Origin of the sequence: Pseudoalteromonas sp. Of7M-16, from assembly GCF_022347805.1 — a bacterium.
Taxonomy (GTDB): Bacteria; Pseudomonadota; Gammaproteobacteria; order Enterobacterales; family Alteromonadaceae; genus Pseudoalteromonas; species Pseudoalteromonas luteoviolacea_F.
In genome coordinates this window covers 57,672-115,342 of record NZ_JAKRFY010000021.1, presented here as the reverse complement: position 1 = coordinate 115,342, position 57,671 = coordinate 57,672, and the positions used below count along the sequence as shown (strand labels likewise).

Sequence of the window (57,671 nt, the reverse complement as noted above, 5' to 3'; positions counted from 1 at the left end):
TCTTTTGTGCACTTATTGAGTATATGCAGCTTTAAAACTTTTGCTCGGAACTTTCTATTAAATTTTTCAGCCAAATACCTACTTTACAGTCAATAACTAAATTGATTCTCGCTACAGCTCCCAGGTTAGAAACACTGTGCTCTAAATCTGCATTGAGGTACCACACTTCACTACATTTCATAGGCACTACCCGGTTGCTTACGACAAACTCAACCTGATCCGAACCCGAAATTGGTACGTGTATACGCGCCTCTCCATATTCCATCGACAGACGGTGATCTCTGTGTGGCAGAATATGGCTGTCTGCCTCTAGACGCATTAACCTTACCGACTTAAGCGGGCATTTAAATTGAGCAAGAAAGCTTTTTAATGTGGGCAGCCTATCCATGATTGGTAAGGGGCCATATTGGGCGTTTTGTTCTTCAATTGAAAAGCACTGGAGGATCGGGTGTGCATTGGCGTGAGCTTGATTGGCGTAGAGTGGCAATACGTTCCAATGACCTGAAAATCCAGATGCGTTAACATGTGAGTACCAAGTGAGCTCATTTAATGTTAATACTTCGTCTTTCAACGCAGTAAAATCACAGTTTAAAGCGAGTTTGGCAAAAGCAATAGGGTTATCAATATACTTACCTATATTGGTGCTCATTAAAATTAGCCTATAGATCGACCTGCAATATCGAACTTATAGACTGTGTCTGCAAATTTTCCACCAACCACTTCGATAAAATCATAACCGTCAATAGAGAGTAATTTAGGCTGCTTGGTCAAGCTTGTTGGCGCGTAACTCATCAAATATACGCCCTGGCTGTCAAACTTCTTAATATCGTTGGAATAGGTGTTGAGAATATGGACATGGCCAGCTTTGTCACAAGTTATCGATTTAATGCCACTAAGCTGATGTTTAAGTTCAACGCCAAACTCCCCAAAACTTCCGAGTATTTCTCCATTAAAGTCGAGCGTATATACGGTAAAAGCGGTTTCACCTATGACAAATACTCGCTGTCGCTTTTCATCAATCGTAAAATCCTTAACGTGTACCATTAATGGGATCTCACTGATTTTTCTTCCGTGTTCATCGTATATATCAATGCTGTTCGATGATTCAAATAAAATATAGATTTTGTTTGAGTAACGCCTTGCTATCTGTGGCTTAAGCCTCACTTTGACGATTTCTTGTTGCGGGTTTTCAACTAAACTGGAGGGGTAATCTAGCTTACTTAGTGTTAATTCCTGCTCGCTCAATCGTTCAGTATATTTATACTCAGAAGCCTTCGAATGAGCCACAAATGACTCTGAAGCCATCAACATACTAGTAGTGCCCAGCAACACAGATGATTTGATAAATTCCCGGCGTTCCATTTTCTGTCCTTTATTTCAACGGTCGATGAGATTATTACAGGATAATGAATAATAATAAATTACACGAAATTACATTATTGTAAATATTCGAGTTGACAAGCTCATACTTATGTCTAGAAACAGGCTACCCCTTCCAATTAGAGTCATGATTAATTACCACCACAAACTAGATAGCTAGAGCATTAACAAATCTTTTATTGCGAATTTTTATACTTCCTCCAGCCACACAATCCCCTTTAACACAACAATGAAAATAAAAATATACAGCTGATGCGATTGGGAGGTGGGAAAAAAGAACTTTAATCCCAAAAAACTGAATAAAAAATCAAGGCAAGCTTTTCTTACTAGGTAAAAAATCGTATGTATTATGGATGTGAAATTAATTATAACTTGTAATCGTAAACGACTAAAAAACGATGTAATATCTACAATTCAATTGCTGTACCAAACGTTTCTTGGCAAAAATAATTAACTCGAAGAATAAGCATAATGTCATTAACACATTTTTCTGATCCATATATAGAGAATAACTTTGAATCCTCCCACTATGAGCTACTTCATAAGATTGGTGAAGGTGGTTTTGGTAAAGTATATAAGGCCAGAAACAAAAACACTGAGCAAACTGTTGCCATTAAATTTCTTGCCCTTGAGCCCCATTTAGAAGAGTCAAAAAAGAAACGCTACGTTGAACGATTCAAGCGAGAAACAGCGCTGAGTGGCCAGCTAGAACATCCACATATCGTGCGACTTCTAGACAAAGGGCAAGTCAATGAACACCTTCTTTATGGTGTTTTTGAGTATATCGAAGGCCTGTCTTTACGTGAACACCTAATGCAAGAAGGTGCGCTAGATGCTGTTGATGCCACAGACATTATGCTGCAAGTGCTCGACGCGCTTATTCATGCACACAAAAAAGGGATTATTCACCGAGATATCAAACCCGCTAATATCATGCTTACACAAGCAGGTGCGAAAACCCATGCCAAAATTCTAGATTTTGGTATCGGTACCTTGACGCAAGAAAACAGGCATCAAGATTTCTCGACAATTACTTTAACTCAAGAGACGATAGGCACCCCTTCTTATAGCGCGCCAGAGCAGTTAAGGGGAGAACCTGCTTCAGAAAAAACAGACTTATATGTTTGGGGTCTGGTCTTACTAGAATGCCTAACTGGCATGCCAGCGGTGACAGGTTCTAGTGTGGCCTCAATCTATCACAAACAGCTCAGTGATGTGCATATTCCCATCCCAAGTGCCTTGCTCGGCCACCCTTTGTCAGGGTTACTACGCAGAGTTTTACAGAAAAACGCCACTGAACGTGTAATTTCCGGAAAAGAGATATTTTCTGAACTTCACACCATGAACGTCTCAAACTTGGTTGGTATCTTGGCCGATGTTCAAGCGCAACATGGATACGATGACCACACAGTTGTGCTGCGTAATGACGATCCTAATAGCCCAGTATCGCAAGACTATACAACACTCACGGAACGTAAGCAGATCACAGTACTGGCATTGCGTTTGAGCGCCAAAAAGCTGAACGAAAGCGCTAAAGATTTTGACGTCATTGATACCTTATTTAAGTCTCAACGCAACCACTGTATCGATATTGCAACACGATTTGGGGCATATCATGTCGGTAATCTCGCCGATACGATGTTGTTTTATTTTGGTTACCCAGTAGCAAGTGACAATGATACTCGACTAAGCGCTAGAACAGCGTTAGATGTGATCAGTGAACTAGGCAAACGTAATGCACTGATGCAAGAAGCGCACGGAGTGCAACTCAATGCTCATATAGGTATACATTCGGGTATTTTCGTAACCTATGCCAACTCGGTACCTGAAGGCAACATAGCCAACACAGCTATGGACCTAGCTAGGCTGGCAGGGGAAAGACAAATTCTCTGTTCCACAGAGTCTCGGGCTATTTTAGAGCCCTATAGTGACTTCGACTATTTTGACAATATCCAACTTGGTTTGTCTTTTGAGCAATTGTCCATATACAACTTAAAAGGCGAAAAGCGTATCGAAGCGTTTGGCTTTATGCGCGGTACCAAGAGTCATCATAAGTTAATTGGTCGACAACTGGAATTAGACAAAACACTGTCAGTGATCAATGGCGAAAACAATACCCGTATCGCCCATATTTATGGTGAAGCTGGTATTGGGAAGTCTCGACTACTGCAAGAAGTTAGAGACAATGCGAGCAAATATCAACATTTGGTAGCTCAGTGTTTGCCTGAGCACCAAAACAGTGCTCTGTACCCAATTCTCAATTTAGTTAAATATCTATTCAATACGGACAATCAGACGACAGACAAAATCACGCAGTTTTTCACTGATGTCTTGGCTGACTGTGGCCTGTCAGATTCAGAGATTAATGCCACTATACCCATCTTAATGGTATGGCTCGCTATTGAATTGCCTGAAGATATGCAACCTTCTTCTCAATCACCTGACGAGCAAAAGCAGCTGCTTTTTGCAGGCTTAAGTGCGCTGTTATTATCTCGTCAATCCAGTATCAGTGAATTTAAGCTCTATATCATAGAAGACATTCATTGGTCAGACTCTATTACCTTGGAGTTTTTGCGTTATTTTGCCGCACAACTTCTAGACGGCAGCGTTATGATCAGCACTTCGAGGCAAGCCTGCCCAAGCAGCTTGCAAGACCTGACACTGTTAGAGATCGAGCTTAATAAACTGACTGCACAAGCAACAACAGACTTTATTGAACAGCTATTCGACAGCAAAAATGTATCCGACAATGTACGTTCTGTGCTGGTAAAACGCACTGATGGCATACCACTGTTTATCGAAGAGCTGGTCGATATGCTCAAAGAAAAACAGCTCGTTCACGAATCTGGTGGTGCCATCACATTTATCAGCCCAGATAGGCTAGAGCAAGTACCGAGCAGCTTACGTGAGTCATTGCAACAAAAGCTTGATAACCTAGTGCATGCCAAAGAAACCGCTCAGCTTGCCGCAACCATAGGTCGAGAGTTTGAATACGAACTGTTAGTTGCAACGTCTTCATTGAGCGAAGATCAAATTCAAAATGACTTAAACGAGCTACTTGAGCGAGAATTAATCGTTCAACAAAGGCGAGTAAACAGTGACAGCTATGTATTTAAGCACGCCCTAGTCAGAGATGCAGCCTATGATAGTGCATCGGCGTCAACTAGAAAGAGCATGCATTTGAATATTGCCAGTAGAATGCGCATACTGCCTGACAATGCCTTAGAAGATATCGCCTTTCACTATGAAAAAGCACAAGACTATCAACAAGCCTATAAATTAAATACACAGGCTGGTAAACAAAAAAACAAAGTCGGACTGAACTTACTGTCGATCCCTTTATTTAAGCGTGCTATTGAGCAAATTCAACATCTCACCTCAAGTGAGCAAACCTCTTTAGACGAAATTGACTTACAATTTACGCTTTCAATGTCACTCGCTGCAACTGTTGGCTATGCACATACCTCCGTCAGACCACACATTGAAAGAGCACTAGCCCTTTGTAATAACCTCAATGATCCACAACCTACACTCGACGTATTGTGGGGCATAGGTATTACCCAAGTTGTATGTGCCGATCATCGAGAGGGCATAAAGACGGCTGATACGTTGTACCAAGGAGCCCTTAAAACAAACAACGTCAAATATATGGTTTCATCTTTGTTTATCAAAGGCACCATCCTTTGGGCTATGGGTCGTTTCAACCAGTCCCTTGCCGTTTACCGTCAATCTTTAGCGCTATATGATTACGAGCAGCATCATCAGCTATTTACTGACTACCCTTTTGAAGTTGGTATTTCCTCACATATGCTTCAGGCTTCAAATTGCTTACTGCTCGATGATTACGAATCGAGTGAACAACTGGTTGAAAAAGCGAATACATTGGCAATAAAACATGACGTACCATCATGTACCGTTCATGTATTAGCAAGGTCAGCTTATCACTACACGATTGTTAATGACCTGAGCAAAATTAAGCATTATGCACAACAGTGCCTAGATATTTCGAAAGATTGCAACTTTACGTTGTGGCAAGCCTATGCCGAACTGCTATTAAGCTGGGTTGATATGAAATCTGAGCTACCCTTTTCGCTCGAGAATATGGCTCAAAACCTCCAAACATATGTGGAAACAGGCTCAGTCGGTCACTTATCTTGGCTAAAATCTCTGTACGCTGAAGCACTCCTTCACAATTCAGATATTGATTTAGCACTCGACAACATCAATGAAGCCATTGCCTTGGCCTTTAAACAGAAAGATTACTTTTACCTGCCTGAAAGCTTTTTAATCAAAGACAAAATTCTCGCCGCACTTGGTAAACCGTCAAATTATGCCAACAAAGCGAAAAAATTGAGACAGCTACAACAGGTATTTGGCCGTCAAAGCCAATAAGCAAACATCAAGGGGCTTAATACAGATGAAAACAATTCAATTAATGACCGTCACACTGCTGGGTTTGTGTGCGACAAACCTGCTTGCGTTTGATACAGCAAACAGCACAGCAGTGGCATCATCGGATATGCTGCCAACTACCGAGTGTGATTCTAGATCACTCAGTGAATATGCATTAAAACCATGCTATCCAGCCACAATTGAAAATACACCCACAGATACATCGGCATCCCGTTTTGCATACAAGCAATTTTATGCCGTGAACTGGCCTTCCCAAAAAGGCAAAGTTGGCTTGCCTGATTTAGATGCAGACTATACCACTAGTTCAGACCACCTGCCGGTATGGCAAACTTGGCCACGCTTGCAAGATTTACAATTGAGCCAAAAGCAAAACGAGCAGCTCAGCTGGAACAGCCTAAACTACTTTATTCCAAAACAGTGCCAGAGTTTGGTTGAAAAAGACAAAAATGGTGACTCTGCACTTTCAAAATTCGTCAAAAATAACCCAAATATTCCGGTCAATTCTAAAGTAGAGGTACTATTTGATATCACCGACGCACACGGTGACGTATTATACGATATCAATAACAAACCCGTGTTCTATCAAATTTACTTAAACGAGCAATCTTGGCAATTCCTATCTCAACCAAACCCTGCCAAGCCTTATGATTTCGCGATAGGAAATTACGATAATACGCAAAGAGGGGCAATGTTCCTTAAAGCATCTTGGATGCTACTTGATAAAACACAAGTTGCAGATTTTCATAGCAGTGTCGCATTAGTTGTCGATCCGACGTCTAAGGCGTGCTCTATAGAAGTGGTAGGTTTAGCTGGCTTGCACATTGTCAATAAATCGATCCCAAGCCAATATACTGAGATCGATGGAAACCGTGTAAATAACTGGTCATGGTCTACCTATGAACATACAAATAACGCCCCTAAAACCAGTGATTTGAAGCTTTCTGAGACTAAGCAATCTTGGAACTTATTCAATATCGATTTAACCAACAAAGAAACATTTAACGCGCTTGAGAAAACATGTAAAAACAACAGCGAGTGGGATTTTTCTCAAACCAACTGTGAAATAAACAGCCCATCACCGGACAGCACAACTTCTCAAATCGTAAACACACTAGAGTTGCCAAGAGAAATAGCCAGCCAAAAGCAAGTTTACAATGATCAAGCGCATAAGCGATTGAAAAAGTATAACTCTAATTTTATCAATTACGAGCTGGTCGCAAGCCAATGGCTAAAAGATAAAGTTATGTCACCAACTAACTTATCTAACACCACTATGGAATCTTTCTTCCAAGAAGAGAATTGCTCTGCTTGTCACAGTGATGCTGCTGAACAAGACTTTATGTTTTTAAATGATAGTAAACTGAAATCGTTGCCCGACTGGATCCAATTGTCTGGTGACGCCAAACTATTTAATTAGGATACAAAAATGACTCAAGAAGCTTTAACTGAAGAAAAAATGTCTGCACTACTGGCTGTTAAAGACCGTTTTAGTTGTCTAGAAATGCAAAAGAACATGATCGTAAGAACCGATCTACGTATTGCGACTTCAAACTTATACCCACAGTTAAGCGCGAAGCCAGCTCTAAAACTATTGCTAGCGAATATTTACTATATTCCGAGTAGTAATGTGGCTTTAACTGATGAGAACACAGTGACCAACTTCTTCGAATCAAACGGTGTTCCGATCGACAGCGAAACAAGCGTTGTAATGAGTGAAGACTTTGCAAACTATATTGTTGAAGGCAGTGCACAACAAGATTCGAACGATGTAATTTCACTGGTACTTGCAAACGTTGGCTACCGTTGTGCATTTTCGGACCTTACAGATTTAGAGGCGAACGAAAACTTTGATTCTTTAGATGCTGACGCGCCGGTTCTTGCTGATGTTGAAGAACAAGCACGTATTGGTATTTTGGTATGGCAAATTGCTATGAACAGTGCACTGCGCACTGAAGTAATCAACCTGATTGCTGAAGGAAACGAAGCGGCACTTACAGACAAGCTAGTATCAATTAAACTTGAAAATGACTATGGTTTTGTTGCTCAAAGCACAGCTGAAACAATTTCAAACGGATTGGTCGTTAAAAAAGATATTAAGTTTGTTGCAAGCTACATTGGTAAAAACATGTATAAAGCAACTTGGTAATCCCCCCTTTTTTCTGAGTGCAAACTACAGCTTTTGCGCTCTGAGAACAAGGTGACTTGATTGCTCAGCGATCCAGCCATGCATCACAGATGGTTTAGGCTAATTCTAGTGAATGTTGGATCGCTTTAACTCAGGAAAAAAAATTGTCTTTTGCAAGGCTACTCATTACCCAGCTCCCCACTAAAACACCTATAAGCACACCTTTATTTCAATGCTTTGCAACCAATTTCAAACCACTCAACACGGAATCTACCAAAGCGTGCCAAAGGACTAGAAGCACAATGTAAACTAATTTCGCCTAGCAATAAAACTTGTGTACTTAATTTCAGTTTTCTCTCCTTTTATTCAAAGATATATGCCAAAATATGCCCCAATACGCATAAAAGGATTATGTATGAAAAATATATTCTGCCTCATTACCTCTATCGGTTTATTAAGTTCAGCTCAATTCGCACAAGCTGCGGATACAGGCTTTGGAGTATCTATCTTCGGAGGGCACTCTATCAATCACGACTTAACAACCAGTAAAGACCTCACAATCGACCTTGAAGACAACAGTCACTTTGGTATATCTGTCGATAGACTCGTCAACCGAACACGTTATGGCATGTATTACAGTTTCAATGAAACTGAATTTGCTGATAACGCCATCGCAAAAGTTGACATGGAGTACTTATTGTTCCAAAGCGCTATCGAACTTCCTATCAATGACAGTTTATCAAGCTATGTCGGTGCACAGATTGGTGTAAACCGTATCACGCCAAACTTTGCCGAAGCGGATGAGTTTTTTGCATCAGGTTTATTCACTGGCATTGATTATCATATTGGTGCTGGTTTCCACGCCTTTACCGAGCTTAGATGGATGGCAACCATTGTAAAAAATACTTCTCAAGCTGTCTGCGACGATGACCCAAATACACAAGACAATTGTATTTGGCACTTTGATGGTGACGTACTAAGTCAGTTCCAATTTAGTGCTGGTCTAAATTACCGTTTTTAGTCGCGTTAAACTTTGCTTTAGTTCATCAATAAAAAGCCTAGTTTTATATGGGGTGAAGCGGGTGTTTGGGTAATAAGCCCACAGCTGCTTCACCTCTGATTTCAAATCTGGCAGGACCGGAATTAAAACCCCTTGCTTTAGCTCTCGGGCGACATATTGCGGGGAGATAAAAATTAACCCCATCCCCTGAATGGCTGCCTTCATCAATGCATCAAGATGGTCAGATACAAAATTGTAGTGACTAAAATCAAATAAGCTGCCGTCTTCTAAAATTATCCCGCCTTTCTTCTGGTAGTAATTACTCAATAACATCTTATGGGCTGCCAAATCTTCAATGGCCGTTATTTTTTCACATTGTGATAAATAGCTAGGTGCTCCGAATACCGTCATTTGATAGTCAGCCAATCGAATTCCTTTGTGAGCCGCAGAATCAAACTCTTCATAATAACTGGTGATCACCAGATCATGCTCAAGATCTGGCGGAGAACCCGGCGTCAATATATTCAAATGAATTGTGAGGTTTTCATACTTATCTAAAAACTGCTTAATGACAGGCATTAATAAACTACTGCCTATGGCTTGGGTCGCTGCTATTTTTAGGGTACCTTGCGGCTCAAGCTCACTCCCTTGTGCCTGCTCGAGCATATCGTCAAACTGCCCGACCCAGTTTCTTGCATAGGACAAAAAACGAATGCCATTTTCGTTTAAGCTTACCTGCCTAGTCGTACGCACAAAAAGTGTTTGACCCAACTGTTTCTCAAGCCAGTCAATTCGCTTGCTCATTGCCGACGCCGATACACCTATGACATCTGCGGCCTTGGTAAAACTGCCCATATCCGATAATACAACAAAGCTGCGCACAGCACTTAGCCAATCCATATTATTTCCTATCAAGAAAAAGTCTTTTAATTATTACCTTATTTTTAGGACATTAAAAGCAGGTTATAGTAGCGCCTATTGTGCCCCACCATGAGTAACTGCCTTGAATAGATATATTGCTTTGGCCGCTTTTTTACTGTCATGCTCTCAATTGGCCAGTCAAATATTTATGCCCGTATTGCCAGATATCACGCAAAACCTTGCACTTACTGAGGGAGCAAGTCAGGCAATTATAATTAGCTTCTTTGTTTCATTGGGAGCCGCACAATTAATTGCCGGCCCGTTATGTGATAAATATGGCAGTCGACCAATTTTTATCTGCGGACAAATCATTTTAATACTGGGTACATTGCTGTGTGCTCTGGCGTCTAATGCCGACACTTTTTTAGCCGGTAGAGTGTTACAGGGCATCGGCAGCGCAGCCCCCGTACTAGTCAGCAGAGCCATTTTATACGCTACGTTTAAAGGCAATAAGCTAAACAGCTCTATGGGCAATTTAGCCATTTCCGCCAGCCTAGTTGCATTGATCACACCTCTGATTTCAGGCACGCTCGCAGACATGTTTTCATGGCAGGGAATGTCCTTTGCTCTTATTGCCTATTATGGCTTTGTGATGGCATTTGGTCTGGTTGTCTTTCCGGCGCAGCAATCCACAAATATATCATTGCGCCCCGCTGCACTTGTAAAACAGTATCTCGATATCTCCCTCAGTCGTTTTTTTGTATCTATGGCTGTATTAAAATGGGCGCCGACATTTTTATATTTGACTATTCAGCTTTATTTCCCCTTTCTTTTAAGGAATCAATTTAACTTTACTACCGAGCAAATTGGTCAAGCGATGACGGTATGTATGGGTGGTCTACTTATCGGTTCTTCCCTTGCCAAAGTCATGCAAAAACGGGTCTCCCATTTAAAAGTTGTTGTTTATTTATGGCCTGCTTTGCCAATAAGTGCGCTGACTTTCCTATTTTTTCACGGTTCTGTATACGCCGTGATCTTCGCTTATTGCGCCATATTGTTTATTTTTGGTGGGTACTTCCCCAGCTATATGTATTATGTCGGACACTTCCATACATCACGTTCCAGTACCGCCAATGCACTTGTGGGCGCCACCGAATTGCTGATATTTTCAGTAATTGCTTGGCTTGCTAATCAATATTTAATTAGCGGTCCTGACTCGATAGCGATTATTGTCGCAACAATTTCTATCATCGTACTATTGGCTGCAAAACATCTCTCTTTTGCAGCAAAACCAAATCATTGTATTCAAGGAGAAGCACCATGCAATTCGAAACCGAACGACTCATTATAAGACCTCTACAGTCCTCCGATTTGCACGCTGTTTATGACTCTCGACGGAACCTAGAAACATCAAAATATATCGGCAAACCGGAAACCCTCGATGATGTTAAAAAACGCATTGAAGAAGCAAGACAACCTTTTGAAAATCTGGAAGGGCAAAGATTGCTGCTCACATTGGAGTGCAAATCATCGGGTGACTTTATTGGCGAAATGTTATTCAAGCATACCCAATTGGCTAGCCGCATTGGCGAAATAGGCTATCGATTGAGCCCAAAGAAACAGAAAAAAGGCTATGCTTTTGAAGCCGCGAGTGCACTTATTTCGAGGCTATTCGCAGAGTTCGACCTAAATAAAATCACGGCTATTTGCGCCACTGAAAATACCGCTTCATGGCAACTGATGGAAAAACTCGGAATGAAAAAAGAAGGCTGCTTGCGCGAATATATGTTACTCCAAGACAGGTGTGTCGATAGCTACTTATACTCCATATTGAAAAGGGAGCACGTCGGTTAATTATCGACCTTCTTCGAAATAAATGGTGAATGGCTTAATAAACGCAATAAAAGGCGTTTTTACTTGTTAAATCCTCAACATTGGATTCTGAAATTTTATCTCTTTATTGGCTAACGCAGATATCAATCAACATCTATACTGTTTAAAAGCATTGATGTAGGAGTTAGTTATGAGAATGCGCAAAAAGCTCATCAGTAGTTTTGTCCTGACGGTGATAGTTCCAATATTAGCAATATCTATCATGAGCATTACGCGCACTAAGCAAGAATCTCTCACGCGATTCACCGCTTCATCCGATAGTGAAATACGTCAGGTTGAAAATACCTTCGTATTATTTTTCGAACAAATGAAAAACAACGCGCGATTTTTAGCACAAAGCCAAGCTGTAGTGAATGTCAGTGACGACACCAGCACATACTTTGGCGCTGAAAAAATGATGACCCCTGAGACGTCTGGAGACAACGAAGCCGAGATTTTTCAATTATTTGAAAGTTTTGGCGTGACCCACCCCGAACTCTTATTTGTATATCTTGGCACCGCTCAAGGTGGCTTTATTCAATATCCAGCTGAACCACTTGGCGGCTACGATCCCCGCAAACGCCCTTGGTATCAAGAAGTAAGCCAAGCGTCAGACAAGGTCGTCATTACTGAGCCTTATCAGGGCGTCACAGGACAAGCTATGGTATCGGTTGCCACGGCGATTAAACGCGACGGTGCACTTGTCGGCGTACAATCACTGGACGTCACGCTGGCAACATTAACCGATATTGTAAGTAGTATTCAGCTAGGAGATACCGGATACCTAATGTTGTTGGACGGTAATGGCACGATACTGGCCGATCCGAAGAACCCAGATAGCAACTTCAAAAATGTCGCTGACCTGTCATCACCTAAATACCAAGCCATCAAAAATATGAGCAGTTCACATAAGGATGCACTTGTCGCCATCGAAGACGCCGAAACACAGATGATGGCTAAATCATATTATTCTAAAACATTAAATTGGACCTTCGTTGCTTTGATGGATGAAGACGAAATTCTCTCTTCAGCCTACGCAATGTCTTACAATATCAGTGTTATCGCACTAATTATGTTGGTGCTGTTCATCGTCATTGCGATTGTACTTGCCAATAAAATCGTCTACCCCATTGAAATGGTTTCAGAGGGGCTCAAGGAAATAGCACAAGGTGAAGGTAACTTGTCAAAACGACTGCAAATAATTGGCAATGATGAGATCAGCGAGCTTGCTTCATGGTTCAACCAATTTTTAAATTCGATCAATGCGCTGGTTATTGATATTAAGAACAATGCCAGTAATTTGAATGAGCAGGCTCAGCAATCTCACGGCAGTATTGATGAAATTCGGGGACAGTGCCATCACCAAGCCAGCACCTCTCAACAGACAGCTGAGCACACCCATGCCATGGAAAATATGGCAATGACGGTCAATGACAATTGTACCCAAGCACTGAGTGAAATATCCAATACCGATTCACATGCTCAGCAGGGCAATGAGCTCATTCAAAGCACGGTTAAACAAGTTGCCACGTTAAACGATTCACTGGGTAGCTCAGCTCAAGCAATGAGCGAGCTTGAAGATCAGAGCAACAATATTACCAATATTCTCGAAGTCATTAGAACGATTGCCGAACAGACCAACTTACTGGCGCTCAATGCCGCCATTGAGGCTGCTCGTGCCGGTGAGCAAGGGCGAGGCTTTGCAGTAGTTGCTGATGAAGTACGTACTTTGGCCCAGCGCTCTCATGACGCGACGAAAGACATTGAAAAAGTACTCACAAAGCTCACTGAAAAAACCAGAGCGGTGTCTAAACATATGACTTTAAGCGTTGAGGAGTCCAAATCAGCCATCGAACAGTCTGAGCAAGCTCATCAGGCTTTTGAAGAAATTGCAGATTCGATATCGAGGGTCAAACCCATTATCGCCAATATATCGCAACAAGCGGAGCAACAAGGTGCTTACTCAAGCGACAGTCGTACTCAAATTGAAGGCGTTAACCAGTCAATCAAGCAAGTGAGTCAATCCGCTGACACCTTGTACGATGGCGCAAAACAGCTGGTTATATTCGCTAACAACCTCAATGAACTCGTTGGCAGGTTTAATACTGATTAAGACAGTGTCAAACTAAGTTATAGAGGGGTTTGCTGCGCCATCCCCTCTAAAAATTGCAAACTTGCGCGCTCCTTGTCGCTGGGTTTGTATGGCTCTCTTTTTAAATCTGACAAATCAGCTGCGTGCAATGAAATTTCTGTGATTAAACTTTCACCATAACGGGTTCGCTCCCCTGGTACTGACGACATGCGTTCAACAATAAAAGTCATCAGTTTGAGGTCATTGCTTAGATCAGGCAATACAGATTGATGGGCTTTTAGCGCGATTTCCTGTTTTCCATTAGCCAGCTTTGACTTTGTCACCAAATGCGCCAAAGGCGTTCCACCATCAAATAAGTTGGCTCGCACTCGATAGATACCCGCATCCTCCACTTCTAGCTCTAAAGCAATGATTAAGTCACTACCTTGCACATCCATGTATTTTAACCCGACGAGTTTTGCACTCGGCTGTACATACTTTGCCTGTGCCACAATAGTAATGGGATCTCCCCCCACATCTGCGATCACTTTCAATTGTATATCACCATTAAAAGCTTCTTTGGCTGGCAATTTGGTATTGGCTTGTCCCTGCGAGACACTCAATCCCTTCTCAAACAGTATTTTGTTTTTTTCATCAACCAAACTTACAATCACCTTCGCCCGAGAAATACCCTCTCCGGTCAGCTGCAATTCAATAGGCTCTGGATATGTAAATCTGTATTTGTTGAGCGCCAATGCAATCGTCCCGCTCAGATCAGAATTCGGAACCGTGACAGGAACAAAACGATTGGGTTCCAAACGATCAATATCGTGAATGCTTAAGGGTTGAGAATAAGGTGCATAACGTAACGTTTCTCGGTAATTAGAAGCGATGACTTTTGCTGCTTTTTGTGTGCTGGTAAGTTGAAATGGAGACATTTCGACTGCACTTGTGGCTGGCTCTTTGTTTATCGAGGCTACATCAGGTTGTTGTATTTGAACATCTATTACTGCTTTTGGCTCACTGACTGATTGCATCGGCTGAGTGCTGTTATTTGGCGCCAGTATTCGCCAAATAACAAGTGCCAACAGGGCACTTGTTACAACGGCAACAATTTTCTTCATAATGCCTACTCTGGAATTGCAGCAAAGAGTAGCGCTGACATACTGGTGTTGTCAGATTGTCTTACATACCTGTACTTCTTCTTCCATAGCCAAAAGCCTTTTTCTTCTTCATAAGTAGAAAATGCCACGCTTTTGTTTGGCGCTACATTAATTGAAGTATTGGCAGTTGTGACTTTACCTTTTGCCTGATTCAATATCACTGAGTAATGATCATAATTGTCACTCATTAACATCGGATAGTGATAAGGTAAAAAGTGTCTGACGCCGTCATCTTGACTGGTTAGCTTTCCGTCCATTCCAACATGTACACTACAACTGTCAAATGCCGCAACTTGGTTAGCACCACATGCAGAATGAGCCGCTACAACACTGTCATCAATACCCGGTAAAAATAGCTTCGTAGCATTGAAGTACAAGTCTCCGTCTGCAACAAATCTGAGTCTAGGTGTGCGATCTCCCGGAAAACTCGCAATTTGACGCGCATTGTTCACTTTTAAATCGTTTAAGACACCTAGCGTTTGACCTACAGAACGTCCAAGCCAAGCTCTAACAGCGGCTTCTACAACTGGGTTTGCTAAACCATTGGCAACATTCACAGCTAGGTCCGCTAATTCACTGCCGCCGCCCGCACCCGCAACATCGAAAGTAGCAACAATATTTAGTGGCTCAAGCCCTGCATTTTCTAGCCAGTTCGCTTGGTTATCTATGATGTATCGAGTGATCAAGTCACCTGTTGAATGTGTCAAGAAGATACAGCCTGGCTGACAAACACCTTGTTCCGACATAGTGCGTAATTTTGGCCACAAGTAATCACTTGCAATTTTGCCTTCTACACGCTCATAAGACGGCCAATCGATGCGCTCGTCGGCTAGGCCTCCCCAATATTCAGCCCAGTATGCTTCACCATCACTGTCGATTTTTCTCGGATCCATGGCTGTCAACTGTTGAGATTGAAAACCATGTACTAGCACAGTTTTATAGGCTTTCGCGTTGGCACCGACACTTGTACCCACCAACGTTAACACAAAACTGCTAAGCAAAATTCGCTTGATTAAATTCACTGACGTACGCTCCACTTTTATTATATTAATAACGCAAACACACCCCAACGACTTCGTGTTTCGTTATACAAGGATTACCAAGTAAAAACTCAAAAATCAAATTTAAAACGCAATTTATTTTCAAATTTTTAACTTTAAAGATCAAAAAAAGGGCAATTCATTAATCTTTAAGCCAAATATATTAGTGGTTAAAATTGAAACAAACGTGATGATAAGGTTATAAAAAGATGAAAAAATAACTTATTAGTTATTACACTGCTGGCCATCAAAAATCCCTAGGTTGAGAAGCAATATCACCCATTATTTCAACTCGTTCACACTCGCGGGAAGCACATGAAGGCATAATATAGGAAAGTCAGGTTACGAATTTTATGTCTACTATTTTAATAGCAAAGAATAGAATAATGATAAAGTCTAAAACAGGTGGTGATAATATGTATGACGCCTAGAAAAATTGGCGGGTTGGAGTCTGGCGTTTCAAAAAGATAATTTTAGAAGTAGCTTAACCAGCTACCTCTACACGATTGCGACCATGGGATTTAGCAAGATACAACGCTTTGTCCGCGCATTCGACCAAGCTGTGCCAAGTCATTGTCTTGCCGAATAATGCAATACCAAAACTGGCGGTAATATGTTTTAAAACCTCGCCTGTTTCTTTGTCTTTCAGTGACAGTTTGGCGATGTCCTCACGAATTCGGTTAGAAAACCCGACAGCTTCACTAATACTAGAAAAGGAAATTAAAATACAAAACTCTTCACCACCGTAACGATATGCTTCACCTTCGGCTTCACTGTGCAATTGAAGTTTTTGCGCTACTTTTCTCAAAACATCATCGCCGCGTTGATGACCAAATTCATCGTTGAATTGTTTGAAGTGATCAATATCAATAAAGATCAGCACCTTTTGTAACTGGCTACTTTCATCACAAAACTTGATAATATCGTCGTCAAACTTTCCTCGATTGAGTAAGCCAGTTAACTTGTCAGTGCTCGCTTTTTCCTGCGCATCCGTTAAGGTATCTTGCAGTTGTTTTATCTCACTATATGCAACTTCAAGTTTTTTCTGAAAACACAGGGCATTGTGCTGCATAACAATAGATTCTTGGGTCAGTTTAGAAACATAATTCAGTACATCATTATAGATTTCCGGCCCAGCAGTAGTATTTTGCTTTTTCAGTTGATGTAAGCCGACATGACACTCAGACAAAACAGCTGAAAACTCTTCCGAGCAATTCAATGTGTTATTGATCTCTTGTTCAACATTGTTAAGTGTGCCCTTTACTAGGTCTGACATCTCGTGGAACAGAGCAAGGTCTTGTTCACTTAAGAACTCATCAAACAGCGCCTTAGCCTGATCCGACGGACAAGTACCATGCTGCGCAAGGATCTCCTCTAATTTTCGATTGAGATCAGGCTCTTTTCCCAAAACATAGCAATACCAAATCGCATAGTTCATAGGCGATAACGGTATTTGGTACTTAACCATAAAAGGTACAGCTTGTTTTAAACAACTTGCGGATTGAGCGAAAGAGCTATTTTGTTCCATGTAAGACCCGTCAAACCACCAATTTCGGTGGCATCATTATTAATTTTTGTTCTGCTTTGAGAGCCAAGAAATACAATACTAAATAATTAGAAAAAATTAATCAATCTTGATTTTAACACCCTAATAACAACGACTAGCAATGTAAAAAATGCATACGAATTAAGTATAAATAATGTCGCAGGAATAATTTATGTAGACAAACTATCACAAAGTACCTTTATAAGGTATTTCGTAATTGCATTTTAATCAACTTAAACCCACCTATTTTTACTCTTTAGTCGTCTGAGTCTCGCAACATACTCTTGAATTGACCTAACTGCCATGGCCGCATCGCTAGTAATAACCCAACACCTCTGCGTTTGCTCAGGGGTAGTTTTATATCTTGCTCATTTAACTGTGCAATCTCCTTAGTCAACTGCTGCAACCTACGTTTTATGGTCGCTATCGTCGCGTCACTATAACTACCTCTCAGATAAAATCGGTAGCTGTCTTCTTGATTAAACTCCCCTTGTAGAAACTTTCCCAATACGTGTTGTTCAATATAAGACTCTAAAGGACCGCCAGGTATCCAGCTAAAGTCTTGGGCAATGAGTAACTTGTATCGATTGTTTGGCAATAATTGAATCATCTTTAAGCGGTCAAGATGCGCCAATAAACGGACACATTCGAGCGCTTCTATTTGATACTTGGTGATGATATCTTCAAATTCCCAGCCATCCCGAACACATACGGCAACCAAAAACAATTTTGGATTGTCCATCAACTCCTGTTCTTGTTGGACGGTCAATTGGCTGATCTGTGACTGTTGTGATTGAGATAAAACAAATAAATCACAGAGTGTTACATCTAAAAGTTCGCAGACACTTTCCAACTTTTGTAATGAGAATAGCTCGTTTGCGAACATTCTTTTGATGGTGGCTTCGCTTTGTCCAAGGTGATTGGCGACATCTTTATAAGTCAATTTTTGCTGTTTAAGAAGCTGCTTTACGGTGTTAGAAACAAGTGGGATCTGGCTCATAGTGTTAGATTTTAATACTTAAAGTATATTCTATTAATACAAAGTATAAGAAAGTATACAAGTCCGTCCAGTTTGCTAATTTAGATAGCAACAAAGCCATACGGAGTGTTTTCAGATGCTAGGACAAAAATTTAAAACAGTTTCAATTACCGCCGCCATACTGGCTTCTTTCATTTTTACACCAGTAAGTGTCGCGTCAGACAATGCGTCAAACGCCAGCCATCATACAAGCCAAGCTAGTAAATACAGCGTATTAACTGTGGGCGATAGCTTGGTAACAGGCGCAGCCGTTTCAACCGCTGTAGTTGCTGTACCTATGATAATTACTGGCACTGTGATGCTAAGTGGAGGCATGGCCAGTGCCGGTATTGCAAGCGCAGCACTTGACTCAAAAAGTTCAAAACCACTACCAATTAGTGATGACGTTATCATTGCAGGACCGCCACCTTCAGCAAAATTAGAAGGAGAGTAAACATGGGCATCAAACGATATGCAATCTACTTAACCATCGCTTTGCAAAGCATAAGTGCTATAGCTGGCAGTGAGCGCTCCAGTGAACATTATTTTGAACCAAGTGAAATTGCGCAATTCGCGAAGCAAGTTGAGAAATATAGCGCTGCACATCGTGCCCATGTATTTATTATTGGTCGGGTCGGTCAGCCGAGTAGTACACTACCTGAAGGCGTCGAATTTACCCATGTGGCCCTTGCCGTCTACTCTCAAATCACCACAAACAATGGAGAAAAGAGGTACGGATACGCTATCCACAACCTATATCAACAGGCAAATGATCCTGCCAAAAGCGAATTGGTGACTGACTATCCAACCGACTTTTTTTGGTCAGTTAAAGAGCTTAAAGCGGGTATTGCCATACCGAAATTGAGTGTGCAAAAGCGAATACTTGAAGCAATTAGCAGTGGTGTTGCTGAGCAGCTTCACAATCCAAAGTATTCGCTCATAGCAAACCCATACAACAACCAAAGACAAAATTGTACTGAGTACACGCTCAATGTGATAAACGCCGCGCTATATAAGACTTCAGATATGGCGCAGCTCAAAGCAAACACCAAAGCTTATTTTAACGCGCAACCTCTGTCTGTGAGCCGCTTCAAGCTGTTTTTTGGTTCCGTATTTAAAGACGAGATCTACAGAAAAGATCACAGCGGACGTGTCCGTATCGCCACGTTTACAAGTATTCGTGACTATTTGGAGCAATACGATTTGCTGGCGCATTCCACCGTTATTACTCCAAAACAGTCATCTGAGGAGATTTAATTATGGACAATCATCAATCACAACAAAGCTCGAGCAAAGCATTTAATATTGCTTCTATCATTGTATTGGCCATTGGCATCGTCACCTACTGCATTGGCCTGTTTAATGCCCAAATGCAGCTAAATGAAAAAGGGTACTATTTGGTTATCCTATTGTATGGCCTGTTTAGTGCCATTTCACTGCAAAAAAGTATTCGAGATAAGCAAGAAAATATTTCAACATCAAGTATCTATCAATTACTCAGCTTAATCTCGACTGGCGCAGCAATTTTGCTATTAATGGTCGGACTGTATAACGCAAATTTGTTGCTCAGTGAAAAAGGGTTTTATGGCATTGCTTACCTAATGAGCTTATACGCCGCAGTAGCTGTTCAGAAAAATATCAGAGACAGAGAACAGGCAGTCCAATCAGAAATAACGCAAATCAACTATGCGCAGACTGCTACCCAACCGACAAGAGATTAATACCACGCAAGCTGACCATGGTCAGCTTGCAATTTGAGTTACCATGACGAGCTTGCCGTCTTTGTTTGCCACAACCTCAAAACCATATTTGTTGTAAAGTGCTACGAGATGCGGCTCGCATTTTAAGTATAAATTTTTCCAGCCAAGCTCGGATGCTTTTAATTTTGCATGGGAGACCAATACTTCAGCGATCCCTTTGCCCCGAGCACTTTCATCGACATACACGCCGTCTAGCCAACAAGTATCGCCGCTAAATGTTATTTCCGCTGTCCCAACAAGTTTGTCATGGCAATAGACAACAAAACCAGCTCTTCGCTTGGTACAAGATATTTTATCGACAACGTCTGTCAGTGTTGCCTTGGGATCTTTACTATCCCATTGTGCAAAGTACCAGCGAGCGACTTGCTCTATGGCTTCGGTACTTTCTGACATTGCAATTACTTTAATATTTTCCACGCCTTAACCTTTGTTCTTTTTTTATGCACTCAAACTTCTACTACAATGCAGAACGCAAAGATGCCATTGCTTAAATCAAACCCATTGACTATAGAGTTTCTCATTTCTAATTATTTTCGTCATTAACTTGCATGACAATTTAGGTGTCGAGGGGCCAAAATGAATGAAAGCGCACAAAAATGTGCGCTCCAAAGACGTGGCGAAGGGGTCTACTCCAAATGCGTGTAAAGCGCTAAAAACCCTTCAATTAAATAAACGTAGAACAACGCAATTCAGATCACTTTGTTTCAAACATAAAATTAAGAAGGCCTATACTTTCCCAAGTCTAAAGCCCCAATTTCAATCGCTTTCTGTATTCGCTTGGTGACGTCCCAAAACACGCTTTAAAGTTTTTCGCAAAGTGCCCAGCATGTTTATAACCAACCTGCCTAGCGATTTGTACTATCGGCATATCGCTATTCTCTAACAGTTCCACCGCCTGAAAAAGTCTCGCTTCAGCAAGATAGCCATACAAGGTTTGCCCAAATACCAACTTAAATTGGCTTTTGAGCTTATGATCATTGATCCCTACAATTTTTGCTAGCGCACCAATACTTGGCGGTGATTGCATATGCGATTTTAAATACGCAGCCGCATGCTCAAGTGCAATCAAATCAACCTTTTTTATCGTATTTAGACAATTGTGATAGGTGTGATTGTGCTCCAGCAGCAACGCTATCAATTCCATCATTTTTGCGTGGATCAACAATTTCAAACTCTGACTTGGAAACTGACAGGCATATATTTGCTCCACCGCGCATTTAATTTGCTTCGTCATAGGTAAACAGATCAGCTTCTCATACAATAAGTTGGGTGCTTCATGTGTCTCACAATCATATTGTGCCATCAGCGAGCCCATCAGGGCTGGGCTTAGAGTATAATTGACGATTTTGTTAAACCCAGCCTTATACAGAAAAGTACAATAAGCCTTCTCGATAAAAAATAACCCGACGTGTCCCTTTGGGACCCTCGCTTCACGACCACCCGCCAATGAGATCGTTATATGTCCCTCTAAAACAAAAAACGCCCCACATACAACCCCACTGTGTGCATTTAGCTTGGTACTCTTTTCGAAGTTGAGTTCATTAATTTGAAACGCACTTCCATCAGAGAATGAAAAACCAAAACTCTCACCGTGCCCTAATTGCTCTGATAGGGCAAAACGATAGTCACATGCCTGAGACCACTTGCCCGCTCCATAATTAGCTGTATCAAGATTTGAGGCAAATTGCTCAAGAGACACCTCCACAATGTCATTGTCATTAGTTTTCAATTTCGATACTCCTTTGAGTGACAATTAAACTCCCTGTAGCGCTAGTCCTGCCGTATCAATTTAAAGTCTACTTGTATTCAATATTAGGTATCTATCTCAAGATATAAACTGACTATTATGGACTGTTTAAAATCGCCACATGACCAAGACGAAATTCAAGAACGACAAATTAAAGGCACATACAACGCCCAGTATGCGCCTCTATACCAAGCATTTTTGAGTAATCTTTCTCAATACAATGAAACAGGCGCAGCCATTTGTGTATTTCATAAGGGACAAGCAGTTGTTAACTTATTTGCCAGTAATGAATCACAATCTCCGCCATGGCTAGCCGACCACAGGGTCAGTGTCATGTCGTGTTCAAAGGCAATGTTGGCCATTTGTATCCACAAACTGGCAGCCGATAATAAAATTGTTTTAAACGCGCCTATTTGTCGTTACTGGCCTGAATTTGCAACAAATAGTAAAGCTCATATCACGATTTCCTCAGTGTTAGATCACAGTGCTGGTATTCCTTGCCACAAAACAGGAAAGCCTGGCGACATTTTTAATTGGCAAGCGTCTATCCACAACATTGAGAATACTAAACCCATATTCTCCGTCGGCAGACAGCTTGTTTACCATGCGCTGACTTTTGGGCATATTTTAGGAGAAATCATACACCGCGTTGATGGCCGTATGCCGAGTGTTTTTTTTGAACAAGAAATTGCACAGCCCTTTGATATTGACTGCTCCTTAACTAGGAACTCATCATATCGACACCGAGATATTGTAAAAACCAGCGCATTTTCAAGTAATAACTTAAAGTTTATGTCTCACTGGTTGCCACGTATTCCACATTGGAAATGTCAGTACTTTAAACCCTGTGGAGAGCATTATCACCCCAATTCATCACAGTGGCACAACAGCGAAATACCAGCTGTTACTGGACATGCATCGGCGTTTGGCCTCGCTAAACTGTTTGCTTTTCTAGCTGGCAATGGGACGTTAAACGGTCAAACTTTGCTCCCTAAATCACAAGTTCAGCGCTTAACTCAGCTGAGCTTCGCGGGTACAGAATTAGTGACAAAGAAACACTGGCGCATGGGGGCAGGTGTGATGCTAAATTCACCTGAATTTTGTCCAATGGGGCCTAATGAAAATGCCTTTGGGCATATGGGGATGGGCGGGGCTATCGGTTTTGCAGATCCGGATGCACAGCTTTCTTTCGCATATGTCACCGAGTTTTTCCACTCCCCAAGCAAGACTGATAAAAGCGTGAGCGGTATTCGCTTACAAAAATTGGTCACCGCTTTATACCGCTCACTACTTACTGAATGAGATATAAACCTAAATAGCGCAAGGGCCGCAATATCGCTCCCAATTAAACGAGGTTAAGCGTTCACTTGATGGTCAACAGTATGCTCCGCCCATGTTTGATATGCGCTTTCACCTTTTTGCGCTAAGGCCTCGGTTAAAAACTCTATAAATACGCGCACTTTAGTGGGTAAATAGGTGCGTTTGGGGTAAATGGCAAAAACCCCATTATCAACTTGTGGTGGCCTAAAGTAAGGGTAAATTGAGATCAGTTTACCGCTCTCAAGTCCACTTTTAGCAAGAAAGTGAGGTAATTGAGCAAACCCTAAGCCATCTTCACACATTGATACCATCATTTCACCATCGTCAGTAATGTGACTAGATTCGAGATCACATAATTGATACTCACCTTGCTCATCAGGCAAATATATTGGCTGAAGTTGTTGAGTCTCTTTGATTCGAAAACCAATCCACTGGTGTGCGTTAAAGTCATGCTGGCAACATGGGGTCCCATGTTGCTGCAGGTATTTTGGCGAAGCGCAGACAAAAAAGTCCATTGGGCTGAGCCGTTTGGCAACCAAACGGCTGTCTTTAATATACCCAGTGCGGATCGCAATATCGACCCCACTTTCAATCACATCTGTGTGTAAATCGTTGATTTGGAGCTCTAGTTGAATGGCCGGATACTTTTCGCAAAATGCAGCTAAGATTGGACGCAAATACAAGTGCCCATAACAAACAGCAGAATTGATTTTCAACACCCCGCTCGGTGAGTCGTTCAGATGTCTAAGTTCACCTTCACATGCCGATAAGTCTTGCAGTAATTTGCGAGCCGTTGATAAATACTGATTTCCAGCCTGTGTAATACTGAGTTGCCTAGTAGAGCGCTGCAAAAGCGTCACGTGTAACTGCGATTCCAAGCGGCTGATGGCTTTGCTCACTGTCGATGGGTCGGTATTACACATCGTTGCGGCTGCGGCAAAGCTGCCACTATCACACGTGGCTATAAACAACTCCAATGCTCTAAGTTTATCCATGTTCTTCGCATTTAACAGGTTCCTACTTTTTACTATAACAGCAAAGATTCGTGAATTATATTCACAGGTGTATGGATTACATGGTTATTTTTCACGGTTCTCTCCCACCATAGACTGTTTGAAGCACACTTTCAGACGAGTTTGGAGACTTAACTTTGAAAAACACAACCCCACTACAACCTTGCCAACACAGTATTTGGATATATATTGTGTTCGCTTTTATTACCATGTCTGGGCTGTCATACATTAATTTTTTGCCTGGCTTGGTCAATGCCCTTGCTGGCAACATCGGCTATTCGGAGTCTGAAGCGGGACAAATTGTCTCACTCAATGGGTACGGCGCTTTATTTGGTACAGCCACAGCTATTTTTGTTGTTCGCCGTTTACCTTGGAAGCCGTTACTCCTAGCTTCTTTTATACCTCTGTTGATACTAGAACTTACAACCCCAAACATCCACGGGTTGAATGCCATGTTGGTAACCCGGTTTTTCTCAGGATTGGCCGGCGGTCTCGCCGTGGGCGTATCGTTTTCTATGCTGGCAAAGTTAGGTAACAGCGATCGCGCATTTGGCTTTTTACTGTTCACCCAATTTATAGTAGGTGCCTTGGTGATGTATTGCTTGCCATTACTTGAATCTATCACCAATCACTTTGCGGTATTCCATATTATGGCGGCTATCGTATTGGTGGGATTACTAATGACCTTGTTTATCTCATCCAATATGTTCCCAATAGTTGCGGTCACGCACTTGCAAGTAACTATAAAATCAATTGCTCACTCCGTTCGTTTGATGCTCACAATCTTGCTTTATATTAGCGCTGCAAGTGCGCTATATACCTATGTAGGCGTAATAGGAATTCATGCCAACTTTGGACAACAACAAGTCAACACCGATATCGCAATTACCGGCTTATTAGGTTTAATTGGTGCTATGTTGCCTATGTTCAAATCGCGATTCCTTAAAAGGCAATCACTCATAATTTTAGGAACATTACTATGCGCAACTGCTTGCATCATGCTATTGCAACCTGCTCTATCGCACGCCATGTACATAGGGGCCTTAGCTTTGGTGTTTTTTACTTGGCCCGCTGTGCAATCGTATTTATTCGCTACCGCTGCCGATTTAGATCCAAGCGGTCGCCTTTCAACTATTGCCTCACTCACAGCTTCTGTTGGTATGGCGTCTGGACCAATGCTCGCCGCCCTTTTAATTGAACCCGGTAATTACGCTTCAATGCTCTATACCTGTAGTGCCTTATTTGCACTGAGCACAGTCGCTTTTCTGATCCCACTGAAATCTCGCAACAGCACAAATCAGCTGCAACCGAACCATTCTCACTCCGAAACAAGTTAAGGGATAGTCATGATTAAATATTTACTTAATAAACAAATACTCGCCATGAAGAGCCAATACCAATACGATGTGCGCTACATGGAGGACATCATAGCGGCGGATCTGCCTGCCTTTTTAAAATACTGGGGTTTTACAACCATGTCTTCACATCGGACCCATGTCCCAGTGGCTCCATTGTTTGCCGCACGCATTCGCACACTGATCAGTGAAGATTGTGGCCCCTGTATTCAGCTGGCTATTGACATGGCACTTGAAGCTGGCGTAGATGAAACAACCATTACATACATCGTCAGCAATCAAAAAGACAAAGTTTCTGAAGAAGTGGCACTTGCCATGCGCTTTACAGATTTGGTTTTAGCCCATGACTCTGGTGCTGATTTGCTTAGAGAACGTATCGTTAAACTCTGGGGCCAGTCAGGCTTGATCACGCTTGGATTCAGCATTAGTGCATATCGGGTATTCCCAACATTAAAATACGCGCTTGGTTACGGGCAGGCTTGCCAACAACTCAAGATAAGTGACTCGACTATTTTACCAAACCACATTAACTAACCACCTGTTGTTGCGCACCAGTTGCTTCCCTTAATCTGCTGCGCTCCCCAACAATGCCCGCTTGGTATTAAAACACCCCATTGCTGTTTTTTATTTTACCACCCATAAATAAGTTATATAAACGCATCGAAACATCCAGAGCTTGAATTGCATCCCAATGTTCAATGAGCTTACCGTCTCTCACAGTCCAAGTGTCTATAATATTCATGCCTTTTGTATCATCGCCACGATGTTTCGCTTTCAAGGTCGCATGTGAGTGAATAATTACTTGCTCACCGTCAACAAACATACGTTTAATTTCATAGCTAAATTCAGGAGCCTGTTTAACAAAGTCGCGCAGTGTTTCGATTACTCCGGAAATGCCATCAGCCATGTTGCGATTATGCTGCTTATAAGGACCTTGACCAAAACGCGTCATCACCTTTTCAAAACTGTGATCGTTCATCAGTAATTGTACGAATTCTGCGACAATTTTGGCGTTTTTCGTCTCTTGCTCATTCCAATGTAGGCTAAGTAGCGCGTCTGTGTTTATTTTTGGGCTGTTCATCATTTGCTCTCAATTTACGTGTGACACATCTAAAAGCGCCACTCACATTTAACTTTCAAAATGCAAGTTAAATTATTTGATTGCAAAATGCAAGTAAATTATCATGGACCAAAATTTATCAAAGAGACCTATCATGACCAAACGTTCTGATTGCCCTATCTCTAATGTTCTTGACCATGTGGGAGACAAGTGGAGTTTGTTGATCATTAGAGACCTTATGTTTTTCGGTAAACACAGCTACTCAGAGCTACAAAATTCTGATGAAAAAATGGCGACAAATATTCTCTCAAGTCGGCTAGAAAAATTAGAAAAAGAGGGGCTGATACATAAGCAGAAAGATGAACAAGACAAAAGAAAAAAAGTATATCGGCTAACCGAAGCTGGGGTTGATATGCTGCCTATCATGCTAGAAATGATTATGTGGAGTGCCAAACATGCACCTGAAACAAATATCCCCAACCAGTTGGTGTCACGAGTTCACACTGACAGAGCAGGCCTAATTCAAGAGTTAACTGAACAGCTCCACCAGCAGCCATAGGCTGCAAGTGTTGAAAACTAAAAAGTGAGGCGCTCCACAATAGCGGACGTCCCCGTCGCACCTGCTTTGATAGCGCCGCCAAGCAAGTATATTTGATTACCTAGGCTCACCGCTCCCAAACCATGACGTGTCGATGTCATAGTTAGCGACTCTGTAGCCCAGCGCTGTGTGGCCGGATCATATCGGAAGATCTGGTCAAATGTGCGGGTTTTCATTTCTCGCTTTCCCTGGCCGTTTTTGACATAGGTGTACTCTTCACCACCAAAAACATAAATCTGACCATTAATTACAGCGCTCGCCAATCCTGCACTTGGCTGTGGCATGGGCGCTAAACTCTGCCAGCGGTCTTCCTTAGGATCGTATCGCCAAAGATTGTCGAGATTTTTAAAATCGAGAGAGTTTATTCTTCCCCCCATCACATACCACTGCTCATTTATGACTACAGACGTAGCCGAATTACTGGCAATTGGTAACGGCGCAGCACGAGACCAGTGCCCCTTTTTTAACACCCAATGCGCATCGGTATCAGTCAATTTACCGTCCACCATAGTGCGCCCTCCAGCAACATGGATCTGGCCGTTAAGCGCCCCATACACGGATTCACCCATGGGGATTGGTAGTTCGGGGCCGACTTGCCAAGCTTCGCCTTCGTCCCGCATAACATAAACAGATGACTTCACTTGCCATGCATTAGCTTTGGTGGCATCAAACCCGCCAATGGCATATAGCTCATCGCCGCTGGATATCAACCCTAGATGATGTCGTGATTGAGGCAACAACGGGCCGCTCAGCCACACTTGACGCGCATCGTCAAACACATAGGTATTATTCGAAGCGGCTAGGTGTGCCAAAGTAGCCATGTTAGAGGAAGTCTGTTCAAAAGCCCCTGCAACATAAATTTTTCCTTTAAACACTGCTGGGTAAACTTCCTGTAATGGTGTTGGCAACATTTTCCCTAACTGCCATTTAAGCAATGCTTGCGCTTGAGGGCTGCCATCTGATAAGTCGGTGGCACACCCTTGCAGTATGAAGGTGACGACCAACGCTATGAGTGTAGAATGTACTTTATTTTTCATGGGCACATTTTGAGTAAAAACAGGTCATGAAATTAAAGCATGGTGGCTTTGGGTTAGCTGTGACTTTTTTCTTAAATCAAAATATATAAATAATAATCATATAGATATAAAACAATATAGTACACAAAGTAGATTATTATGCCGCCTATGCCCCTGCGCAAAAGGTAATTGGAACCATCCCAGTCAGCCTATCGATCATCAAACGCTTAAACGACAATAACACGGTTTATTATTTGACTATTCCAACAGCCGTTGCTTTATCGCCGACATACACCACTATCGCACCTCGATTTACCCGTCAATAAGTAGGAAATTCGATAGCGATTACTGGCAAAAGCCAAATACAATTTATCAGCAAGGGGCTTAACGACAGGCCAGCGTAAAGGGGCGTACATCCACCCCATACCAACTAGGCGCCATGCATGGTATGTCACATCTAACCCAAGCAACAAATTGCCGTTCATATCCAAGGCGTGCAAAATTGAATTCGCTTTGTTTGGATCGATGTCCGGATAACGCTCAAATTCTTCGCTATAAATATCCACAATTAAAATACGATTCGATTTATCTCGTTTAGTCAAAGCCGCCATTTCCTTAACACACAGAGGGCAGGTTCCATCGTAGAAGATTGTCAGTTCTTGCATCTTTTATACTCTGATATTTTTTAAATTGTTACGCCACTTAAGACTTGCTAGATCACAAAACACAATATCACTCTTTTAAATTTATTGAAGTTCTTTGCTCACATTTTATTAAGGATGCACAGCCAAATTAAAAAATATCAAAAAGTTTTGACCCATCGTCGTCTTTTTTTCTCTTTGCCCGTCTTACGTGTGTAATTAATTTTAGGAGGCGTAGATGAAATACCTAGAGACCCAAACATTTAACTTGCAAACACCTGAAACACAACCCAGTCTTCATAGTCCAAGGGTATTGATGTTGTACGGCTCACTAAGGGCTAATTCAATCAGTAAGAAAGCAGCGATTGAAGCGGGCAATATACTTACCTACATGGGTGCAGATGTGAAATTTTTTAACCCCGAGGGTTTGCCTTTATTTGACAATGGTGACAGCGCACAACACCCTAAAGTAAAAGAACTCAGAGACTTAGTGAACTGGTCTGAGGCACAAGTATGGACATCTCCCGAGCTGCATGGAAATATGTCCGCTGTGCTAAAAAACCAAATTGACTGGATCCCACTGTCCATGGGGGCGGTGAGACCTACACAGGGTAAAGTACTCGCGGTCATGCAAGTGAGTGGCGGTTCACAAAGCTTTAACGCGGTCAATAATATGCGTATTTTAGGACGTTGGATGCGTATGCTCACAATTCCGAACCAATCGTCCATTGCCAAAGCTTACAATGAATTCAATGAAGACGGCTCTATGAAAGCGAGTGGTTTTCGAGATAGAGTGGTCGATGTTATGGAAGAGCTTATGCGCTTTACTTTTCTCACTAGAGACAACAAACCGTTTTTCGTCGATCGCTACAGTGAACGAAAGGATCAACAACAGCAACAAGCTGCACTGACCACTGCGTTGGCTGACATAGTTGAATCTGAACCGTCTTCGCCTCGAACACAAAAGGCATCGTGCTGCTAAGCTAGTATAACTGCAGTCATTGACTGCAGTTAATATGAGGATAACTATGACCACAGAGCAAATTTGGAATGAATATAGAAGTAGCTTGAAAGCTTTTCTTCACAGCAAAGTCGCTAACCCAGCGGACGTAGACGACTTACTTCAAGACGTGCTTCTAAAAACACACTTGGCGATGAACAGCTTAAACAAGCCAAGCAGTATCAAAGCTTGGTTATTTCAAATAGCGCATCATACCGTCATCGATTACTACCGAAAAAATGGCTTGGCGAAACAAATTGAGTCACAGCCTCTGTGGTATGAATCTGAGCAGCGCAATGTAAAAATTGAACTGGCCAAATGCATCAAACCTTTTATTCAAGCCTTGCCTGAAAAAAGCGCTCACTTGCTAGATGAAGTGGAGTTGGAAGGTAAATCGCAAAAGCAGCTTGCGCAAGAGTTAGAACTCAGTTACTCAACACTCAAGTCACAGGTTCAAAAAGCGCGTACCGAATTGCACAGTGTCTTTCACGCCTGTTGTGAATATGAACTCGACAAAAATGGCAACTTAATTGAGTATCACCCCAAAGCAGATTTTGATGCCAAAAACATATCGACATCCAAATGCGGCAAAAAAGCTTGCTAGACCCTCTGGGCAGTTAGGCAGATAAAGCTAATTCCCAAAGCGGATTTTAAGGAACGGACTTCTTGGCCTTTTTAGGGAATAATCGAAGCCAAAATGCCGCCTCAAAAACAACCCCTAAAATGACAAATGCGAACACCCCATTTGCGTTGCCATAGCTATAAGCACTCAGTGCAGCAACCAATAATATAAAAGCGATCAGTAGTCGGTATGCTAATTTCATATATCCTCACCTATCACGTGTTTAATCCATCATATTAAAGAAAATACTACAAAATATATCACTGTGTATCAATGCGCTGATTTTGGGATCGTCAAAATTTGGCCAACTCTAATTACGTTAGAGCTCAATCCATTTGCCCTCTTTAAGTTTGATAAAGAGACCTGATACCGCTGTGCGATTAACGACAGAGACTCGCCACGACTCACTTTGTGAGAGCGCGCACTATTAGCTGCAATCAAAGTGCCCTTTGGCGGGTAACGATTAAAATAGTTTTCAATCGCGCGAGTAATCGACTTGGCCAGTTTTTGCTGATGAGCAGGGTCATTTAAGTTTTTTTCGTCTTTAGGGTTAGAAATAAACCCTGTTTCGATTAAAACTGACGGAATATCGGGGGCGGTCAATACTGCCAGACTTAACCCTACAGGTTTGCGTTTATGCAACTTAGTAACCTTTTTCATTTCTTTGAGCACAAACGTTGCGAACTCATAGCTACTTTTTGTCGTAAACTCTTTCGTCATATCAGCCAAAATAACGGCTAAGTTATCATCTTGAGTATTTTTAATCGTTTCACCGGCCCCCCCAAGCAATTGAGACTCTTTTTCTCGATTTGCAATCACTTTAGTAAACTCAGAGTTGGCTCTTCGGGCTGATTGCACCAAAACAGAAGCGCCATTTGGCTGTGCGGAGGTGAATGCATCAGCATGAATTGATATCAGCAGATCAGCCCGGTTTTGACGCGCCATCCGAGGCTTTTTATCGTGGCGTACAAAATAATCTCCAGTCCTTATTAACACGGCTTTAATACCTTGCTTTTTATTAAGCAAAGCTGCGAGTTTTTTGGCAATTGCCAATGTGACGTGCTTTTCATAGCTTCCGCTGTATCCAATTGATCCTGGATCATCTCCGCCATGCCCCGCCACTATGGCAATAACAACATCTCTATTTTCTTCTGGTTGTTTTGGTTTTATAACTCTTTTTGGTTTTTTAGGATCATGTAATTCAACAACAAGACGGTGACCATATTGCCCTGTAGGAGCGAGGGGGAAAACCACCAATTTAAAGGTGCTTTCTAACTCCAATACAATACGCTTGGTGTGCTTGTTTTTAGGGCTGCTTGTACGGATTTTTTTTATTCGTTGATCATTCTTTAGTAGCTTTTTAAAGTTAACTTGCGAGTCACTATCACTAAAGTCGATCACTAATCTGTTTGGTGATTTTAAACTAAAGTACTTGTAATCAGGCTTTTCTTTTAAGTCAAAAACGACTCTAGTACTTTCTGGTGCGGACCACAGTCGTACACCTTCGATGCGATTTGCGGCATAAACACCCACACTAAAGAACAAACCGACAATGTACGTAAGTAATGCAACATACCTAGCAGTAAATTTGATTGACACAAAATAAGCTTTCAACTTCATCCCTTAGGTAAAAAAACCGAAGAAATCACATCTATGTCTTTAATATAGAGTATATGCAATCAAAAATAACGCAGATGAGATGAAAAATCCATTATATTACAATAATACCGAAGTAAAATTATATCTGCTCAGCTAAACTCAGCTTGCAAATTCGAGTTATCAGCCAATGCTCTTCTAGCTGATTAATGGTAATTTAGCATATCTCGACTTTAACAATACACTCTCACCATTTTTTAGTTGAGAAGCATTCCGCTACTGCGCTCTCACAGTCTTCTAAACTAGTATACATATACAATCTGACTACCAATTCACCAGCAAAGTAGTCAACTGGAAAATAAAGAAGTAGCATGTTCGAGCTCGGAAAATTGCCACGTTCTCTACTCGTTAGTAGCAATATACTAAGTGAGGTAGCAAAATAAGCTATTATATTTATCGAAAGGTGGCTATTTTATAAGGCATCAAATGACAGAGTTAAAGTTATGACGCCTTCTCAAATAAATAAAAGCCATACCCCAAGGTTTCTCTTCCCCACCTAAGATACGCATCCATCCAAGTATTTAACTGTTCAATCTTTGCTTTGATACTTACATCATTTGGACAAGACTTAAGAGCTGCTTGCGCTTGCATTACTCGGCCCCACTCAAAATTGTCCCACTCCTCCATACTGCAAGTCGTCGCATACAAAGCTTGTAAACCATGCGCTTGTGCCGTTTTTATGGTATCAAGATGCGATTGATAGAAATTTTCAGGCACGCCCAAAAAGTTTAGATAGGCTTCATCTGGTCGCTGCATCCAAAAACACTCACCCAACAGCAATCTTCCACTTGGCTTTATAAACCGAGCCATTGTACTGAGTGCATCGGAATCATTACCAAAGGCGTGGGAGGCTCCGTTACATACAAGTAAATCATAATTACAATCTGAACTCTCCAAGTTTGTAATGTCTTCACACACAAACTGAAACCTTTGAGTATTGAAGCGACCTGTTGCAAAGTCATTCGCCTGTTGGATCAACGCAGCATCTATATCTACACCGACAACACAGCTTTCATATGTTTCGAGGATCTTATGTAAAAATCGACCATTGCCACATCCTATCTCCAAAACTCTTGAGCCTTTTGGTAATTGCAATAACGATATTAATTTATTTTCTTTGGTACTTCCAAGTGGGCTATTATACTCCATCAAAAAATCCTTTTATAAATACAAACTAAATATAACAGCCATGCGCAAATTAAATACTGTACCTTTGGTTCAATCGAGTCTATCCGTGATTGAGATATAAGCTCAGTTTTGAGCTCAAAGTTGTAGCCGGCTTATGCGATTGTTATGGGTGTGCTGCTGCGCCGCCATACTTTTTTGCAAGATAGTTAATTATCTCTATGGGATCTGTTATGGCCTCACCATCTGGGAGCACCAATACTGGTAGCCACTGTTTATCTTCACCTAATAACTCAACGAGCATCTTTCGAGGCTTTGGGAAATCAAGGCGATGCAAGTCTACTTTCGACTCCCAATGTTTATTCACCAGTAAGGCCCCTTCTATCATGGCGCAGTGAGAACATATCCATGATTTGTTCGGCCCATCTTCAAATGGCATCTTTAATACAAAAAGTTTTGGCTTCATTACATACTTCCTAGCTTAGATCATGACACTAAGAAGATTATAACAAAATCATAAAACACTTAAAATAAGAAAGAAACAGCCAATTATTTTATTCCAACAATAGAAAAACCTAGAACATAAACCGCGTTAAATTGAAGTAAAATTAAAAGCTTTCCTTTTATTCCATTGAGGAGTAGTGAAAAAATCTGCAACCTCACTTTAAATATAATTTACTATTCACCTAACTATTGGCACTTTAATATAACTAGAATTATGCCAATAAACTTTTAAAGGTTCTTTTGCATCACTAATATTTTCGTCACTAACGTTTTTTCCTGTTCCATAGTTTATTTGAGCATAGGCGTTTTTATTGATATCAAGAGTCACCAATAATCGACTTCCTCTACTAAGCATTCGACTTGTCATCCCTGTGCGTGTAAATGGCAGAGTTTCAACTTTACCTGATTCTAGTAATATTCTTTTCGTCATGTCTTTTGCGTAACTTGCGCGGCCCAAGTAGTAAGACAAGTGAAACAGCCGCCCATCGGGCATAACCTCATATAAAGTAACCCCAAAGTCCATGTCTCGCTTATTAATGGTGGCATCTATTTTGCCAAAAAAAGTTCCTGATACTTCAATAGGTTGCTCAAAAGGTTCACTCATAAATACATAGCCCGTGGTCATTTCAGGCTTTTTGTCTACGATTGGATACGGATAATAGTCATTATTTATCGTGGTACGATCCGCATAGTCTACTCGTTGCGTTAAATACGCAGGCTTTGAGGGTTTTTTCTGCGATAAAACATATTTGTTACCTTCTTTTACCTCACTTAAGTAGAGTGTAAGCTCTTCATTGCTAACCTTTTTTAAAGACGGTGCATGTTTCCACTTATTGCTGCCCATTACTTGGTAGTTAACTCTATCTTTGAGTAATGCTGGTTTGTTTGCGCCACGAAATATGTGATCCATCCACTGATAAGTAATCTCTAACGTATCGAAATGCGCAATTGGGTCAATCGTATAATCTCGCAAAATTGCTTTCTTCGTTGCTCGTTGTGCACCAAAATGGTCATAAGGCCCAATCAAAAGGTAGTGCTGCGCTTGTGGATTATATTTGTAATGATCATTCATATAATTTATTGAAGCACGCTGCCCATCATCAAAATAACCAGCAATACTAAATACAGGGATATTTACTTTGGCGAAATCTTGTTTATACGGGATCTGGCTTTGCCAATATTGATCAAAACTAGGATGTTCTAACCAACTCTGAAACCAAGGGTTAGGCTGGCCATCTACCTTATCAACCTCACGGAAAGAGCGACCACTTTGATACCATTTGTCATTTAACGATCGCCACCTGTCATTGTCGCGATAAACCACATGATCAAGCGTTTTATTATTGGTGGTGTAGAATGGCCAAGCGTAATTGACTAGCAAAAATATGTTATTTTCCATTGGTAAACTATTGCCTGGACTACCAGCTACATAGGGCACTATGGTCTTCAATGCCTTAGGCATATACTTGGCTGCTGCCCACTGTGTAAATCCGTCGTAGCTACCACCAAACATACCTACTTGGCCATCATTCCAAGACTGGGCACTGAGCCAATTAATCACCGCAGTAACGTCTCTACCTTCATACAAATATGGCACAATTTCCTCTGGGCTATGTGCTTTACCACGAGTATAGGAAACTGCCCCAATATAACCTCTTGCGGCCGACTCTCTTATAATAGAGATGTCCCACTTAGGCTTAACGTAAATCGTGTGACGAAGTAATGCTGGGATCGGCTTTTTTTTATCTTTCGGACGATAATACATGGCAGCAATTTGAGCGCCTTCTGGTGTTTTGACAAGCAGTTTCTTGTCTATCACATATCGTGCGTTGTCGTCTTCGGCTATCAGTGTGTCAATTACCGGCTCCCAAAGTAATGTATTCTGATATTCTTGGTAAACCAGCACCAACTCCGAAGCATCATCTACAGAAATAAAGTCTTTGCCTTTATGTTTATTCAGCTCACGGGTATATGCTGTTTCTGACTTATTTAAGTCACGAACAAAGCTATTAATTACCTTACTCGCACTTAAATCATCGAGGGTTTTAAACGAAGTCCGAAACTCCATTTTTAGCGCTTTAGCGAGGGAAAGATTGGTATCCGCATTCTTCTTTAGCGCTTTTATGGCCAATAAATAAGGGACTAGTTTGGTTTTGTTGTCATTGGTATCGGTTGATGCTTTCTCGACTAAACTCTGTATATCAGCTTTGCTCTCTAGCCCACTTTTAGATGCTAGTTTTAAAATAAAGTAAGACGTTGCATCTAACTTTTGGATCTTATTGACTTTTAACAACCTCTCTGCAAGCGCCTCCATAGCTGCCTTTTGCGGTTTACCATCGTAAAAAATGTCACTTTTTAATTTTAACTCATGGCTTCGAGCCTCAAAGTTTATAATATTAAAGAAAAGAAATGCGAAAATAAAATAGACTTTCATCTGCTAGAGCCAGTTGTTATTTTTATAAAAACTATACATAACAAGTAAAATAAAGCCACCAAAAAACAATAATGGTGTAAGTTTATTAATAACTTAATTTTCCTAGCTAAAAGCCACTGACTTATTTAAAAATTTAGAGAGAGAATTAAATAACGATTCAAGTCATTCCCCTTGGCTACTTACATCAATCATTGAACTGACAAACAGCGAACTTCAACCAAAGTACTCCAGCCAACCGACACCCAGCCAATTACAAACCTTGCTTTAAATCCGAACAATCTATACAAGTACTTGTATAATTTCATGCTCGTGTTATTGTACAAGCACTTGTATAAATTGAGTGTACTTTAATGAGTTCTTATTTTGACAACTTGGACAATGCGTTTTTGGCTCACTTTTGCCGGCGATTGTCAGACTTAATCAGCGAGCAAGGGACTAAAATTACTGAAAGCTATGGTGTTACCACCCCTAGTACCGCTATTTCCAGCATCTATTTTCTTGAACAAAACCATGGTGTTACAGTAGCTGAACTTGCGTCAGCATTAGAGGTAACACATCAAATGGCTACGCAAAGAATCAACACACTTGAAAGTCTCGGTTTGGTTTGCCGTAAACCCAACCCTATGGACAAACGAGCAAAAATGATTCACTTAACAGATCTGGGGAAACAAGAAGCAGTCAAATTAAAGCCTCTTACAAAAAACATGTCTCAAGTATTCAATGAGTTAAATCAACAGATAGAATGCGACATTGTGGCAAAAGTACGTTTAGCTGAGCAAGCATTGATAGACAAACCTCTTTTACAGCGACTAAATGAATTACACAACCGATGAAAGCGAAGATTTATAAAAATCGCAATTCTCTGTCATAGGGAGCAAATATGAAAGCTTACGCATTTGTTATACTTTTCTTGATAACCGGGTGTTCCACACATGGAGCACACTTTGTTGATGCCAAACCAATGAGCAATGATCTGCTCACAAGTTCAGTGCTAAGTAAACCTAACTGGCACCATGGCGCAAAAAACTGCTCACTCTCACAGCAAGCACCTCACGATATTTATCAACATGATGAAAGTACTTTTATAATCAGACAAAATAAATGCTTAACTTTCGAAGCCCCATTTATTTACGTTTTGGCTGGAACGAAATCCGTATTGGTACTAGATACGGGTGCGCTTGATCAAGACTCTTCCTACAACTTGTATCAAGAATTAGAAAAGCTGTTTGGTAAAAAACATCTTTCAAGCAAACAGCTTTTAGTGCTCCACTCTCATGGGCATAGCGATCATTTCCAAGGAGACTGGTCATTTTCGGGACAGAAAAATGTGACTGTAGTCAATCCTGAAAAGCAAGCATTACACACATTTTTTGAATTTGACGAATGGCCAAATGGTGAAAAAACCATAGATTTAGGTGATAGGCAGATAACCGTGCTACCAACACCTGGCCACCAAGAAGAAAGCATCAGTTTATATGATGAAAAGAACAAATGGCTTCTCACGGGTGACACCTTATACCCTGGCTATATCTATATTAAAGATTGGGCATCCTATAAGAACAGTATTGATAAACTCGCTAAATTTGCAAAAATCCATGAAGTCAAAGCAATATTGGGTGCCCATATTGAAATGAAAAACAAACCAAAACTCTATTACCCAATTGGCTCTACTTTCCAACCTGATGAGGCCCCATTAGAATTACATGCCAACCACCTCTATGCTCTTAACAGCGTGCTCAAAGCTCAAAACTCTCCTGAGGAGCTAGTTTTTGATAGATTCATCATTAAGCCTATGAGCCTCTTTCAAAAAACACTGAGCAATCTCATCAGGTGGTTCAGTGCATAAAGCATTGTCTGAAGGGCTTGTGTAAACTTTACTGTGAGGCCAGCTGCTAAACCGCAAGCCTCACTTTGAGCCGAACACTTGGCAAGCCAAACCTATTGAAAATGCATTTAAATATACCTTCAATTAACACCGCAACTGTCGGCAGGTTTAAACCTCAAAAAACAACCGCTGACAATTGTGCCAGCTGTTTGCGGGCACTAACCTAGCCTGCTGTGATTGAATTCCTTGTCCATCGAAATTACGGCCCCAAATCAGTGCGTGTGACTAATTAGGTTTTGTGCAGTCACTTCATTTACTTTGGTTGTAAAACCACTTAGTTTTCGCTTCATTTCTCCAGCTTGTTCAGACATTGATACGGCGGTCGCAGACGCTTCCTCAGCCATCGCGGCATTTTGCTGCGTCATTTCTTCCATTTGTAAAATCGCCTGATTAACTTGCTTGATCGCGCTGTTTTGCTGGTCAGAAATAGTTGCAATTTCAGCTATCATTTCGCTGGCGCTCTGTGCCGCATTAACAATTTGGCTCAGTGTATCTCCTGATTGATTAACTAACTGCGTCCCTACAGAAATCTTATCTACGTTAGCACGGATCAACTCTTTTATTTCTTTAGCTGCTGTTGCAGAGCGCTGCGCTAGGGCTCTTACTTCCCCTGCAACCACAGCAAACCCCTTACCTTGTTTGCCCGCTCTCGCGGCTTCAACCGCTGCATTAAGTGCTAATAAATTGGTTTGGAAAGCAATTTCATCAATCACACCTATGATGTCAGTGATCCGTTCACTGGCTTGGTTAATTTCATTCATACTATCTACGGCATCACCAACAACTTTGAAGCCGCTTTCAGCCTGCATTTGGGTATCAGCTGAGAGTTGATTTGCATTTTGTGCTTTGTCAGCGCTACTGACTACAGACTCAGTAAGCTCTCCCATCAGAGAACGAGTTTTTTCTAGCGCCGTTGCCTGTTGCTCAGTTCTTTGACTCAAGTTTACCACCGCACTGGACAAATCATTCGAAGAGTTATCCGTTTGATTTGCACTTGCCATTACTTGTTCGACTACTGAAGAGAGCCTGTTTAGGCTTGTATTGATTGACTGACTCAGTAAAGCAAAGTCACCAGCGTAGACATCGCCCATTTGCTGCGATAAATCCCCCTTTGCTACCTGCGTCATGACCGACTTACACTCATCCATCGGTGCAACAACAGCCTCTAACAAGGTATTCACGCCAGTAATGATCTCTTGAAAATCGCCCTGATGTTTTGAGGTGTCTGCTCTGGCTGCCAAATCGCCATTGCTCGCCGCGTCTGCAAGCGAATTTGCATCATCAATCAATTGACCCACCGCATCAATACAGGTGTTGAGGTTTTTCTTGAGCAATTCAAAGTCACCATTATATTGCTCGGTAATGTGCCCGGGAATATCCCCGCGTGATATGGCTTCTACGACGTTGGCCGCTTTCGTCAATGGCCCGACCATCGCATCCATCATGTCATTGACACCAGTAACAATTTTCCGGAAGTCTCCATTGTGCTGAGTCAGGTCTACTCGTTTTTTCAAGTCACCAGCCACAGCTGCATTTGCCAAGCCGTTTACATCTTTTATCAACAAGCCAACAACTTCAATACAGGTATTCAAATTGTTTTTAAGTAACGCAAAATCTCCCTGATATTGCTCGTTTATCAATGCGGGCACATCGCCTTTAGAGATGAGGTGTACAGCTTCTGCGGTTTTTTTCAAAGGGCCAACTATAGCCTCTAACAGCTCATTAATCCCCTCGGCAAGCACTTTCATAAACCCATCAAAATGAGCGCTATCAATACGCGTATTTAGCTCGCCTCTGGCTGCCGCTTTAATTACTTTTTGGATCTGGGATTCAGCATCTCGTTGTTGAGTAAGATCTTGCCACTCTAATACAACCCCGAGTTTTTTTTGCTCTTCGCTTATCACGGGATTGAGGGTCAACATCAGGGACTTTCGACCCAATTTAAGCTCTTCGCTGAACGTTTGACTCAAGTTACTCAACTGTTGTGACAACGCCGTCGGAGAGGGATGCAATTTGCTCGCATCCGATCCGATAATATGTTCCGCATTAAAGCCAGAGAGTGATTCTTCAATTGCAGTTTGGCTTTCTGTAAATAAGGCCTTTGAGGCATTGTTTTGGTAAATAATGGTATTTCGCTCATCGGCAACCATCACATTCGCTGAAACATTATCTAATGCCTGCTTCAATCGGTTATTTTCAGCAGCTTGAGTACGCTCTAACTCCATTCTTTCTTGCAGCTCTCGTCGCGACTTAAGCAAGCTAGACTGCATACCACCCAACGCTTCAAGTAATTGACCAGATTCATCTTTGGTGTCCGCATTGATTTTATTTTCTAAATTTCCTTTCGAAATCTCTTGAGCAATATTCACAGCGTTATTGATGGGGGATGTGATCCGTTGCAGTACAAAAAATACAAAACCCAGTGTCAGCGATAGAGACACAACCATAAGTACAACAGCAAAAAAAACATCTTGGCTAGCTTGATCCAATGACTTGTTTGACAGCGTGGCAAGGTTGCCAGACAACTTATCTGAAACCGTTTTCAACAAATTTATCTTCGCTGTTTGCATCTTAAACCAGTAAGCCGCATCTATGCCAAAATTGCCCTCATTCACTTTGGCAAATGCAGTATCACGCATCTTTTGCGTTTCAGCCACAGCCTCATTCTCCATAGTAGCGAGGTAAAATCCTTTATTGTCTTGCGAAGCCAGACTTAAAAACACTTCCATGTAAGTGTCCTGAACCGTTATCAAGTTTCTGAGCTTCTCATACTGCCCTGACTTAAATCTGTTTTCTGCAAAAACGGCGGTAAACACCGCACGCTCAACACCAGCTCGCTCTTTACTGTTTAAAAAGTTACGGTAAGCGGTCGCCGCATTCACAATATCACTTTGTGTACTCAATTTTGCCAAAAAAGTTATCGTTGACAAAAAAGCACCATTAGATCGCGTGTAATAGCCAATAGCCTCGCTTGTCGATATAGAGAAACTGCTGATCTGTTCACGCACACCTCCCAGTTGCTTTTTCATTGCAAGTGCACTGTTTAGTTGAGTGGCGAATTCACTATCAAACTGATTTACATTAAACTCTTTTAAAAAATTGCTTAAACGGCTGGCAGCTTTGTCCGTGTCTTCTCTTTGCTTGGGTAACACGTCAGAGAACTTAGCGCCTTTACTACCCAAAAACCCGGCAGTTGCTCCGCGCTCTTTTTGCATTTCATGGACAAATTCATTGGCCAGTACAGATAACTGGGTCAGCAGTAATAGCTTGGCATTTTCTCGCTCAAGCTGCTGACTTTCAAATACTTTATCTATTGCCAATGCAACCATAAACACCAAGGGGATTAAAGCAATTGAAAGCAACTTCCAGCGGAGTTTAAGATTGTTAAAAATACGCATATATCATTCCCTTTGTGATCAGAACAATCAATATTCTATTGGCAAATTACGAGTGTAGTTAGGAATTACAAGTGCTTCAATGTAGGGTAAGCATTAAATTTTAAAAGTGTTTTAGGCTCGCACATAAACGAATTACAATGCCTACAACCTTCACATTCGTATATAGACTTCAATTATAATTATCATACAGCCCACGTTTTACACGCCTTTTAGACATTGTTAATGTCTATGTAAGTCTGATGCAATTTATTAAATAAAAAAATATTCATAGGGCTCGAACAAACTATATAGAAATTGCTTTAGCATTATTTTATATAATAAAAAATGCAAAAGGAAAGACAAGAATCTAGCCAAGAAAAAATATAGTAATTTCAAAAAATAAAATAATAATGTATGGCTTTATCTCAAAAAAACATACTCAATACTGTATAGGTAAATGACATTCGTTAAATACTAAGGTCTATATTGACCTTAAACATAGTTGCAGTATAGTTACAGCTGAACAAATAATAGACAAACAAGGACAGTGAAAATGAAAAAAATGATGCTTTCTACGATTGTAAGTGTGGTCGTTGCAATCACTAGTTATTCCGCACATTCAGCTACTACAGTAAGTGCTTGGGGTGGAGCAGAACATTTAAATTATGACACCGCCAGAGGGGGAGCAATACTCAATTTGAAACGTCGCTACCCCAATGTACGTAATGTACGCGTCACTCAATGTTTTAGAGTTACTTACCCACCAGCATACAGAAAAGGTGTCGTGACCTGCGAAGCGGTTGGAGAAATCTAGTAAGCTTATATGAAAAGTAAAGGGCGTTAATTGTAAACGCCCTATATGATATATTTGTTCAAAAAACACCATCAATAACGCGAAGTCGTATTTAAGTAGCGACTTTGATCTGGATATTTACCTCACAGTATTCCAAAACGGGATTGCACCCACTTTCAAAGTGTAGAAAATATAAGTTGAATTTTTTATATTTTAGATAAGAATTTAACGCGGACTAATTCAACCACCCATAACCCCTTTCTTAATTTTAAGATTCCATTTAGGTAAAACCTAAATATAAAAATTAAATAAAGTAAAAAGCAATTAAATAATCTTACCTATCAAGCTCATATTATCTATATCCGCGTCATTTCATTTTCTCATCATGAGTGATATGTCTAACTGATGGATATCCATGTAGAAATCCACTCCATTCCAATGCGGCGCTTGTTGCTTTGTTAACTACTCAAGCACTCAGCAATAAAGTAGTGAAACTTTGTTTCTCTAACCGTGTTTATCAAGAAATTAAAAGCGATGCTTAATAGCATCGCTTTTAAAAGGTGTGGTAATTAAGCAAGTTTATAGCATATATGGATTATCGCTATTTTGTGATGACCCCTGAGCTTTTGCTGGCAGGCTTTCAATGCGTGCCAGACGCTCTAAAATAACATCAACTTTTCGACCCAAGTTTGGATCAATATCACTCGATTTTTCAGCATGCTTCATCAATTCAGGTAAAGTGCTGCTTACTAACTCACTCAAAGCGAGTGCGACCTCTTCACTGGGTGTCGTGCATTGCTCAGTATTATTTTTAGCACTGAATTGCGCGATAACTTGGCTCTGCCCTGCTTCAATCGCTGTGCTCAACTGATGAGCTAAGCTACTTTGCCCTTGTTGAATATTGAGATTCAGATCCGCAAGTGCACCAGCAGTATCAGGCTTGTCTGCAATCGCTTTCAAGGCGCTGTTAATATCTGCAAGCAGCGCTGACTGTTTACTATTGTGCTCTGCTGATCTTTGCTCCTTAATTGACTCTGCTAAATCTGTCAATTTCTGTGTAAGCCCTTCAGCCAAAGCCTGCTGCCTAGTTGCTTGTTGCGCTACAAACTCTTCTTGAGTTAAGTTTTGCTGAGTCAGCGCATTGTTTACGTTGGCCAGTTCTAAAGCCAGTTTAGTAAGCTCGGTACGTTGATCTGACATCGCTTCGAGTTGTAGTTGCGTGCTGTGCTCTGTGGAGCGCATATGGCTATCACGCTGGCGGTTCAGAGCTTCTGTAACTTGCTGCAACTCTTCTGATAACGCAGTTTTCAAATCTTGTTGAGATTTAAGCGAGTTATCGGCATTTATAGTAGCTAGCTGAACCTGTTCAGATCTTTGCAGATGTTCATTATTTAAAGACTCGGTCAATTGGTTTATGGCTTGGCTTACTTTGCTTGTCAGCGCTTCATTTGTATCTGCATCACGTGCATTATGCATGTCGCTTTGCGTTAGTTTCTGCTGATGTTGCTCTGCTAACTGCGCTGAGAGTTGTGCAAATGATGAAGTGAGCGGAGACTGTTGTGCACTGTGCTCAATCACCTTTGCAAGCGCTTGTAGACTGCCATTTGTATCTTGCTCACCAACTGCGCCGTTTAACTTCTCTAATAGCGCTGAGTAATTGTGGCTCAGCTGGTCTTTGTCTAGTTTCGACGCGATACTGGTTAACGACTCATTCAACTCACCTAGCTGCTCAACCGCGAGTAAAACAGGACTACCTGCATCATTTGCTCTATTGAGTAGCGCATAGTCATCTAAAATTTGCTGCCAACGTTTGGCTTCTTGCTCACAAAGCGTGTTGCGAAGTTGCGCCAGTTTAAGTAAGTTTTCCTCACTGCCTTTACTTAGGGTTTGCGCCTCTCCTCGGTAATGATCTTGAATAAGGTTTTCTAATTCCTCATCATTCATCGCCGCAACAACTTTCTCTGCCATTTTGTTCATATTGCGATAGCTACCTTGTAACTTAAATGGCGGCTCAACACGATAGTCATCATCTTGTGCAGCCGACGCAATATATTGAGCATTCACTTTTAATACAGTGTTTCGGATCTGGATCAGCTTTTGCAACACGGAAACAAGTTCATTTGCTTGAGCTTGAGAATAATTGTGCTCAAGTTCATTCAGTGAGATATCTTCTCCCTCGGCAATGCGGACCAATTTATACAGGTCTTGCATATTGCGATTGGCTAATGGCGCAAGCACTGCATTGGAAGTCAAGGCGTTTTCAATGAAGCTCATCGCAAACTCTTGCTCACACCCAGATAAGGTATCACCCAAATTGTATATATCGGCACGGTTGGCCAACATGTCTGGTATTTTAAAGCTCTCACCCGATTCAGTATATGGGTTACCGGCCATTACAACTGCAAATTTTTTGCCTCTTAAATCGTAGGTTTTACTGCGGCCGTTCCATACCCCATCAATTCGCCTTGATCCGTCACAGAGGGAAATAAACTTTTGCAAAAACTCTGGATTGGTATGTTGAATATCATCCAAATACAACATCACGTTGTTGCCCATTTCGAAGCTCTGGTTGATTTTTTCGATCTCTTTTGCAGCGGTTGCATTCATCGCTTGCCCGGGATCTAAAGACACCTGATCATGGCCAATTGACGGACAATTCACTTTCACAAAGGTTAGACCCAAGCGATTTGCGACATATTCAATTAAAGTCGTTTTACCATAACCTGGGGGAGAAATTAGCAGTAACATCCCCATTAAGTCTGTGCGTTTGTTATTGCCTGACGCGCCTATTTGCTTTGCAAGGTTGTCACCAATAATTGGAAAGTAGACTTTATCAATCAACTGGTTTCGAACAAAGGAACTCAAGGGTTTAGGCTTAAACTCATCCAATTGTAATCGCTCTTTTTGCTCTGCCAAGATCTCCGATTTGATCTCGTGATAATGACTAAATCCACTTACATGTGTAGACAAATACGTCTGCGTCCGAGCAAAGAACTCAGCGTAGTCAAGCGTTAAAGTTTGCTCATTGATACGGGTATGTTGACCTAGCAATCCAGTCACCTGATTTGAAACCGTGATATCTTGAGGTTCAAATTGCGTCTGATTCAGCTGCTGCAATAATACAACGTTTGCCGCATCAATCAGTAAATCAGCACTTACTTCATCATTTTGCTGTTGCCCATAAGCATTCAACCAACTAACCATCATGATGGCTTTGTCTTGTAGATGTTCAAGGGCGCCTAGCGTATCTTGCAAAGACGCCGAAAAACCTTTGCTTCTCGCCATACTATTGAACTGCTCAGCAACTTTTTTGACTTTGCTAGACATCACAAAGCTGAGCTCTTTTTTGCTTTGCGCGAGCTCTTTAATTAAATACTCTGCGCTCAATTGTCCCGATAAAGCTGATACATATGGTAAATAGCGACTTAAACTAGATTGCGCAAACCCTGTTATTTCATCACTTAATTGCCCTGCTAATTGGGCCTTGAAGCGCGTATCTCCCAATACCGTTTCCATTAATTGTGCTTGCTTAGCTTGCTCAGACCACTGAACCAAAATTCGAGTATCGCATTGACTTGCAAATAATTGCGCAACAACACGCGCTGACGTTGGATAAATCAATAAACCAAGTGCCTGCTTTTGAGCCAGTAAATTTTGCAGTATTAAGGTCGCATCATGATCATGAATGCCTTTTTCATAGCCCTCTTGGTATCTCGGCTCTGCAAACTTTTGCACCAATAAGAGCAATGTTTCGTCGGCAATCGCTTGTTCAAGCTGGCTATGCGTCAGAGCATTTAACGGGTCATTTGCCGCACTCAACACCTGTGCAGCTAAGAATTCACCACGGTAAATATCGGTATTTTCAGAAACTACATTTTGTTGCCAATAAGGTCGATATGACAAAAGCGTGTCACGAATACTTTGCTCTTGTACTGGCTCAAAGTACTCAGTGCCAGTGAGATGAAACATCAGATCCTCATCACGAGGTAGCAAGGTGAGATCTAACAGCTGCTTGTTGACACCAAAACTGTGTTTGCCGATTTTGACCGAATTGCCACCATCGCTATAGATATCCTGCTTGTCTCGCAGTGAACGGACACCTTGGTCTTTGCATGCTTTGAGCTTAGCTTGAATATCATCCGCCTTGATCCCATCACCAAGCTCTTTGAGTTCTTGGGTCAGCCCCCGCAGCTTACTTATCATCGGATCTGACGCAAAATAGCTGTTGATTTCATCTATTTCGGAGAAGTTTTGCGAACGCCTAGTCACCCCTTGTAAAATGCGTTCTGCGGCATTGGCTAGATTGAGTGCTCTGCGCTGCCTCTCTTCTATCAGCTGCTGCTTATGCGCCTCAAAACTTTCGTATACATCATCGCGTTTGGCCATGATCTCCGCAAGATATTCGTCATACTCGCTAAACTGAGATTCAAGCTCTTCAAGCTGAATAAGTAATCTTGATAGCTGCTCATCGCATTGCTCTGGTGTACGAGCATTATTTAAACTGCTGGTGATACTTTGGCTAAAGAGTTTAAAACGCGCCGCAAATTCCGCTTTCGCTTCAACACTGCCCAAACTTTTACGGCGAATTTCAATGCTGGCTTTAGCGCGATTAACCAAACCATACACGCCACTGACATCTTCAAGAATTTGCGTTCTGATCCGACTATCGTCAATTTCCAGATCAAGCATCGTATGATTGAGCAAGTCCAGTTCACTTCCGAGTGTATCCAGCTCTTTCAAAAAACCGTTGAGTTCACTAACGCTCTCGCTTTTTTCACTCAGCGCTGTCAACTCATTTAACTTGCTTTGATAAGGTGCTAGCGCTGTATCTTTTTGCAAAAATTGTGCTGTTGCTTGACTCAAGTTTAAGAACAATTCATCTAGCTGGGCTTGTAATGCGGTAAGCCCTTCGACGTCAATATACTTTACTTCTTCAAGGCTGATGATTTTACCTTTTAAAAGCTTAAGTGACTCTAAGCCTGTGACAAACTCGGTTGTGAGTTTAAAAGCGTCCGGTCGAATATCTTTGGTTGCCGACTTAAATTCAGCGTTAATATCCACTAAAGCTTTTTTCGCAGTTTCCTGAATTTGACTGACTTTTTCAAATTCGTCCAACACTTGCTCAGAGGTTTCAAATATTTCGTGCAGTTGAGCATTAAGAGGGGAAAAGTCCGGCTCATTTAGCCAATGGTAGCGATCTAAAATGCTGCGCGTTAGCGATATAAGACTTTCATAGTGAGAGATATTTGGGTTTTGCTCACTGATCGCTTTGCAAACACTGTATAAATCTGAAATACCACGTACCAGATCTGGATTGCCAATTTTACCCAACATGCTGGTTGGTGTTGGTGCATTCGCTGCAAATTCTGCCGAACAAAACGGACTGTCCCACACTTGAATTGGGTGGACTCGCTGAGCTTCTTCTTTTTCAGCTTTAAAGGTGATGGTGAGTCCGTCGTTGTATACCCCATATCCATGACAATATATTGGGTTTTGGAGGTTCTTTTCGATCAGGTTATAAGCAAATAGCGCATAGCGCCCTTCACTTGGTTCATAAAAGACGTATAAAACATCTTCACCATTGGGGGATTTAATTTGTTTGTGGAATTCGAGGTTGTCAATGTGGTCTTCAAAAGAGCGAGTTTGCCCTGATTGCAAATAATAACCGCCTGGGAATATGATACCGTGATCATCGGGTAGTTGAACACATGCATCCGCAATTGCATCTTGGCGGACCACGTTTTCAGTTACACAGTTGAAAATAAAGTAGCGCCATACCTTTTCTCTATAAGGCAGCACCTTAAGTAGAATAATTTCGCCTAGCTGGGCATATTCAACGCTGCAATCCGCCAACGACTGGTTTTTGTCATCGACAGGTTCTGCGTATATCCCTTCGCCACTTTCGGTGTTATTTTCAACCTTAATAGTAAGGTCGCCACCGACCGCCTCTACAAATACCTTGTCGAGAATATTAACATGGGGATGGCGCCCCTCTACATGGTCACTACGATCAGTTTTAATCCATTCAAAGTCATAATCTTGGTCACGATTTAAATCGCGTTCACCACGATTATCAATATAATCTAAGGTATTGTCTGCCGCGATTTCCCAGCGAAACACGCGAACATCGGACAGTTTATCGCCTATTTGAAACAACGCATAAAGCTTGCCGTTTTGTTGAAATAAGTGTTGCAGTTTTGATTCTTTGTAATAGGTATAGAGTTCGTCAAAATCTCTTAAGAACCGCTCATTGGTTAAGAACTTTGTTTCGTTTGGGTAAGGTTCTACCTCGTAATGATCATCTTGGTTTACGAGCTTTTGTACGGTAAATACATCACCTACCTGTGTGTTTTTTTTGAGTCCTAAAAACACATTGTAGGCAAATATCAGCTTGTCGCCGATCAGTACAATATCTCGTGGTATGCAATTATGTTCAGTTCTTACCCTAGCACGCCCTTTGACTTTAATTTCAGTACTGCCAAAGGTCTCTATTCGGTTTTGATTTAGTAAATCGATGTCTTTGCGTAACTGAGCACCAGAGTTACTCAAACGACGCTTGATCAGATCATATGATCCCTGCTCTAGTGCGACATTATTTTCAGAGTCCGCCATAGTCTACTGTCCTGTGGTTCATGGAGGGTAAATAGAAAGGTACGCTGAATGCACGCCCGACCTGCGTGCATTCATAGTCTTGTAATAACGCTGTTAGCTTTGCTCGTTTGACTCTACTTGTTTTGCATTGCCGTTAAGCGTACTGCCTAACAAGTTTAAAAGCTGTTGCTTCTCAGCATCACTACTATTGCCTAACTGGCTGAAAAACTTGCTCATAGCTACGTTTTTCATGGTCTCTGACGATGCGTTTGCACCACTTAGCACTCCTTTAAGATCATCCATGATATTTCTGTCGCCGTTTAGATGATCTTTAAACAAAGTTTGAACCGTATCGCTTTCTCCCACTAATCCATCAATAGATTTTCCGAGCGTGATCGCTTTCATAAATTGGTTGAAGAACTGGCCGTCGCCCCCCATGATGTTAATGTCTGCATTGCCCAGCGTCTTAGCCAGAATTTCAGATTGATGCGCGGCAATGTCTTTTTCTGTATCCAGCTTGGCCAACGTAAGCTCTTTTTGCTGATTAAGTTGAAGCGTAAAGCTTTCGTAATCTCTTGCTGACTGGTCCATCGCATTGAGTGCTTCAAGCTTTTCTTCAAGACCTTTTGCTTCAGCTGACATACGACGCTCAAGTGTCGATGCTTCTGCTTCCCCTTGCTTTTCAATTGCCTCAGCCATCGCAGATTGCACTTCTGCCTCAGCAAATCCGATATCACGTTTACCTTGCGCTTCAGCTGCCAGTTTTTGCTGTAGTACTTGCGCTTCTGTTTCACCCTGTTGCGCATTCGCTTGCGCTTTGGCTTTGATCACTTCCGCTTCAGCAAGGCCAGCTGCTGCTTTTTCAGCGCGCTCAGCTTCTGCTAATACCTTTTTCGACTCCGCAGTTTGATTCGCTATACGCAGCTCGGCTTCCGCCATTTTTTCTAGCTCGCGTGCTTTAAATTCTGACGCTTGCTCCTGTGCTTTAGCTGCTTCAATATCCTTCACCAGCGCTTCTTCTGCTTCCGCTTTGGCCTTGATCACAATCGCTTCTTTTTCACGTTCCGCGGCTGCTAGCGTTTGAACATCTTTAATGCGTTCCTGCTCTTCGGCAACGGTTTTTTCTACCGCAACGCGATCTCGCTGTACTTCTGCGATTTCTTTGCGCTCCACTTCCAATGCTTTTTCTTTATTGATGCGCATGATTTCAGTTTCTTTCTCCCGTTCAATCACTTCAATTTCACGAGAGCGCGATACTTTTTCTTCTTCAATGGCAAGCACGCGCAGACGGTTTTGCTCGGCAATATCTATTTCACGCTGTTTGTTTTGTTCTGCAATTTCAATGGCTTCATCCGCTTTTAAGCGAGCATCTTCCGCCTTCATACGCTCTTCTTGTTTTACCCGTTCAGCTTCTGCGGTTTCTCTAGCTCGCACAGTTTCGATTTCGCGTTGTTGCTTCGCTTTTGCATCTTCTTTTTGGCGTTCAATCTCTAAAGATTTTTCAAGTGCTGCTTGATTTTGGATCTCAATCTGCGCTTGTTCATCACACTTTAGCTGGTTCGTTTGCACATTCTGCTCTGCGGTTTTCTCCGTGATACGTCGAATACCTTCAGCATCTAATATGTTGTTTTCATCTAGCTTGTGAATTGATGTTTGCTCAAGGTAGTCAATCGCCACGTCTTCGAGCGTGTAACCTGATAAATCTTGACCAATCACTTCTTTAATTGCATCTCTAAACTGGTTGCGATGAGTAAACAGTTCTTCAAAATTCATTTGTTTACCCACAGTTTTAAGGGCTTCTGAGAACTTAGCTTCAAATAACTCTTGTAGTGTTTCAGGTTGTGACGCGCGGGCACAGCCAACTTGTTTAGCAACGCGCAAGATGTCCTGCTTATTTTCATTTACACGGATATAAAAAGTAATGGCGATATCGGCACGAATATTATCCTTACAGATAAGGCCACTGTTTTCTCTGCGCTCTAAAACCATGCGCTTGGTTGAGATATCCATAACTTCCATTTTATGAATGACGGGGTAAACTATCCCACCTGTTGTGGTTACGTCCGGCTCATTCTTCATTTTGTTAATTATGAGCGCATGCCCTTGATCCACTTTTCGATAAAACTTACCGATGATTAAAATAATCGCAAATATAACACCGATAGATACGCCAACGATTGTTAAAATAGGTCCGAGATTATCTAAAAATTCCATGTGTGTTCCTAACTAATATGATTATTCCAAGCCATGGCTTAATGTTGTTTTCAAGTAGAGCTGCCACAGCGATTTTGTGCCATATAAAACTAAGTTATCTTGGCCGTTGTTTATGTGTTAATTGTTAATGATGTATTGTGTTCTTGATGAGGTACTACCAAGGCTTCTCGACAATGAGATAGCTATTTTTAGCCACATCATGCTCAATCAATAAGCCTGTATCACCTAAGGAAAACATGCCCTCGTCCTCTGAACGCACTTCTATTAGCTGCTCTGTTCCTTGAAATTGCACTTTTGCTTGACCAAATTGTGTATTCACTTTACTTGTCGCAATCACGCACTCCAAACCGATAAAATCATTCTTAGAGGCGGTTTCTTTGCTGTCAAAAAAGCGTCTTAAAGGCCTAACTAACATGGCTGTTAACGGGATCGATACAACAAAACATCCCAGCATCATCGCGCCACCTAAAAGGTAGAACATAACTCCATCGCCAAGTGCGTATGCAAACAGTTGATGCGCATAAAAACTTGCTATCCAACTGAGCAGTACAACTAAGCTAATTGATATAGTCAGAGGTACACCACCAAAGCCCATTTGCATAATGGAGTCACCACCACCATCAGCCTCTATCTCAACATCTCCTTCAAGCATATCAATGTCTGCAAATCCAAGCAGTGCGATTAACCAAAAGCCGATGACGATGAGTAACAAGGTGGTGAAAACCACTGTTGGGAAAGTAAAAATAGTATTGAGAAAGTCCATAATATTAAATATTCCTATGCATTAAGGGCCATTCAACCGCAAGTGCGCTTTAAGGTTTAACCATTAGCATCTTTTACGTGTTGAATCAGTAAATCGGCGACTTTTTGCTTTACTACACGCTTGTCAGCATCAGGGATCTCAAAACGATGTGCTAAAAGTGCAATCTCTTCATCACTTAGATTGAAACTTAACCTCTGACGGGTCTTTTTTGATTTAACTTCCAATCCTAAAATGCGCCTTATCATGTCAGACGGTGTCAACTCTTCGTCAATTGCACTTTTTTTAATAAATTTTTGCACTTCAGAGCTGAGGTCAAAAGCAAGTTGCGTTGCTCGAACCGCCTTCTCTTGCTTTTGCCAAGTATGTTTATTATCACTCATCCGTGTTACTTATTTTGTTTTGCGCGAATTCGGGCTAGGACGTCGGCACCTTTGCTAGCATCTTCCCCGATACCCGCTTCACGCATCTTGTCATGTAGAGATTTATCGTTACTTTCATCAGCGAGTTGCTGCGCAGCGTCTAACTGATCTTGCCTGTCCATTTGGCGCTGTTTTATGCGCTCCAATGACTGTTTTGCTGATGCCATTGCTGAGTCACCAGAAGTCATTGTATCGTTGACGGCCATCGTAGCTTTTTGCACACTTTCTGTTGTTTTAACCATGCTTAATTGACGCTGGTTTTCAACGATGGTTTTTTCTGCTTGTTTAATTTGCTCTTTTAACTTTGCGACATTAGCAGAAAATGTATTGAGTATTTGTTGCTGCTCTGATTTTTCTTGTTCAAGCTCGGCAATTTTTCCCGCGATTTCAAGAGCGAGTGACTCTTCATCCTTATCCAGTGCCTGTGTTGCATAGGTTTCATGCTTGGCGATATCATCTTCTAACGCTTTAATAGCACGTGAGGTTTGTATTTCTTTGGCCATCACTTCTGTTAGACTACGCTTGGCCTCACTCAAAGCATCCTGTGCATCTCTGATCTCTTGTTCAAAAATTCGAATAGCATTCGCATCTACAATACCTTCACCCACTTCATTCACACCGCCTTTTACCGCAGTAAACAACTTCTTTAAAATACTCATATTCAATACTCCTTGTTATTCAGTCAAATAATCACTTATCGCGTCCAAAGCATCAATTGAATTGGCAGACAAGGTGACAATTTCATGGCCTAATTGTTCTAAGGTAGAGTTGGTAGAAAGCGCGCCAAAAATTGCGTATTTGTTGTCAATTTTAGCGAATGCACTAAGGGGCATGGGCACGTTCAAGCGTAATAACGTATCGTTTAGCTCTGCGTGTTTGTCAGCACTTATTTCTTGCTCTGTAAACAAGTAACAAATACACAATACTTGCTCTTCTGTACGTGTTACAAAAATAGGAAGCTCATCGTTTCCATCAACGATTACCTGTAGGACTTCTTGTCCAACATTGTTGATAAAAAACGACTCAAAACTGGCACCTTCAGTTTCATATTGCGAGAGTTTAATAGAAAGCTCATTTAATTCCATGTAACAGATTCCTTATGTCAAATTGGCATTTATTTAGCTAATAAAGCCTGTTTGTTTGTATGAGTTACGTACTTAGGTTTGCACGCTGTGACATATTATGTCAATAGCATTTTTGATAAAAACGCAAGTTTATTTGTTTATTTGGCACTCAAGTGTACCCCAAAAATCCTCTTAATCTTCAAAAAGAGACAAGCCCACTGCTTGATAACCACCTTTAATCGGTGAGGTTATTTTTTATGTCAGCCACTTTGACAATGTTAACTTGGCTCGTGTTTACATTGACTGGCAGTAATCCAGAATTTAGAGTTGGTTGGTAAGGGTTGAGGCGGGTAAAACGTACAGCTAGGGACTAAGCAAAAATCTAAGGTTGCAGTTAGTCGATATAAACAACTAACTGCTCATATCGGCTTAATATTTTCCTAATTTTGCCAGTAGGTTATTTTTAACGGCTGGCCATTCGTGGGCGAGTATTGAATAAACAGCGGTGTCTCGAATTGAACCATCTGACATAATCTGATGACTCCTTAGTACGCCGTCTAATTTAGCACCCAGTCTTTCTATGGCGGCTCGAGAAGCCTGATTAAAAAAGTGGGTTTTAAACTCTAATGACATCGCATTGCATGTGTCAAAAAGATGAGACATCAGTAAGTATTTACATTCTGTATTAACAGCAGTTCTTCTGACCGAATTCGAGTACCAAGTATAGCCAATCGACGCCCTTCGATGGTTTTCTTTGACATCATAGAATCGAGTAGTGCCCACTATTTTATTGTCATGTTTGGTTTTGACTACGTAGGCTATTTCGCCAAGTTCCATACCAGCTAGTGCTTTATCAACATAAGCATGCATATCTTCAGGGGAAGGTACTGACGCATACCAAAGTCGCCAATTTTGTCCGTCATTTACGGCGGCAATGAGATCTTCACAGTGTGAACGCGCAATAGGCTCTAGTAATACAACTTCACCCTCTATTGTTCCACTTGTTAGCCACATGTTTTATCTCCTTGACTCAATAAGTTAAGGAGAATTGTAAATGAATCACAAAAAATAAAAAGTGAAGATGTTTATTCAGTCAATTTTTATGATTTTTCTGGCAATTTGCTTATCTTGTGATGGCGTACTAGTGTGAAAAACCTGCTCATAGCAGCTTAATTCACCCTGTTTATCCAATTCATGGCAAGTAAAATGAATCCCAGTATTTTGATAGCTTTTTTCGCTTCGAATTGCTGACCATTGATCTTCTAACAATGAATCGAAGTGATCACCTAAAGCATCGTCTAATATCCGTTTCATGTCTAATGTTGATACGCTAACACCGGTGTCGCTCAACTCTACCTTACGAAGTTTTACTCGGTTTGAGTTTTTCTCCAGTATCCGCTCGCCTTCCTTAAGTTCGTGCTTATTTTCTAGTTCTTGTAAAAGAATGATAGAGAGATCTCTGATAATGTGTGTCTGTATTAGCTGAAACACGCTCTCTGTTGAACACCCACCAGCTTTAGATGCGATATCCAAGATATGCAGAAGATCTTTGTCCGGTAGGCTATTTTGCGATATACACATGCCATATTGGGCATCATTTATAACCGTAAATTCAACTTTTTCATCACCTTGAATCGGCAGTGAGGGAATTTCAATAGTAGGGTGACAACTGGCAATGAGGAATTGCTCGAAGCCCTTCATAAATGCTATTTGCAAATAACCAGGTTCTACTTGTTTGATACGTAAAATATAGTTCGCCTCAACGTCAGCTCGAAGCTTGCCGCATGACGCGTCTAGTTTATCTTTATAGTAAATACTGTATTGACCATCTTGCATCGTAATTCCCTACTCATGCAGCCGCCGTCCTCAATATTCAGCTCGATAATGATCGACAAAATTTTCCACATCAGAGCGCTGATATTGGCATTAAAGAGGCTTCACACCGATATCACAGTTGTTTAACAATTTTGAATATGATAGCTGCTGGATGTATTTTTAATTGTTATTGTTTAAGTATTAATCTAAAGCCAAATACCTAAAATGTAAATAATCAATTTACACTTTAGTATACTTAACCAGCTTCTAGACTTAGGTCGAGGAAAGGTAGCTAGTAATGTACGTCGTTATACCCTATTCCAAGCAATATAACCTCAGTCATTACCTTTTATTGGCAACAAACTCTATACACTCAAACAGCTGAATGTCTCATTCAGTTTAGTAAGGCAAAGCGCATATTAAATACGCCCTCAGCGACCTCTTCTATCTCGATAGAAGCGGAATGGCGATATAAATTTAACTGGGTTAAAAGCCTCGTCCGATCTTCTACAGATGATACATCTTCATCCAAAAGCAAAGTCGCATTGATATAGTGCTTTTTTGATTCGGTATACTTACGCGCTTCAGTATCGCGTTCTTCGTATTCAATTTGTTCGATCAATTTATGGTCCATAGCACATCTTTATTGCAAGTTATTTAACGCTAATAACTATATAAAAGTCCTTGTAGCTCAACTATTACAAAGTATTACACGTGCGAACAATTTAGTCTACACATCAAGCCCGGACAAATCACCTAACTGATTCATCATGGGCGAACGCTGATTTATAGTAAACATTTTCTGGTCTTTGTCACCTTCTTCTTCATTCACAAAAACTACCCTTAAGCCATTGTTTTTATGTAATTAAAAACTTTACCCTAGTACAATTAACAATATGTACCTTCGTCGCTCGGTGTATCATCTGCATGCCCTAATAACCACAACAAAGAGTTGCCTCACCCATGAGCAACCGTTTTTCCTTGAGCATACCTGGGATCTCTAAACAAGATCACAACAAACCCATTCTGCGCAATCACGATCTCCGCAAACCTACAAGACACAATATCACTAGACTTAAAGGCTCCTTGTAGGTCACGCAGTGTTTTTCTATTGTTAGCCCCCTCCTTAATTATAATTCACATCAATAACATTCAGAGAGTCTCAGTTATAAACATAACAATATGGGACGAGTAAAGCTCGCCCAGAAAAATAAAAAAAAGCTTGCCAATACATTCTTTGAGAATAGAATACCCCACCAATAGAGCACAAGCTCTATATAACAAACTATTAAGGATGAATAATGAAAAAACTAATTACCTGTCTTATGGCATTGTGTGCATTCAACGCTTCAGCAAATAGTGAAGAGTTAAACGCTAAACTATTATCAAATAAGATTAAAATTGTTGCTTTTGGTAAAAGTGGCTGGGATGACCGTTGGAGAGAACCAACTTGTAGCATTACAAAAACAGACAAAGATGAATATGGCCGCCCCTACCTAACTAGCCACTATGATATGTGTAGATGCCAAAATAGCATTGAAGCAAAATATTTAGTAGAAGACACAAGAGATAACCCTAAAGACGAATTAGTGATTTGCTATATAAATAATAACTAATTCGATGGCTGTTAAGGTCAGATATATCTCTGACCTTATACAAAGAAACCGACCTCATAGCGAGGTCAACGTCCTATTTATCAAGCGCATATTGAATACAAGCAGCATCTTAGCCAGATGACTTAATCCTCACAAAAGATTCGCATCAAATACTTCGAAGCTCTGATTTTAAGAAAAGTTTAAGATTGATCGGAATTTTATATTGCAAAGTAACAAGCATAAGATAGAAAAATTACCACGCCCCCCATACTAATGTTACAATGTAACGCTATTTACGACTTTCATTTTTATTTATAGGTATTTAAATGGCACCTTTGCAACTAGAAACATATATCAAATACAGCAAATTTGTCGCTTTGGCAGCGATTTTGATCAGCATTGTCGCTTGGACTGTTGAACTAACTGGCGTCGTCTATGTTTGCCCTTATTGTAGAACACAACGGACTGCCATTGGTCTTTTAGGGTTACTGTTGATCCTTCCCAGTGCATCTCACTGGATCTCCAAATACGCAGCGCTTGTTATTGGTTTTTTTGGTGCGGTGGTTGCTGCAAATCAGCACTTTATGGGCTGGAAGAAAATCTCAGCAGGTACTTTTAAATTTCATGAGCACATTGCCATGGATCCATTTATTTTATCAGGTATGGCCATGACGGGTATTATTGGTTTAGTGTTTTTACATTTAAAACAAGTAAACCCAAACAAAGTAAATGACTAGCTAAGCCTCTCAATTTATTGCAATCTCTTGGTCAGCACACTAAATTGAGTGCTGATCTGACTGAATCACTACAATCCA

The 57,671-nt window shown here is 41.2% G+C and carries 50 protein-coding genes (1 of these 50 only partly in view); 21 read left to right on the top strand and 29 right to left on the bottom strand.

Annotated features, from left to right (window positions below):
* Positions 1-31: 31 nt before the first annotated feature.
* Both MHN81_RS19920 and MHN81_RS19915 read right to left on the bottom strand, forming a co-directional pair.
* Positions 32-649, bottom strand: a complete 618-nt coding sequence (locus MHN81_RS19920; protein ID WP_239426520.1) for an aspartyl/asparaginyl beta-hydroxylase domain-containing protein — start codon at positions 647-649, stop codon at positions 32-34.
* A 5-nt stretch (positions 650-654) separates the two neighbouring features.
* A complete protein-coding gene (locus MHN81_RS19915; protein WP_239426519.1) occupies positions 655-1,362 on the bottom strand; it encodes a hypothetical protein in 708 nt (235 codons plus the stop codon).
* A gap of 489 nt (positions 1,363-1,851) precedes the next feature.
* Here MHN81_RS19915 and MHN81_RS19910 point away from each other — a divergent pair, with 489 nt between their 5' ends.
* The 4 genes from MHN81_RS19910 to MHN81_RS19895 all read left to right on the top strand — a co-directional run bounded on the left by MHN81_RS19910 (position 1,852) and on the right by MHN81_RS19895 (position 8,939).
* The gene (locus tag MHN81_RS19910) at positions 1,852-5,772 is read left to right on the top strand and encodes a TOMM system kinase/cyclase fusion protein (RefSeq protein ID WP_023401444.1); all 3,921 of its coding nucleotides are present in this window, start codon (positions 1,852-1,854) and stop codon (positions 5,770-5,772) included.
* Positions 5,773-5,797: 25 nt separating this feature from the next.
* Positions 5,798-7,210, top strand: coding sequence for a hypothetical protein (locus MHN81_RS19905; RefSeq protein ID WP_239426518.1), 1,413 nt, complete (start codon positions 5,798-5,800; stop codon positions 7,208-7,210).
* Positions 7,211-7,219: 9 nt separating this feature from the next.
* Positions 7,220-7,939, top strand: coding sequence for a hypothetical protein (locus MHN81_RS19900; RefSeq protein ID WP_239426517.1), 720 nt, complete (start codon positions 7,220-7,222; stop codon positions 7,937-7,939).
* Between the two features lie 394 nt (positions 7,940-8,333).
* Positions 8,334-8,939: an outer membrane beta-barrel protein gene (locus tag MHN81_RS19895; RefSeq protein ID WP_239426516.1), complete on the top strand. Its 606-nt coding sequence runs from the start codon at positions 8,334-8,336 to the stop codon at positions 8,937-8,939.
* Here the strand turns inward: MHN81_RS19895 and MHN81_RS19890 are convergent.
* Entirely contained in the window at positions 8,922-9,818 is an 897-nt protein-coding gene (locus MHN81_RS19890) for a LysR family transcriptional regulator (protein WP_023401440.1), read from the bottom strand. The two genes, MHN81_RS19895 and MHN81_RS19890, sit on opposite strands and share 18 nt — an antisense overlap.
* 103 nt (positions 9,819-9,921) lie before the next feature.
* Between MHN81_RS19890 and MHN81_RS19885 the strand changes: the two genes are divergently transcribed.
* The 3 genes from MHN81_RS19885 (at position 9,922) to MHN81_RS19875 (ending at position 13,764) form a co-directional block, all read left to right on the top strand.
* Positions 9,922-11,130, top strand: coding sequence for an MFS transporter (locus tag MHN81_RS19885; RefSeq protein ID WP_063383323.1), 1,209 nt, complete (start codon positions 9,922-9,924; stop codon positions 11,128-11,130).
* The gene (locus tag MHN81_RS19880; RefSeq protein ID WP_023401438.1) at positions 11,100-11,633 is read left to right on the top strand and encodes a GNAT family protein; all 534 of its coding nucleotides are present in this window, start codon (positions 11,100-11,102) and stop codon (positions 11,631-11,633) included. Before MHN81_RS19885 ends, MHN81_RS19880 begins: the two co-directional genes overlap by 31 nt.
* A gap of 169 nt (positions 11,634-11,802) precedes the next feature.
* Positions 11,803-13,764 (top strand): methyl-accepting chemotaxis protein, encoded by a 1,962-nt coding sequence (locus MHN81_RS19875; protein ID WP_023401437.1) that lies wholly within the window; start codon positions 11,803-11,805, stop codon positions 13,762-13,764.
* A gap of 17 nt (positions 13,765-13,781) precedes the next feature.
* Here MHN81_RS19875 and MHN81_RS19870 read toward each other — a convergent pair whose 3' ends face one another.
* From MHN81_RS19870 to MHN81_RS19855, 4 genes are all read right to left on the bottom strand, one after another.
* Positions 13,782-14,846: a hypothetical protein gene (locus tag MHN81_RS19870; protein WP_023401436.1), complete on the bottom strand. Its 1,065-nt coding sequence runs from the start codon at positions 14,844-14,846 to the stop codon at positions 13,782-13,784.
* Between the two features lie 5 nt (positions 14,847-14,851).
* Entirely contained in the window at positions 14,852-15,907 is a 1,056-nt protein-coding gene (locus MHN81_RS19865) for a hypothetical protein (protein ID WP_023401435.1), read from the bottom strand.
* A gap of 502 nt (positions 15,908-16,409) precedes the next feature.
* Positions 16,410-17,453, bottom strand: a complete 1,044-nt coding sequence (locus tag MHN81_RS19860) for a GGDEF domain-containing protein (RefSeq protein ID WP_023401434.1) — start codon at positions 17,451-17,453, stop codon at positions 16,410-16,412.
* A 274-nt stretch (positions 17,454-17,727) separates the two neighbouring features.
* Positions 17,728-18,471 (bottom strand): helix-turn-helix transcriptional regulator, encoded by a 744-nt coding sequence (locus MHN81_RS19855; protein WP_239426515.1) that lies wholly within the window; start codon positions 18,469-18,471, stop codon positions 17,728-17,730.
* A gap of 115 nt (positions 18,472-18,586) precedes the next feature.
* On the opposite strand from MHN81_RS19855, the gene MHN81_RS19850 reads away from it, so the two are divergent.
* The 3 genes from MHN81_RS19850 to yiaA are packed head-to-tail and all read left to right on the top strand — an operon-like array spanning position 18,587 to position 20,210.
* Positions 18,587-18,943 (top strand): hypothetical protein, encoded by a 357-nt coding sequence (locus MHN81_RS19850; RefSeq protein WP_239426514.1) that lies wholly within the window; start codon positions 18,587-18,589, stop codon positions 18,941-18,943.
* A 2-nt stretch (positions 18,944-18,945) separates the two neighbouring features.
* Positions 18,946-19,746 carry a DUF2145 domain-containing protein gene (locus MHN81_RS19845; protein WP_023401431.1) on the top strand — a complete coding sequence of 267 codons (801 nt, stop codon included), beginning with the start codon at positions 18,946-18,948 and terminating at the stop codon, positions 19,744-19,746.
* A gap of 2 nt (positions 19,747-19,748) precedes the next feature.
* Positions 19,749-20,210 (top strand): inner membrane protein YiaA, encoded by a 462-nt coding sequence (gene yiaA / locus MHN81_RS19840; protein WP_239426513.1) that lies wholly within the window; start codon positions 19,749-19,751, stop codon positions 20,208-20,210.
* 21 nt (positions 20,211-20,231) lie between these two features.
* On the opposite strand, the gene MHN81_RS19835 is transcribed toward yiaA, so the two are convergent.
* Both MHN81_RS19835 and MHN81_RS19830 read right to left on the bottom strand, forming a co-directional pair.
* Positions 20,232-20,666, bottom strand: coding sequence for a GNAT family N-acetyltransferase (locus MHN81_RS19835; RefSeq protein WP_239426512.1), 435 nt, complete (start codon positions 20,664-20,666; stop codon positions 20,232-20,234).
* A gap of 325 nt (positions 20,667-20,991) precedes the next feature.
* Positions 20,992-21,978, bottom strand: coding sequence for an AraC family transcriptional regulator (locus MHN81_RS19830; protein ID WP_239426511.1), 987 nt, complete (start codon positions 21,976-21,978; stop codon positions 20,992-20,994).
* Between the two features lie 117 nt (positions 21,979-22,095).
* Between MHN81_RS19830 and MHN81_RS19825 the strand changes: the two genes are divergently transcribed.
* Positions 22,096-23,298: a serine hydrolase domain-containing protein gene (locus MHN81_RS19825; RefSeq protein WP_239426510.1), complete on the top strand. Its 1,203-nt coding sequence runs from the start codon at positions 22,096-22,098 to the stop codon at positions 23,296-23,298.
* Between the two features lie 53 nt (positions 23,299-23,351).
* Here the strand turns inward: MHN81_RS19825 and MHN81_RS19820 are convergent, their stop codons facing one another.
* Positions 23,352-24,311, bottom strand: a complete 960-nt coding sequence (locus MHN81_RS19820; protein ID WP_023401426.1) for a LysR family transcriptional regulator — start codon at positions 24,309-24,311, stop codon at positions 23,352-23,354.
* Between the two features lie 155 nt (positions 24,312-24,466).
* Here MHN81_RS19820 and MHN81_RS19815 point away from each other — a divergent pair, with 155 nt between their 5' ends.
* Together MHN81_RS19815 and MHN81_RS19810 are read left to right on the top strand one after the other, a co-directional pair.
* Positions 24,467-25,666 (top strand): MFS transporter, encoded by a 1,200-nt coding sequence (locus tag MHN81_RS19815; protein WP_239426509.1) that lies wholly within the window; start codon positions 24,467-24,469, stop codon positions 25,664-25,666.
* Positions 25,667-25,675: 9 nt separating this feature from the next.
* Positions 25,676-26,218 carry a hypothetical protein gene (locus tag MHN81_RS19810; protein WP_239426508.1) on the top strand — a complete coding sequence of 181 codons (543 nt, stop codon included), beginning with the start codon at positions 25,676-25,678 and terminating at the stop codon, positions 26,216-26,218.
* 67 nt (positions 26,219-26,285) lie between these two features.
* On the opposite strand, the gene MHN81_RS19805 is transcribed toward MHN81_RS19810, so the two are convergent.
* Positions 26,286-26,768 carry a nuclear transport factor 2 family protein gene (locus MHN81_RS19805; RefSeq protein WP_239426507.1) on the bottom strand — a complete coding sequence of 161 codons (483 nt, stop codon included), beginning with the start codon at positions 26,766-26,768 and terminating at the stop codon, positions 26,286-26,288.
* 130 nt (positions 26,769-26,898) lie between these two features.
* Between MHN81_RS19805 and MHN81_RS19800 the strand changes: the two genes are divergently transcribed.
* Entirely contained in the window at positions 26,899-27,303 is a 405-nt protein-coding gene (locus MHN81_RS19800; protein WP_239426506.1) for a helix-turn-helix domain-containing protein, read from the top strand.
* A gap of 17 nt (positions 27,304-27,320) precedes the next feature.
* On the opposite strand, the gene MHN81_RS19795 is transcribed toward MHN81_RS19800, so the two are convergent.
* Positions 27,321-28,379, bottom strand: coding sequence for a kelch repeat-containing protein (locus tag MHN81_RS19795; protein WP_239426505.1), 1,059 nt, complete (start codon positions 28,377-28,379; stop codon positions 27,321-27,323).
* Positions 28,380-28,636: 257 nt separating this feature from the next.
* On the bottom strand, positions 28,637-29,023 hold the full coding sequence (locus tag MHN81_RS19790) for a DUF393 domain-containing protein (RefSeq protein ID WP_023401420.1): 387 nt from the start codon (positions 29,021-29,023) through the stop codon (positions 28,637-28,639).
* Positions 29,024-29,237: 214 nt separating this feature from the next.
* Between MHN81_RS19790 and arsH the strand changes: the two genes are divergently transcribed.
* Entirely contained in the window at positions 29,238-29,981 is a 744-nt protein-coding gene (gene arsH / locus MHN81_RS19785) for an arsenical resistance protein ArsH (RefSeq protein WP_023401419.1), read from the top strand.
* A gap of 46 nt (positions 29,982-30,027) precedes the next feature.
* Positions 30,028-30,603 (top strand): RNA polymerase sigma factor SigZ, encoded by a 576-nt coding sequence (gene sigZ, locus MHN81_RS19780; RefSeq protein ID WP_023401418.1) that lies wholly within the window; start codon positions 30,028-30,030, stop codon positions 30,601-30,603.
* 46 nt (positions 30,604-30,649) lie between these two features.
* On the opposite strand, the gene MHN81_RS19775 is transcribed toward sigZ, so the two are convergent.
* The 5 genes from MHN81_RS19775 to MHN81_RS19755 all read right to left on the bottom strand — a co-directional run bounded on the left by MHN81_RS19775 (position 30,650) and on the right by MHN81_RS19755 (position 36,340).
* The gene (locus MHN81_RS19775; protein WP_023401417.1) at positions 30,650-30,823 is read right to left on the bottom strand and encodes a hypothetical protein; all 174 of its coding nucleotides are present in this window, start codon (positions 30,821-30,823) and stop codon (positions 30,650-30,652) included.
* A gap of 68 nt (positions 30,824-30,891) precedes the next feature.
* The gene (locus MHN81_RS19770) at positions 30,892-32,235 is read right to left on the bottom strand and encodes an N-acetylmuramoyl-L-alanine amidase (RefSeq protein WP_239426504.1); all 1,344 of its coding nucleotides are present in this window, start codon (positions 32,233-32,235) and stop codon (positions 30,892-30,894) included.
* 483 nt (positions 32,236-32,718) lie between these two features.
* Positions 32,719-33,426, bottom strand: a complete 708-nt coding sequence (locus MHN81_RS19765; RefSeq protein ID WP_023401414.1) for a class I SAM-dependent methyltransferase — start codon at positions 33,424-33,426, stop codon at positions 32,719-32,721.
* 142 nt (positions 33,427-33,568) lie between these two features.
* The gene (locus tag MHN81_RS19760; RefSeq protein ID WP_023401413.1) at positions 33,569-33,868 is read right to left on the bottom strand and encodes a DUF3088 family protein; all 300 of its coding nucleotides are present in this window, start codon (positions 33,866-33,868) and stop codon (positions 33,569-33,571) included.
* Positions 33,869-34,084: 216 nt separating this feature from the next.
* Positions 34,085-36,340 (bottom strand): CocE/NonD family hydrolase, encoded by a 2,256-nt coding sequence (locus tag MHN81_RS19755; RefSeq protein WP_023401412.1) that lies wholly within the window; start codon positions 36,338-36,340, stop codon positions 34,085-34,087.
* A gap of 350 nt (positions 36,341-36,690) precedes the next feature.
* Here MHN81_RS19755 and MHN81_RS19750 point away from each other — a divergent pair, with 350 nt between their 5' ends.
* Both MHN81_RS19750 and MHN81_RS19745 read left to right on the top strand, forming a co-directional pair.
* Complete coding sequence (locus MHN81_RS19750; RefSeq protein WP_023401411.1) at positions 36,691-37,173, top strand: MarR family transcriptional regulator; 483 nt, start codon at positions 36,691-36,693, stop codon at positions 37,171-37,173.
* A gap of 47 nt (positions 37,174-37,220) precedes the next feature.
* The gene (locus MHN81_RS19745) at positions 37,221-38,186 is read left to right on the top strand and encodes an MBL fold metallo-hydrolase (RefSeq protein WP_239426503.1); all 966 of its coding nucleotides are present in this window, start codon (positions 37,221-37,223) and stop codon (positions 38,184-38,186) included.
* Positions 38,187-38,437: 251 nt separating this feature from the next.
* Here MHN81_RS19745 and MHN81_RS19740 read toward each other — a convergent pair whose 3' ends face one another.
* Positions 38,438-41,623: a nitrate- and nitrite sensing domain-containing protein gene (locus tag MHN81_RS19740; protein WP_239426502.1), complete on the bottom strand. Its 3,186-nt coding sequence runs from the start codon at positions 41,621-41,623 to the stop codon at positions 38,438-38,440.
* A gap of 532 nt (positions 41,624-42,155) precedes the next feature.
* Here MHN81_RS19740 and MHN81_RS19735 point away from each other — a divergent pair.
* Positions 42,156-42,416, top strand: coding sequence for a hypothetical protein (locus tag MHN81_RS19735; RefSeq protein ID WP_023401408.1), 261 nt, complete (start codon positions 42,156-42,158; stop codon positions 42,414-42,416).
* Positions 42,417-42,974: 558 nt separating this feature from the next.
* Here the strand turns inward: MHN81_RS19735 and MHN81_RS19730 are convergent.
* The 9 genes from MHN81_RS19730 to MHN81_RS19690 all read right to left on the bottom strand — a co-directional run bounded on the left by MHN81_RS19730 (position 42,975) and on the right by MHN81_RS19690 (position 55,895).
* Positions 42,975-49,007 carry a DNA repair ATPase gene (locus MHN81_RS19730; RefSeq protein WP_239426501.1) on the bottom strand — a complete coding sequence of 2,011 codons (6,033 nt, stop codon included), beginning with the start codon at positions 49,005-49,007 and terminating at the stop codon, positions 42,975-42,977.
* 93 nt (positions 49,008-49,100) lie between these two features.
* The gene (locus MHN81_RS19725) at positions 49,101-51,200 is read right to left on the bottom strand and encodes an SPFH domain-containing protein (RefSeq protein ID WP_023401406.1); all 2,100 of its coding nucleotides are present in this window, start codon (positions 51,198-51,200) and stop codon (positions 49,101-49,103) included.
* Between the two features lie 154 nt (positions 51,201-51,354).
* On the bottom strand, positions 51,355-51,963 hold the full coding sequence (locus MHN81_RS19720; RefSeq protein WP_023401405.1) for a hypothetical protein: 609 nt from the start codon (positions 51,961-51,963) through the stop codon (positions 51,355-51,357).
* Positions 51,964-52,019: 56 nt separating this feature from the next.
* A complete protein-coding gene (locus MHN81_RS19715; protein WP_023401404.1) occupies positions 52,020-52,343 on the bottom strand; it encodes a hypothetical protein in 324 nt (107 codons plus the stop codon).
* A gap of 5 nt (positions 52,344-52,348) precedes the next feature.
* On the bottom strand, positions 52,349-53,041 hold the full coding sequence (locus MHN81_RS19710; RefSeq protein WP_023401403.1) for a PspA/IM30 family protein: 693 nt from the start codon (positions 53,039-53,041) through the stop codon (positions 52,349-52,351).
* A 15-nt stretch (positions 53,042-53,056) separates the two neighbouring features.
* Positions 53,057-53,467, bottom strand: coding sequence for a DUF2170 family protein (locus tag MHN81_RS19705; protein ID WP_023401402.1), 411 nt, complete (start codon positions 53,465-53,467; stop codon positions 53,057-53,059).
* 408 nt (positions 53,468-53,875) lie between these two features.
* Positions 53,876-54,460, bottom strand: coding sequence for a GNAT family protein (locus tag MHN81_RS19700; RefSeq protein WP_023401401.1), 585 nt, complete (start codon positions 54,458-54,460; stop codon positions 53,876-53,878).
* 75 nt (positions 54,461-54,535) lie between these two features.
* Complete coding sequence (locus tag MHN81_RS19695) at positions 54,536-55,282, bottom strand: hypothetical protein (RefSeq protein ID WP_023401400.1); 747 nt, start codon at positions 55,280-55,282, stop codon at positions 54,536-54,538.
* Positions 55,283-55,655: 373 nt separating this feature from the next.
* Positions 55,656-55,895, bottom strand: coding sequence for a hypothetical protein (locus MHN81_RS19690; RefSeq protein WP_023401399.1), 240 nt, complete (start codon positions 55,893-55,895; stop codon positions 55,656-55,658).
* A gap of 667 nt (positions 55,896-56,562) precedes the next feature.
* On the opposite strand from MHN81_RS19690, the gene MHN81_RS19685 reads away from it, so the two are divergent.
* Together MHN81_RS19685 and MHN81_RS19680 are read left to right on the top strand one after the other, a co-directional pair.
* Positions 56,563-56,877 carry a hypothetical protein gene (locus MHN81_RS19685; RefSeq protein ID WP_023401398.1) on the top strand — a complete coding sequence of 105 codons (315 nt, stop codon included), beginning with the start codon at positions 56,563-56,565 and terminating at the stop codon, positions 56,875-56,877.
* 305 nt (positions 56,878-57,182) lie between these two features.
* A complete protein-coding gene (locus tag MHN81_RS19680; RefSeq protein ID WP_023401397.1) occupies positions 57,183-57,593 on the top strand; it encodes a disulfide bond formation protein DsbB in 411 nt (136 codons plus the stop codon).
* Between the two features lie 68 nt (positions 57,594-57,661).
* Here MHN81_RS19680 and MHN81_RS19675 read toward each other — a convergent pair whose 3' ends face one another.
* Positions 57,662-57,671, bottom strand: partial view of a DUF1353 domain-containing protein gene (locus MHN81_RS19675; protein WP_172642428.1) — the end only. It continues 437 nt past the right edge of the window; 10 of the gene's 447 nt are visible here — the last part of the coding sequence; the start codon falls outside the window, past its right edge — the gene reads right to left on this strand; the stop codon is at positions 57,662-57,664.

Bases quoted from the DNA above. Each gene is read 5' to 3' on its own strand.
- MHN81_RS19820 (WP_023401426.1), bottom strand. From the start codon at position 24,311: ATGGATAAACTTAGAGCATTGGAGTTGTTTATAGCCACGTGTGATAGT.
- MHN81_RS19760 (WP_023401413.1), bottom strand. From the start codon at position 33,868: ATGAAGCCAAAACTTTTTGTATTAAAGATGCCATTTGAAGATGGGCCG.
- MHN81_RS19755 (WP_023401412.1), bottom strand. From the start codon at position 36,340: ATGAAAGTCTATTTTATTTTCGCATTTCTTTTCTTTAATATTATAAAC.
- MHN81_RS19720 (WP_023401405.1), bottom strand. From the start codon at position 51,963: ATGGACTTTCTCAATACTATTTTTACTTTCCCAACAGTGGTTTTCACC.
- MHN81_RS19880 (WP_023401438.1), top strand. From the start codon at position 11,100: ATGCAATTCGAAACCGAACGACTCATTATAAGACCTCTACAGTCCTCC.
- MHN81_RS19680 (WP_023401397.1), top strand. From the start codon at position 57,183: ATGGCACCTTTGCAACTAGAAACATATATCAAATACAGCAAATTTGTC.
- MHN81_RS19740 (WP_239426502.1), bottom strand. From the start codon at position 41,623: ATGCGTATTTTTAACAATCTTAAACTCCGCTGGAAGTTGCTTTCAATT.
- MHN81_RS19810 (WP_239426508.1), top strand. From the start codon at position 25,676: ATGATTAAATATTTACTTAATAAACAAATACTCGCCATGAAGAGCCAA.
- MHN81_RS19900 (WP_239426517.1), top strand. From the start codon at position 7,220: ATGACTCAAGAAGCTTTAACTGAAGAAAAAATGTCTGCACTACTGGCT.
- MHN81_RS19895 (WP_239426516.1), top strand. From the start codon at position 8,334: ATGAAAAATATATTCTGCCTCATTACCTCTATCGGTTTATTAAGTTCA.
- MHN81_RS19725 (WP_023401406.1), bottom strand. From the start codon at position 51,200: ATGGAATTTTTAGATAATCTCGGACCTATTTTAACAATCGTTGGCGTA.
- MHN81_RS19695 (WP_023401400.1), bottom strand. From the start codon at position 55,282: ATGCAAGATGGTCAATACAGTATTTACTATAAAGATAAACTAGACGCG.
- MHN81_RS19690 (WP_023401399.1), bottom strand. From the start codon at position 55,895: ATGGACCATAAATTGATCGAACAAATTGAATACGAAGAACGCGATACT.
- arsH (WP_023401419.1), top strand. From the start codon at position 29,238: ATGAAATACCTAGAGACCCAAACATTTAACTTGCAAACACCTGAAACA.
- MHN81_RS19730 (WP_239426501.1), bottom strand. From the start codon at position 49,007: ATGGCGGACTCTGAAAATAATGTCGCACTAGAGCAGGGATCATATGAT.
- MHN81_RS19685 (WP_023401398.1), top strand. From the start codon at position 56,563: ATGAAAAAACTAATTACCTGTCTTATGGCATTGTGTGCATTCAACGCT.
- MHN81_RS19710 (WP_023401403.1), bottom strand. From the start codon at position 53,041: ATGAGTATTTTAAAGAAGTTGTTTACTGCGGTAAAAGGCGGTGTGAAT.
- yiaA (WP_239426513.1), top strand. From the start codon at position 19,749: ATGGACAATCATCAATCACAACAAAGCTCGAGCAAAGCATTTAATATT.
- MHN81_RS19765 (WP_023401414.1), bottom strand. From the start codon at position 33,426: ATGGAGTATAATAGCCCACTTGGAAGTACCAAAGAAAATAAATTAATA.
- MHN81_RS19800 (WP_239426506.1), top strand. From the start codon at position 26,899: ATGACCAAACGTTCTGATTGCCCTATCTCTAATGTTCTTGACCATGTG.
- MHN81_RS19705 (WP_023401402.1), bottom strand. From the start codon at position 53,467: ATGGAATTAAATGAGCTTTCTATTAAACTCTCGCAATATGAAACTGAA.
- MHN81_RS19920 (WP_239426520.1), bottom strand. From the start codon at position 649: ATGAGCACCAATATAGGTAAGTATATTGATAACCCTATTGCTTTTGCC.
- MHN81_RS19805 (WP_239426507.1), bottom strand. From the start codon at position 26,768: ATGATGAACAGCCCAAAAATAAACACAGACGCGCTACTTAGCCTACAT.
- MHN81_RS19910 (WP_023401444.1), top strand. From the start codon at position 1,852: ATGTCATTAACACATTTTTCTGATCCATATATAGAGAATAACTTTGAA.
- MHN81_RS19715 (WP_023401404.1), bottom strand. From the start codon at position 52,343: ATGAGTGATAATAAACATACTTGGCAAAAGCAAGAGAAGGCGGTTCGA.
- MHN81_RS19845 (WP_023401431.1), top strand. From the start codon at position 18,946: ATGGGCATCAAACGATATGCAATCTACTTAACCATCGCTTTGCAAAGC.
- MHN81_RS19825 (WP_239426510.1), top strand. From the start codon at position 22,096: ATGGACTGTTTAAAATCGCCACATGACCAAGACGAAATTCAAGAACGA.
- MHN81_RS19850 (WP_239426514.1), top strand. From the start codon at position 18,587: ATGCTAGGACAAAAATTTAAAACAGTTTCAATTACCGCCGCCATACTG.
- MHN81_RS19745 (WP_239426503.1), top strand. From the start codon at position 37,221: ATGAAAGCTTACGCATTTGTTATACTTTTCTTGATAACCGGGTGTTCC.
- MHN81_RS19775 (WP_023401417.1), bottom strand. From the start codon at position 30,823: ATGAAATTAGCATACCGACTACTGATCGCTTTTATATTATTGGTTGCT.
- sigZ (WP_023401418.1), top strand. From the start codon at position 30,028: ATGACCACAGAGCAAATTTGGAATGAATATAGAAGTAGCTTGAAAGCT.
- MHN81_RS19790 (WP_023401420.1), bottom strand. From the start codon at position 29,023: ATGCAAGAACTGACAATCTTCTACGATGGAACCTGCCCTCTGTGTGTT.
- MHN81_RS19890 (WP_023401440.1), bottom strand. From the start codon at position 9,818: ATGGATTGGCTAAGTGCTGTGCGCAGCTTTGTTGTATTATCGGATATG.
- MHN81_RS19870 (WP_023401436.1), bottom strand. From the start codon at position 14,846: ATGAAGAAAATTGTTGCCGTTGTAACAAGTGCCCTGTTGGCACTTGTT.
- MHN81_RS19855 (WP_239426515.1), bottom strand. From the start codon at position 18,471: ATGAGCCAGATCCCACTTGTTTCTAACACCGTAAAGCAGCTTCTTAAA.
- MHN81_RS19795 (WP_239426505.1), bottom strand. From the start codon at position 28,379: ATGAAAAATAAAGTACATTCTACACTCATAGCGTTGGTCGTCACCTTC.
- MHN81_RS19860 (WP_023401434.1), bottom strand. From the start codon at position 17,453: ATGGAACAAAATAGCTCTTTCGCTCAATCCGCAAGTTGTTTAAAACAA.
- MHN81_RS19915 (WP_239426519.1), bottom strand. From the start codon at position 1,362: ATGGAACGCCGGGAATTTATCAAATCATCTGTGTTGCTGGGCACTACT.
- MHN81_RS19875 (WP_023401437.1), top strand. From the start codon at position 11,803: ATGAGAATGCGCAAAAAGCTCATCAGTAGTTTTGTCCTGACGGTGATA.
- MHN81_RS19905 (WP_239426518.1), top strand. From the start codon at position 5,798: ATGAAAACAATTCAATTAATGACCGTCACACTGCTGGGTTTGTGTGCG.
- MHN81_RS19735 (WP_023401408.1), top strand. From the start codon at position 42,156: ATGAAAAAAATGATGCTTTCTACGATTGTAAGTGTGGTCGTTGCAATC.
- MHN81_RS19700 (WP_023401401.1), bottom strand. From the start codon at position 54,460: ATGTGGCTAACAAGTGGAACAATAGAGGGTGAAGTTGTATTACTAGAG.
- MHN81_RS19750 (WP_023401411.1), top strand. From the start codon at position 36,691: ATGAGTTCTTATTTTGACAACTTGGACAATGCGTTTTTGGCTCACTTT.